The sequence below is a fragment of the Enterovirga aerilata genome (assembly GCF_013044135.1).
Lineage (GTDB): Bacteria > Pseudomonadota > Alphaproteobacteria > Rhizobiales > Beijerinckiaceae > Enterovirga > Enterovirga aerilata.
Window position 1 is genome coordinate 331,519 of sequence record NZ_JABEPP010000006.1, and the last position, 43,671, is coordinate 375,189.

The following is a 43,671-nucleotide window of genomic DNA, read 5'->3' on the forward strand; positions in this document are numbered from 1 at the left end:
TCACCTCGCCGGCGAGCTCGATGAAGCGGGTCGAGATCTCGTGCTCGCGCGCCTTCCAGGTGAGATAGAAGGGGTCGATCGGGATGCAGTGCCCGCCGAGCCCCGGGCCGGGATAGAAGGGCATGAAGCCGAAGGGCTTCGACTTCGCGGCCTCGATCACCTCCCAGATGTCGATCCCCATCGCCGCGTAGACGACCTTGAGCTCGTTCATGAGCGCGATGTTGACCGAGCGGAAGATGTTCTCGGTAAGCTTCACGGCCTCCGCCGTCTCGGGCGAGGAGACCGGGACGACCTGCGGCACGATCTCGCCGTAGAGGGCGGCGGCCATGGCGAGCGCCTCCGGCCCGTCCCCGCCGACCACGCGCGGGATCGCGGCGGTGCCGAACTCGGCGTTCCCGGGATCCTCCCGCTCCGGCGAATAGGCCAGGAAGAAGTCCTTCCCGGAGCGCAGTCCCGAACTCTCCAGGATCGGCCGCATCACGTCGCGGGTCGTTCCCGGATAGGTCGTGGATTCGAGCACCACGAGCTGGCCGGCCCGAAGGCGGGGCGCGATCGCCCCCGCGGTCCCCTCGATGAAGGAGAGGTCGGGCTCGCGATGCCTGCCGAGCGGCGTCGGCACGCAGACCAGGATGGCGTCGACCTCGCCCAAGCGGTCGAAATCGGCCGTCGCCGCGAACAGGCCCCGGCCCACGATCGCCGCGATCGCGGCGGGCTCGATCTGCCGGATATAGGAGCCGCCCGCATTGAGCTGGGCGACCTTGGCCGGATCGATGTCGAAGCCGAGCACCCGGAAGCCCGCCTGACAGGCCGCGCGGGCAAGCGGCAGCCCGACATAGCCGAGCCCGATGATGCCGATGCGGGCTTCCTTCGCGCGGGCACGGGCGATGAAGGCCTCGGCTGCCGGCGAGGCCGCGACGGGCTCCCCGGTCATCAGCCGAAGGACTTGGCGAGGTTCTGCAGGACCTCGGTCGTGCCGGCGAGCCCGGCGATCTCTTCGGCCGTGACCCGCGCCGCCTCCTCGATCTGCTCGGGCGTATGTTCGGACGTGATGAAGAAGCGCAGCCGCGCCAGTCGCTCGGGCACCGCCGGGTGCAGGATCGGCATCACGTTGAAGCCGCGCTCCGAGAGGCGGTTCGACAGCATCGCGGCCTTGAGCGACTCGCCCAGGATGACGGGCGCGATGGCGGTACCGGCCGCCGTGCCGGTATCCAGGCCGTGCCGCTTGGCGGTCTCGACGAAGAGCCTGCCGTTGCGGTGCAGCCGCTCGACGCGCTCGGGCTCGCGCAGCATGATCTCGAGCGCCTTGCGGGAGGCGGCCGCCACCGGCGGGGAGAGGCCGACGGAGAACACGAAGGCTCCGACGCTGGTCTTGATGTATTCGACCAGCGCGGCCGAGCCCGCGATGTAGCCGCCGGCCCCGGACAGGGTCTTCGACAGCGTCCCCATCCAGATGTCGACCTCGTTCGGGTCGATGCCGGTCTCCTCCCAGATGCCGAGGCCGCGCTTGCCCAGAACCCCGAGCGAATGCGCCTCGTCCATCATCAGCCAGGCGCCGAACCGCTTCTTCAGGTCGACGAGGCGGGCGAGATCCGGCCAGTCGCCGTCCATGCTGTAGAGGCCCTCGGCGACGATGAGCACGCGATGGTACTGCCGGCGCTGCGCGATCAGGAGCTTCTCCAGCGCGTCGAGGTCGTTGTGGGGGAAGGAGCGCCGCTGCGCGCCCGAGAGCTGCGCCCCGACCACGATCGAGTTGTGGATGAGCTCGTCATGGACGATGAGGTCCTTCGGGCCGACGAGCTGGCCGATGACGCCGACATTCGTCGCGTGGCCGCTGACTAGGACGACGCAGTCCTCGGCCCGGTAGACCTCAGCCAGCGCCCGCTCGAGCTCGCGGTGGATCGGACGCTCGCCGGCGACGAGCCGGCTCGCGGAGGCCGAGGTGCCGTAGCGCTCGATCGCCGCCTTGGCGGCGTCCTGCACCTCGAGATGGCCGTTCAGCCCGAGATAGTCGTAGGACGAGAAGTTCGACAGGACGCGGTTGCCGATCAGCGTCTCGGCGCCGGCCCGACGCTCGTGCACGCGGAAGAACGGGTTCTCGAGCCCGATCATGGACGCGAAGGCGCTCTGGGTCTGAAGCTCCTTGAAGCCCGGCAGGGTCGTGAAGTCGGTCGCGCCTTCCGGGGCGGCGATCGACACGGGTCCGACCCGCGGCGCCGGCGCGCTCGCCCGGCGCCGGCTCACATGGGCGAAGAGGGCCTCCCGGTCCTCCGCCGAGAGGCCGCCACCCTGGTCCTCCGTCACTGCAGCAAGCCTCTCCTAGACTGCGCGTCCGCTTGGACCACCTCCAGCACGGGGGCGACGACGCTAATGTCCACCTCCGCGCCGGCGTGGCGGTCATAGAGCGCCTGCGTGACGCGCGCCTCGTCGTCCGGCGCGCCGGAATGGACGGAGGCGATGATGGTCTCGGCAAGGCCGGGCACCGTCAGCGCCCCGACCGAACCGCTCGGCGGCGAGCTCAGCTCGAACCGGTCCTGCAGGCCGGTCGCGAGCTCGATTGCCATGAGCGAATCGAGGCCGATCTCGGACAGGCGCTTGCCGAGCGCGACATCCTGCCTGGGGACCCGCAGCACGGCCGCGATCTCCTCGACGATGACGTCGATCACCTGCTTTCGGACCTTGTCCGGGTCCTGCGAACCCACGAGCGCGCGCAGGTCGATCGACTGCCGCTCGCTCGACTCGATCGCCCCGCCCTCGCGCACCAGCGCCGCGAAGGTCGGCGAGGCAAGGGCCGGCAGGCGCCGGGCCGCCGACCAGTCCAGCGAGCCGACGGCCATCACGGCCTCGTTCACGTTCCGCGGGTCGCGGGCGAGCGCCTGCGCCATGAGGTCGAGCGCCTCGCGGGCCGGCATCGCCTTCACGCCGACGCGCTTGGCGAGCGACTCGGCGAGCCCCTTCTGGCGCGCGAGCACGCCGACATCCGCAATGGCGCCCCAAGCGAAGGCGGTGGCCGGCAGGCCTTCGCGGCGGCGCCGCCGCGCCACGCCTTCGAGATAGCCGTTCGCGGCCACGTAGGCCGCCTGGCCCGGGTTCCCGACGAAGGTCGTGATGGAAGAGAACAGGACGAAATAGTCGAGCTGGTCCTCGCGCGTGAGGCGGTCGAGGTGCCCGACGCCGGTCACCTTCGGGTTAAGCACGTTTGCGAACTGCTCCTCGGTCATGTTCGCGATGAGGCTGTCCTCCAGCACCATCGCGGCATGCATGACGCCCGCGAGCGGCGGCATGTCGGCCCGGATCTGCTTCAGCAGCGACCGGACGCTCTTCTCGTCGGAGACGTCGCAGGCGACGGGACGCACGTCGACGCCGCGGGCCTGGAGTTCGGCCACGACGGCCTGCGCCTCCGGCGTCGCCGCGCCGTTCCGGCCGGTGAGCACGAGGTGCTTCACCCCGCGATCCGCCAGCCAGCGCGCGGTCTCCAGGCCGAAGCCGCCGAAGCCGCCCGTGAGGAGATGGGTGCGGGCGGGATCGAACCGGAACTCCGTCTCGAGCGGCATCCGGACCGGCTCCGCCGGCGGCCGCAGCACGATCTTTCCGATATGTCCGGATTGCTGCATGAGCCGGAACGCGTCCACCGTCTCGCCCGCGGGATAGACCCGGTAGGGCAGGGGCTTGAAGCTCCCCGCCTCGAAAAGCTCGATGATCTCGCCGAATATCTCCGAGGCCCGGTCGCGGTCGGAGAGGAGCTGGTCCACGTCCACGCCGAAATAGGAGAGGTTGCGGCGGAACGGGCGCAGCCCGATCCGGGTATTGGCGACGTAGTCGCGCTTGCCGAGCTCGATGAAGCGCCCGAAGGGCTTCAGCACGGCGAGGCCGCGTTCCATCGCCTCGCCCGCCAGGCTGTTCAGCACGATGCCGACGCCGTCCGGGCAGATGTCCCGGATCTCGTCGGCGAAGGCGGAGGAGCGGGAGTTGAGCACGTGCTCGACGCCGAGCGACCGGAGAAGCTCCCGCTTCTCGCGCGAGCCGGCGGTGGCGATGATCTTCGCCCCGCGATGCTGCGCGATCTGGACGGCCGCAAGGCCGACGCCGCCGGCCGCGCCGTGGATCAGCACCCACTCGTCCCGGCGCATGCCGGCCAGGGTCACGAGCGCGTAATAGGCCGTGAGGAAGGCCACCGGGATGGTCGCCGCCGCCTCCGTCTCGACCCCCTCCGGGATCTTGGCCACGACGTTCTGCGGCACGGCCGCGACGGTCGCGAAGGCGGAGGGGGCGAACGCGATCACCCGGTCGCCGGCCTTGAAGCGCGTCACGCCTTCGCCGACCCGGATGACCGTGCCCGCGCATTCGAGGCCGAGCGTCGGGCCGGCGAAGCCGTCCTCCAGGATATCGTCCGGCAGGAGCGACATGGCCCACATCACGTCGCGGAAGTTGAGGCCGGTCGCCTCGACGGCGATCTCGACCTCGCCGGGGCCCGCGGAGGGCCGCTCGATCCCGACCCAGGCGAGCCCGGCGAGGCCGCCGGCCTGGCCGCGCTCCAGCCGCGCCGCCCCGGCCTCCGGGCCGGCGCCGCTCTCCGGCAGCGCCTCGACGCGGAGCACCCGCACGCCGTCGGGCTCGACGACGAAGTCGGTCTCGGTCTGCTCTCCCGCCATCAGGCTGCGGACCGCCTCGGCGACGGCATCGGGCGAGACCTCCGAGGATGCCGAGACCCGGCGGACGGCGACGTTCGGCGTCTCGTTGGCCAGCGTGCGCGCAAAGGACTGGAGCGCGACGGTGACCGGATCGGCGAAGGCCACCCCCGGCACCGCCGAGATGGAGAGGACCCAGAGCTCCGCCTTGTCCTGAGCGGCCGCCTCGGCACAGGCCTTCAGCTCCAGGCACAGCTCCTGGACGAGATCGGCCTCCCGGCCGTTCCGCGCCGGATCGGCGACGAAGAGGACCGTATCGGTGTTCGCGGCCGGGGACGCGACCGCGGCGCCCGGCAGGCGCAGATCGACCTTGTGGCCGTCCATCGCGAGGAGCGCGTCGAGCCGCTCCGCCAGGTCGCGGCCGAAGCTCAGGCGCGTCGGCTCGATCCGGATGTTGCGCTCCGGCACGGCCGGGGCCGCATGGGCGCGCGGCGGCTCGGCAAGGAGCAGGATCGCCGTCTCGCGCCCGAGCTCGACCGCCGTGGCGGTCACCTCCGCGAATCCGCTCGCCTGGAGCGTCGAGGTCCAGCCGTCCTCGCTCTGGAGCGGGCTCACCGGGAACTCGGCCGAGAGCTCGGTGTCGAACCAGCCGGGATTCATGCCGAGCGTGAGGTCGCGGAACTGCGACGGCAGCGGCTCGATCGCGGCGAGCAGCCCGCCCGGCGCGATCGCCTCGCGCAGCTTGGCGAGCGCGGCCCCGCTCACGCGGTGCAGCCGCTCGGCGGCGAGCGCGACGTCGAACGCCTCCTGCCCGAGCTCATCGGCGTTCTCGACGAGAGCGAGCGCGTGGCCGCCGCCCAGCGCCAGCCGGGCGCGCTCCAGCCGGCGCGGATCGGGTTCGAAGATCGTCAGCCGGATGCGGTCCTCGTCCGCGAGCCGCTTCAGGGCATGGGAGAGCGGGCCATAGCCGATCTGGAGCACGTTCCGCGCCCGGCCGTCCTGCTCCAGCAGCCTCGCCGCGTCCGCGAGCCTTTCCAGCACCTCGCTCGCGCGCCGCACGGAGGCGCCGCCGAGCTCGAAGCCGTCGATGGTCGCGCCTGCGGGCGAGAGGGAGGCGTCGGGGCCGAGCTCACCCGTCTCGATCGTCGCGCCGATCGCGGCGGCGAGCAGCATCTCCGCGGAGCGGTTCGGGTTCTCGGCGACCAGCGTCCGGAGAACGAGCGCCGGATCGGGGAGCTTGGCGGCTTCCGCCAGCGTCCAGCCGTCTTCGGTCGGGGTCGCGAGCCCGCTGAGCTCGAGCGAGTGGAGGATCGCGGCGAGCCAGGCCGCCGCCTCGGCGGGGTAGGCGGCGAGATTCTCGCGGGTGATCCGGAGTGAGGGGCCGACGCGGCGCGCGATCTCGTAGGAGGCGGAGGTCGCCCAGCCCTCGAGGAGAAGCTGCTCCTGGCTCTCGCCGGCTGCATCGCCCATCGCCAGCCCGAGCTGCGCGGCCGCATCGAGCACAGCCTGGCGCTCCGCGCCCGCACCTTTCCGGCCCAGCACCTTGCTGTCGGCCGGGACCGCGTTCATCAGCAGCGCGCGTTCGGGGAGCATCGCCCCGCGCTGCACGCGCGCCGCCTGGAAGCGGACCTCGCTCAACGCTCCGATCGGCGCGCCCTGGCCGTCGAACAGGGTGAACTCGGAGAGGATCGAGCGCTCGCCGGCGCGCGTGACCTCGATGAGCGCCTTGGCGGGCAGCGCACCCGGCCGGGCCAGGCGGATATGGCCGAAGCGGACCGGCAGATAGGCGGTGCCGCGCCGCTCGGCTCCGAGGCCGGAGAACAGCGCGAAGAGGCCATGGAAGCAGGCGTCGAGCCGGGCCGGGTCGAGGCGGTAGTCCCCATGGGGGGCGGAGGGCTCGAGATCGACGACGATCGCCTTGTCGCCGACGCGGGTGACCGACTTCAGGAGGCGGAATTCGGGCCCGTAATGCAGCCCGACCGCCTCCGCGGCGGCGTAGATCGCATCCGCTCCGATCCTCTCCCCGGTCTCGGCCGGCAGCGACCTGCGGATCGGCTCCTCCTCGCCGCGCGTGATGCGGGCCACGGCATGGAGCTGCCAGCCGGAGCGCGACAGGCGGGCGCGGCTCAGGATCTCGACCGTGTTGGTGTTCGGCGAGAGGCGCGCCTTGACCTCCTTGGCGCGGTCGCGCTCGAGCTGGAGCGGGACGGATATGTCGAGGTCGAGCACGGCGGCGGTGTCGGTCTCGAACCAGTCGCGCGCGACCGAGAGCGCGATCTCGATGAAGGCCGCCGCCGGCAGGATCGCCTGGCCGCCCACGACATGGTCGCCGAGCTCCGGCAGCTGGGCCGTGTCGAGCAGGCCGGTCCATTCGGTGCCGTCATGCGTGACGCGCCCGCCGATCAGCCGGTGCCAGCGCGTGTCGAGCGTGAAGCCGACGGCCTCGGGCGAGGGCTGGACGTGGAAATCCCGGCGCTGCCAGGGATAGAGCGGCAGCTCGACGGCTCCCGCGGGTTCCGGGCCGAAGAGCTTGGTCAGCTCGACGGCGGCCCCCTTCACGAATGCATTGATCGCGGCCGGGCGGATCGGGTCCGCATGCTCCGGCTCGTCCTTCTTCTCCAGGACGCCGAGGGCCGAGAAGGGCAGGGAGGTCGGCTCGAGCGTCTCGTTGATGTTGGAGAGGAGGACGCTGCGCGGCCCGATCTCCATGAAGATGCGGGCGCCGTTGCGCGCCGCGAGCTCGACCGCCGGCGCGAACCGGACCGGCTCGCGCACGTTGCGCCACCAGTATTCCGCGTCGAGCGCGGCGCCGGCGACGATCTCGCCGCCGACCGTCGAGATGAAGGGGATCTTGGCCTCGCGGCCGCGGATGCCCTCCAGGTCGCGCAGCAGCGGCTCGCGCACGCAATCGATCAGCGCGCAGTGGAACGGGTAGTCGAGGTCGAGCTGGCGATAGGCCATGCGCCGCTTGCGGGCGGCCTGGCCGAGCTTCTTGAGGGATTCGGTCGGGCCGGCGAGCGTGAAGGTGCGCGGCGAGTTGTAGGCCGCGATCTCGACGCCCTCGAACTCGGCGGCGATCGCCTCCACCTGCTCCAGGGACCCGACGATGACGCCCATGCGGCCGGTGTCGCGCGCGAGCTCCTGGTGCGCGCTGCGGGCGTGGATGACGCGCACCGCGTCCTTGAGCGAGAGCGCGCCGGCCACCGCCGCCGCCGCGATCTCGCCGACGGAATGGCCGAGCACCACCGACGGCGTGACGCCCTGCGCGGCGAGCGCCCGGGCCGTCGCGATCTGGACGGAGAAGATGAGCGGCTGCGCCACGTGGGTCAGCGGCAGGCGCTGCTCGAGGTCGCTCGCGAAGAGCGCCTCCGTCACCGACCAGCCGAACTGGGCGTCGAAGAGCGAATCGACCTCGTCCAGCCCCTCGCGGAAGTGCCGGTTCGTCGCATAGGCGGCGCGGCCCATGCCGGGCCATTGCCCGCCATTGCCGGAGAACACGAAGGCGACCGGGCCGTCCGCCTCGGTCACGGTGCCCCAGGTCGCGCCGGCGACCTCGTCCTCCTTGTCCGCGATGCGCTCGAGCTTGCGGGCGAGATCGCGCGGGGAGCGCCACTCGACGACCATGCGCTCGCCAAGAAGCTCGCGGCGGTGGACGGCGGCGGCCGCGATCTCCTGCGCCTCGTCGAGCGAGGCCGAGGCGAGGCGGGCCGAGTAGTCGCGCGCGAGGTCGAGAATTGCCGCGCGGCTCGCCCCCGTGATGGCGAAGCGGTCCGTCCCCCCGGTATAGCGCTTCGCGCGGGCCGGGAAGCGCGGCGGGTCGCTGATGATGGCGTGCGCATTGGTGCCGCCGAACCCGAAGGAGTTGATGCCCGCAAAGCGCGGCTCGTCCGTGCGGGCGAGCCGGGTCGGCTCCGTCGCGACCTTGAGGTTCAGCTCGTCGAAGGGGATCTCGGGATTCGGCTCGCTGAAATGGATGGAGGGCGGCAGGAGGTCGTGCTCGAGCGCGAGCATCGCCTTCAGCATGCCGGCGAGGCCCGAGGCCGGCTCGAGATGCCCGATATTCGTCTTGATGGAGCCGACCGGGAGGGGGGCCGGGCGACCCTTGCCCAGAACCTCGCCGATCGTGAAGGCCTCGATCGGGTCGCCGACGCGCGTGCCGGTCCCGTGCGCCTCCACGAAGGCCATCTGCGCCGGCCCGATGCCGGATTCGCCGTAGAGCTGCCGGAGCAGCTTGCCCTGGGAGTAGCGCGACGGCAGCGCGATTCCGTTCGTCCGCCCGTCAGAGTTCACGCCCGAATTGGCGATCCGGGCATACATCCGCGAATCGTCCGCGCGCGCCCGCTCGGCCGTCTGCAGCACGAGCACCACCGCGCCTTCGGCCCGGACATAGCCGTTCGCCTTGGCGTCGAAGGTCTGGCACAGCCCCGTCGGCGAGAGCATCGAGGCCTGGGAGAACACGATGAACCCGAACGGGCTCATGAGCAGGTTGATGCCCCCGACGATCGCCGTGTCGATCCGGCCGCTCTGCAGCGCCTGCATGGCCTCGTGCAGCGCGACGAGCGACGAGGAGCAGGCTGTGTCGACCGTGAAGCTCGGGCCCTGGAAGTCGAAGGCGTGCGAGATGCGGTTGGAGATGATGGAGATCGCCCCGCCGGTCGCCGTATAGGCGTCCCCGCCCGCCATGTCCGTGTTGCGGATGACGGTGTATTCGGGCGACGAGGCGCCCACGAAGACGCCGACGTCGCGTCCGGCGAGCTTCGAGCGGGGGATGCCGGCATCCTCCAGCGCCTCCCAGGTCAGTTCCAGCAGCAGCCGCTGCTGCGGGTCCATCTGCTCGGCCTCGCGCGGCGAGATGCCGAAGACGGCGGGATCGAAGCTCCAGAAATCGTCGAGCACGCCGGCAGCCCAGGTATAGGCCTTGCCCGGCTCCTTCGGCCGCGGGTGGCCGTGCTTCTGCTTCGACCAGCGGTCGTCCGGGATTTCCGTGACGGAGCAGCGGCCTTCCAGCAGATTCGACCAAAGCTGAGCGACAGACGAAGCGCCGGGAAGCCGGCAAGACCTGCCGACGACCACGACGTCCTGGCGCTGCTCTGTCCTTCGCACGAACCGGACTCCGAATATAATTCTTCTGAGACAGAAGATGTGTCTTAGACGGGCCGGGTAGCTGCTTCAACGTCCCGGCCCGTACGGGGCACTCTGAACACGAGAGGTGGCGCGAAAAGCCCACAGCTCGGGGCCCGCCGCTCCGCATCGTCCCGAATGTCCGCGCCGACCGGCAGCGTCGGACCGCCACATCCGACCATGCCGCGCCAAGCCGTGACGTAGAGGGACGGCGTGAGGACGGCGGAATATGCGGGAGGGGGCGGGGTTTACTGCATGCCGGGAAAAAGGCAAGGCGCGTGCCGGACCGTGGCCGGCCCGAGGAGCCGGCCGAGCTGGTTGTGGACAGAGCGGGGACCTCGGCCCGTTCCATCGAGCAGGCATGCCGGCCTCCATCTCGTATACGCCGCCGGATCGTCGCTTCGACGCGGCCGGGCATCGGCCCGTCCGGCGGCGGCACGTCATCTACGTGCCCGGCTACGACCCGGAGGCGGAGACGCGCTACCGCATGCTCTTCGTCCGCGAGCTGATCCGCTACGCGAAGCGCTTCGGGCTGAAGGAACGCACGATCTCCCCCGTGGAGAAGACGGATGCCCCCCGCGGCTTGCGCTGGACGGTGGCGGCTGCGGGGGAAGAATGGCGGACCGAGACGACCTTCGAGGTCCTGCGCTGGGACGACATCGTGCGCCGGGACTTCGCCCGGCCGCTGCCGCTCGCCATCCTCATGCTGTTCGGCGGACTTCTGTACACGATCGCGACCGGCATGATGGTGCGCTTCTGGCGGCTGAACTGGAAGTTCGGCGGCGTCACCCTCTACCCGCCCGTGATGGTGCTGCTCACCCTCGGGCTGGGCCTCGGGCTCGGATGGGGGATCGTGTCGCTGGCGCGGCTCGCCGTCGACATCCCGAGCTGGGCCGGCTGGCTCGTCGCGCTCGCGGCCGCCTATACGTTCTTCCGCCTGACCTACCGGGTCAACGAGCGCTGGTTCGTATGGCACCTCCTGCACGACTGGCTCTTCAACTGGCAGCACGGTGTCGGCCTCCGGCCCGATTACGAGGCGAAGGTCGATCTCTTCGCCGCGCGCCTCGCCGAGGTCGCCCGGCAAGACGATGCGGACGAGATCCTCGTGGTCGGGCATTCGTCGGGCGCCGTGATGGCGGTCGAGGTGGTCGCGCGGGCGCTCGAGCTCACCCCGGGCCTCGGATCGGGGCGGGCCCGGATCGCCCTCCTGACGATGGGGTCGTGCCTGCCGCTGGTGGCCCTCAACCCGCGGGCCCGCCGATGCCGCGAGGGGATCGCCCGGATCGCGGGCGCGGCCGACATCCTCTGGGTCGAGTACCAGGCGCCGCAGGACTGGCTGAACTTCGCCGGCTTCAACCCGGTGCGGGATCTCCGCCTCGAGCCGCGGCCGCCCCTATGCTTCAACCCGGTGATCCGGTCGTCGAAGTTCCGCGAGATCGTCTCGCCCAAGACTTACCGGTCACTCCTCTTCCGGCCGTTCCGGCTGCACTTCCAGTTCCTGATGGCGAACGACAATCCGGGCGAGTTCGACTACATCATGATGGTGACGGGACCCGTGACGCTGGCCGAGCGGGTCGATCGCGGGACCGGGCCGGGCGGGGCCGTCCCGCTCTCGCCTGCGCGCGTGGAAGAATAGGAAGTCTCGCCGGCCCTTATCGCGTCCGGCCAAGCTCAACGGAACTCCACAAAAGCTTGAGTGTTCTTGTGTCATCGCCGCACGGCGGCACTGACAGAGGCATTACCATGATTGGCTGGGCTTTGACCTTCCTGCTCGTCGCGCTGGTTGCGGCGGTGTTCGGCTTCGGCGGGATCGCGGGCACCGCGGTCGAGATCGCCAAGCTCATCTTCTTCGTCGCGATCGTGCTCTTCGCGATCTCGGCCGTGGTCGGCCTGCTCCGCGGCCGCTCACCCACGGTATAGCGGCAGACATGCCGGGCGCGGCCTCGCGCGGCGCTCGGCACCTCGCTCGTCGGCCGCCCTAGCGGCCGCTTCCCTTTCCTGCGCTGAGACGGTCCAGGATGGCGGTCAGCCGGTCGGGCACAGGCTGCTCGACGAGCTCTCCGTACATGGCGCGCAGCTTGTCCCCGATCTGAGCCTGGATGACCCGGTCGAGACCCGGACCCGGATCGTGGCCGTCGGTCGCCCCCTGCTTCGCTGCGGCTCCGGGATTTTTCGCATCCCGCTTGGGCGAGCCCGCCATGCACAAACCTCTTCTACATCAACACGAAAAATCGCAATTCAACGCATCCGGGAGCAACGGGTTCCGGACGGCGCTGGAACTTTTCGCAACCTTGCGGGTTGGCGGGCGATTGTCTACGAGCCGCCCGAACGGCTCGCAAGTTTCTGTTCAGAGGCCACTGGATGTCCGCAGCACAGCTCGTCGTGCAGTTTCTGCCCTATCTGCGCCGCTATGCCCGCGCCCTGACGGGCAGCCAGGCCGCCGGCGACGCCTATGTGGCCGCGACGCTTGAGACCCTCGTCAGCGACCCCGGGATGATCGGAGGCGGCGCGAACGTGAAGGTCGCGCTGTTCACGATCTTCACGCGGATCTGGAACTCGCTCGCGGTGAACGGGGAGAACGAGCAGGTCGCTCGCGACCTGCCGGCCGAGATCCGGCTCGGCCAGATCACCCCGCTCCCCCGTCAAGCCTTCCTGCTGTCGAGCCTGGAAGGGTTCACGGAGGAGGAGGCGGCGACGATCCTCGATACCGACGTCGATCGGGTGCGCCAGCTCGTCGACGAGGCGGGCCGGGAACTCGCCGCGGACATCGCGACCGACATCATGATCATCGAGGACGAGCCTCTGATCGCGATGGATCTCGAGTCTCTCGTCGAGGGGCTCGGCCACAAGGTGACCGGCGTCGCCCGCACGCGGAGCGAGGCCCTGACCCTCGCCGAGAAGAAGCGGCCGGGCCTCATCCTCGCCGACATCCAGCTCGCGGACGGCAGCTCCGGCCTCGATGCCGTGAACGACCTGCTCGAGACCTTCGAGGTGCCGGTGATCTTCATCACCGCCTATCCGGAGAGGTTCCTCACGGGCGAGCGCCCGGAGCCTGCCTTCCTGATCGCCAAGCCTTTCCAGCCTGCGCATGTCTCGGCCGTGATCAGCCAGGCCCTGTTCTTCCAGCAGAGCGCGCGTCGATCGGACCGCGTCACCGCCTGACGCTCTCGTCCCGTCCCGCATCCCGAGGGCGCCGGCATTGCCGGCGCCCTTTTCCGTTCGGGCACTCCAGTATGCCGAGCGAGGATACAGACAGAAGAAAGGCGTGATCACCGGGGTGATCACGCCTGAAAGGTGCCGGCCGATGGGGGCAAAGCGGGGCCGGTTGCTCTCTCAACGTCCTTCGCCGAGGCCGGTTCCGGCCCGAGGCGAAAAAGTCGTCGTACCCTCTCAGACGTGGCGCGAGGACCCGGAAGCCTGCCCGCCCTTCCGTCCGGCCTGCGACGCGAGTCCGCGGTTCTGGGAGAAGGACCGCTTCTCGGCCGGGACGCTGCGGCCGCCTTTGCTTGCGATCTCGCGCTGGCGGTCTTCCGACATCGAGGCGAATCCTCGCCCGGACGCCAAATTCTCCTTTGGCATCTTTGTGCTCCGTGGTTTCGACTTGTCGGGCGATCAACCCGGGCGCGATTTCTTTAGTTCCCGCTCGATCGCGCACTCCCACAGAGCGTCTTGACTTTACCCGGCGGGGGCCCCAGATGCTGTTCAGGCGTCAGCGCCCGCGTTCTTGCGGGCTGCGTGAGAGAGGCTGCGTGACGGCCCGCGAGCAAGCGGCCCGGCCTCCATCTTCATTCGCTTCCACCGCCCAGAGAGCCCCGATCACGCGGGTTCTCCCCGGACCGCCCGCCGCAGGATGCGAGCGGCTGTCCTGACTTGTACTCGAGAGAACCTCCTTGTCGTCATTTTCCGGATTCGGCCTGAAGGCGCCGATCCTCAAGGCCCTCGCCGAAGAGGGCTATAGCCAACCCACCCCCATCCAGGCCCAGTCCATCCCGGACGTGATGGCCGGTCGCGATCTCCTCGGGATTGCGCAGACCGGCACGGGCAAGACGGCGGCCTTCGCGCTGCCGATCCTGCACCGCCTGGCCGAGAACCCGCATACCCTCCAGCGGCGCGGCTGCCGCGCGCTGGTGCTCAGCCCGACCCGGGAGCTCGCGAGCCAGATCGCGGAAAGCTTCCAGGCCTATGGCCGGCACCTGCGGCTCTCGACCACAGTCGTGTTCGGCGGCGTGCCGCTCGGCCGCCAGGAGCGCGCGCTCGCTCAGGGCGTCGACATCCTGGTCGCGACGCCCGGGCGGCTGCTCGACCTGATCGACCGGAGGGCGCTGACCATCTCGGGCGTCGAGATCTTCGTGCTGGACGAAGCCGACCAGATGCTCGACCTGGGCTTCATCCACGCGCTGCGCCGCATCGTGACGATGATCCCGAAGCAGCGGCAGACCCTGTTCTTCTCGGCCACCATGCCGGGCACGATCTCCGGGCTCGCCGACCAGCTCCTCGGCAACCCCGTGAAGGTGTCGGTCACGCCGGTCGCGACCACCGCCGAACGGGTCGAGCAGAGCGTCATCTTCGTCTCCACCGGGGACAAGCAGGTGCTGCTTCGCGCCATGCTCGAGGCGAACGGAGTGGAGCGCGCGCTCGTCTTCACCCGGACCAAGCACGGGGCGGACCGTGTCGTCCGCAATCTCGACCGCGACGGCATCCAGGCGGCCGCGATACACGGCAACAAGAGCCAGGGCCAGCGCGAGCGCGCCCTTGCCGATTTCAAGAGCGGGCGCTCGCGCGTGCTGGTCGCGACCGACATCGCGGCGCGCGGCATCGACATCGACGGCGTCAGCCACGTCATCAATTTCGACCTGCCGAACGTGCCGGAATCCTATGTCCACCGGATCGGCCGGACGGCCCGGGCGGGCGCAGCGGGCGTTGCGGTCTCGTTCTGCAACGGCGAGGAGCGCGCCTATCTCCGCGACATCGAGAGGCTGACGCGGCTCAAGGTGCCGGTCGCGCAACCGCCGGCCGGATTCGAACAGCTCGCCGCGGCGGCTCCGGCGGATGTGCCGCGACCTGCCCCGGCCCAGCCGCACCGGCAGCCGAAGCGCCGCCCCGAGGGCGGCCGTCCGGCCGAGGCGAAGGGCAGTGGCGGCGCCCGGTCGCATCAGGGCGGCCGCGGCCGCAACGGCAACGGCCAGAGCCGGCCTGCCGCCCAGAACGGGCAGGGCCGTCCCGCCCAGGCCCGGACAGGGCACGAACAGGCCCGCGCGCCGCGGCCCGCGCAGGCGCGCCCGGAAGCCCGGGGCGGAAGCCGGGAGGGCGGCCAGCTCGCCTGGCTCGAGCGGGCCCGCCGCTCGCCGGTCTGAGGCAGCTTCGCGGCCGACCCCGGCGCCAAGCCGGGGTCCACGAGGCGGGTCCCGGCTTTCGCCGGGACGAACCGCCGCATTCAGTGATAGGGGTCGGCGGCGTCCCGCAAGCCGTCGCCCATGAAGCTGAAGGCCAGCACGACGACGATCACCGGCGCGATCGGCAGCAGCAGCCAGGGGTGGAGCTGCACGGCGGCGAGGTTCTGCGCCTCGTTCAGCAGCACGCCCCAGCTCGTCACCGGCGGTCGCAACCCGAGCCCCAGGAACGAAAGCGCCGTCTCCCCGAGGATCATCGACGGGATCGACAGGGTCGCCGAGGCGATCAGGTGGCTCATGAAGTTCGGGATGAGGTGGCGCGCGATGATGCGGGTGCGCGAGGCGCCCATGAGCTCGGCGGCGCGGACGAAATCCTCCTCGCGGAGCGCGAGGAGCTTCGAGCGCACCGCGCGCGCGAGGCCCGGCCAGTCGAGCATGCCGAGGATGATGGTGATCCCGAAGAAGACGAGGATCGGGCTCCAGTTCGGCGGCAGCGCGGCCGAGAGCGCCATCCAGAGCGGAAGTTCCGGGAGCGAGCGCAGGATCTCGATCATGCGCTGGACCACGTGGTCCACCCAGCCGCCGAGATAGCCCGCAAGGCCGCCGAAGAAGAGCCCGAGCGCGAACGACACCGCGATTCCGACGAGCCCGATCGTGAGCGAGATGCGGGCCCCGTAGAGGATGCGGGAGAAGAGGTCGCGCCCGAGCCGGTCGGTCCCGAGGAGGAACATCGTCCCGTCCCGGGGCGGGCAGACGATGTGGAACCGCATCGTCCTGAGACCCCAGAACTCGTACTCGTCCCCCTTGCAGAAGAAGCGGATGCGCTGCGGCTGTCCCGCATCCACGACGTAGTCGCGCCGGAAGGTCTCCAGGTTGAAGGTGAAGCGGTAGGGATACACGAAGGGGCCGACGAACCGGCCCTCGTGGAAGAGATGGACGCCCTGCGGCGGCGCGTAGAGGAAGTCGCCGTGCCGCTTCGACTGCGCATAGGGCGCGATCACCTCGACGAAGGGCACCATCAGGTAGAAGGCGAGGAGGACGAAGGCCGCCGCCACCGCCACTCGGTGCCGCCGGAACTTCCACCAGGTGAGCCGCCAGGAGGAGGCGCGGTAGAACGCCTCGCTCTCCGTCCCGCCGGGCTCGCTCGCCCCCGGGTCGAACGGGCGCGTGTCGACATAGTGCCGCGGGCGCAGCATCGCCTCGCCGGTCATCGCGGCAGGCTCCGGCCGGGCGCGGGAGGGGAGGGCGGCGTCATCGCCCGCCGAGCCGGATGCGCGGATCGAGCCACGCCAGGAGAAGGTCGGAGATCAGCATCCCGACCACCGTGAGGGCCGCCACGAACATGAGGATGAAGCCGGCCAGGAACTGGTCCTGGCTCTTCAGCGCCGCGAGCAGGATCGGCCCGACCGTCGGCAGGCTGAGGACGAGCGAGACCAGGACCGAGCCCGAGACGAGATGCGGCAGGAGGTTGCCGATATCGGCGATGAAGGGGTTCAGCGACATCCTGAACGGGTATTTCAGGAGCGCGCGGGTCGGCGGCAGCCCCTTCGCCTTGGCGGTGACGTAGTACTGCTTGCCGAGCTCGTCGAGCAGGTTCGCCCGCATGCGCCGGATCATGGCGGCGGTGCCGCCGAGGCCGATGACGAGCGTCGGCACGACGAGGTGCGACAGGAGCGAGCCGAACTTCTCCCAGGTCCAGGGCTGTCCGGAAAACCGGGCGTCGTATAATCCGCCGATGGACACCCCGAACCAGCGGTTGGTGTAGTAGAGAAGGATGAGCGCGAGCAGGAAGCTCGGCGTCGCAAGCCCGATATAGCCGATGAAGGTCGCGACGTAGTCGCCGAGCGAGTATTGCCGCGTCGCCGAGTAGATCGCGATCGGGATCGACACGACGTGGACGAAGATCACCAAGACGAGGTTGATGAGGAGGGTGAGCCAGAGCGCGTCGCCCACGACCTCGGTGACCGGCCTGTCGAACTCGAAGGACCAGCCCCAATCGCCCTGGAGCAGGCCCGAGAAGCCGTTCGGGCCGGGCCAGAGGCCGATCCAGACCAGATATTGCTGCCAGACCGGCAGGTCGAGCCCGTATTGCTTGATCAGGAATTCGGCCTTGGCGGCCGACGCCGCCTCGCCCTGGGCGCGCAGCTCCGCGATCTGGTTCGTCAGGAAGTCGCCCGGCGGCAGCTTGATGATGAAGAAGACGAGCGCCGAGATGATGGCGAGGGTGACCGCCATCGTGGCGAAACGGCGGATCAGGAAGAGGATCATCGCGCGCCCGCTCTCTCAAAGGCCTGCGCCGTCGAGCCGGTCGCGACGGCTCCGCCGCGCCGCGCCTCCCGCCCTGGGACCCGGTCCCAGTAGAATTCGTCCATGCGGTACACGCCGAGCATGGAGGTCGGCTCCCACGAATAGACGGCGCGCGCCGGGACGTTTCTGAGACCGTTGCGGGCGACGACCGGCTGGAGCGCGCCCGCGACCGTGCCGATGGACCACTGGTTCTCGGCGTGGTTGGTCAGCATCTCGCGCCAGATCCGGGTCTGGGTTTCGGCATCGGACGCCGAGGCCCATTCGGCATAGAGGTCGAGCAGGCGCTTCGCCTCGGGCATGTCGCAGGGCTCGCCTGAGGTGCCCCTGGTCTCCCTGTACTGGCCCCACTTCGCCCAGGAATAATAGTCCTGGCGCAGCGGCGCGAGCTCGGCAGGCGGCATCGCGGCCGTCGCCAGCGCGAGGTCCAGGCCCTGCGCGGCGACCATCGTGGTCAGACCCGCATAGGTCCGGTTGCGGAGCACGGTGCGGTCCTGCGGCTTGACGAACAGCCGGACCCCGATCTCGCGCCAGAACTCGCCGATGAGCGTCAGCCCGTCGACAATGAGCCCGCTCTCGCCATCCGTTTCGACGATGATCTCGAGCTCCCGCCCGTCCGGCAGCAGCCGGATGCCGGCGGCATTGCGCTTCGTGAGTCCGATCTCGTCGAGGAGGCGCGAGGCCTCGGCCGGATCGTAGCCGGCGTTCAGCGTCCGCAGCCGCTCCTCGAAGAGGGGAGATTCGGAGGCGACCGTGTTGTTCCCCTCCCGCCCGAGGCCGAACAGGAGCGAGTTGTTGAGGGTCCGCCGGTCGATCCCGAGCGAGAGCGCGCGGCGGAAGCGGAGGTCTCGGTTCAGCGCCCGCCAGACCGGGTCGGTCACGGTGAGGTTCGGATAGAGCGCGATCTCGCTGCCGCGCGCATAGGGCCACATCAGCGTGCGGAAGCCCTTGGCGCGTTCGCCCTCCTTCAGGATCGGGATGTCGCCCATCGTGAGGCCGCGGAAGAGGAGATCCGCATCGCCGGAATTGGCCTTCGCGGCCATGAGGCCACCTGCCGCGACGTCGAGCACCACGCGGTCGAGATAGGGGAGCTGCTGCCCGGCCTCGTCGACCCGGTGGTAGAAGGGGTTGCGCTCGAAGATGAAGCGGGTGGCCGGGGCGGCGGTCGCGACCTTCCAGGCCTGGAGCGTCGGCAGCTCCGGATTGGAGCTCTCGAACATGTCGTCCATTCTGTTGAACAGACCGGCCCAGGACTTGAGCTTGCCCTTCCGGGCGGCTTCCTCGAGCTTCGCCTGGTCGGCATAGTCGGCGTGGAACCGCTTCAGGTAGTGCGCCGGCCGGTAGATGAAGGGGTCGCGCGGCTGCGCCAATGTCGGCAGGAAGCGAGGGTTCGGCGCGTCCCAGCTGTAGCGCACGGTGCGGGCGTCGATCACCTCGAAGCGAGGGCCGCTGCCGTCCACGACGAGGAAGTCCGGCAGACCGGCCGGGCTCAGCTCGCGGTTGTTCGCGACATCCTCCCAATAGAAGCGGAAGTCCTCGGCCGTGAAGGGCGCGCCGTCCGACCAGCGGTGCCCGTCGCGAAGCCGGAAGGTGAAGATGCGGTTTCCCTCGACCTGCACGTCCTCGAGGAGGTCGGGCGCGAGCTTCAGGTCCTGCGTGTAGCCGATCAGGCGGCCATAGGTGTTGGCCGAGAGATAGCGGATGTCGCGCGCACGGGCGACGAGCGAGACGATCTCGCCTCCGGGCTTCCCGAGCTCACGGCCGCGGGCGGCGATGTCGGCCACGAGCGGCGATTTCGGCAGGCGCTCTGCGACCGGAGGCAGCTCGCCCTGCGCGACCCGCGGCGCGAGGAGCGGCGTCTCGGCGTAGTCGAGCGCGGCTGCCGGCGCGGCGAAGATCGCCGCAGCAGCGAAAGCGGCCGCCGCCAGTCTCATCGTCATGCTGCTGCCTCGAGGGCGGGCGCCATCATCCGCACGTAATGGTCGGGCGACACCGCGACCATGACGCCGGCATCCTCGCCCGCGAGGCGGAATGGCTCGGGCCAGGAAGCAGGCTCCGAGAAGCGGCCCGAGCGTAGCTTGGCGAAGTCGAGCGGATGGTCGAGGTCCGGGTCCGGCACGGCCGCGAGCAGCGCCTTCGTGTAAGGGTGCCGCGGATCGCGGAAGAGCGCGGCGGCCGGCGCCTGCTCCACGATATAGCCCCGGCACATCACCGCGATGGTGTCGGCGACGTAGTCGACCACGGCGAGATTGTGCGAGACAAAGAGGTAGGAGAGGCCGAGCGCGGCCTGGAGATCCTTGAGCAGGTTGAGCACCTGCGCCTGCACCGAGACGTCGAGAGCCGAGACCGGTTCGTCGCAGAGCAGGACCTGTGGCTCGAGGGCGAGCGCACGCGCGATTCCGAGCCGCTGCCGCTGCCCGCCCGAGAAGGAATGGGGGTAGCGGCGCAGGCTCCGGCGATCGAGGCCGACCATGTCGAGCAGCGCCTTCGCGCGCTCGAAGCGCTCGTCCGGGGTGCCGACCTTGTGGATGCGCAGCGGCTCCGTCAGCAACTCGTAGACCGTCATGCGCGGGTTGAGCGACGAGAACGGGTCCTGGAACACGAACTGGACGGACCGCCGGTACGCGGTCAGCGCCTCGCCCCGAAGGCGATGCACCTCCCGCGGACCCGAGCCGCCGTCGAACAGGACGGAGCCCGTGTCGGGATCGAGCGCGCGCGAGATGATCTTGGACAGGGTTGTCTTGCCGCAGCCGGATTCGCCGACCAGGCCCAGCGTCCTGCCGCAGGGCACGGCGAGCGAGACGTCCTTCACCGCATGGACCATGCGGGTGTTGCCGCTGAACCAGCCGGACCGGAGCCTGAAGCTCTTGCTGACGCCGCGCACCTCCAGGACGTTCCGGTTCGGGGGCGGCCCGGCCGGAACCCGCGCCGCGACGGCGGCGCTCTTCACCTCCCGCAGCGGCGTGAGCCGCTCGCCGGGCTTCATGGCGAAACGCGGCACCGCCCGCATCAGCGCCTTGAGATAGGGGTGCTGCGGCCGGCGGAAGATGTCGTCGCGCGCGCCCGTCTCCATCATGCGGCCGCGGTACATGACGACGACCTCGTCGGCCATGTTGGCCACCACGCCGAGATCGTGCGTGATCAGGAGGACGGACATCCCCGTGTCGGCCTGGAGTTCGCGGATGAGATCGAGGATCTGCGCCTGGGTCGTCACATCGAGCGCCGTCGTCGGCTCGTCCGCGATGAGCAGCGCCGGTCGGGTGATCAGCGCCATGGCGATCATGGCGCGCTGGCGCAGGCCCCCCGAGAGCTCGAACGGATAGGTCACGAGCGCCCGCTTCGGATCGGGGAAGCCGACGCGGCCGAACACCTCGATCGCGCGCTCCTTCGCCTCCGCATCCGACACGTCGGCGTGGACCTTGAGCGCTTCGGTCACCTGGTCGCCCACCGTGTGGAGAGGCGACAGCGACGTCATCGGCTCCTGAAAGATCATGGCGATCCGCCCGCCCCGGAGCTGCCGCATGCGCTCGCTCTCGGCCGGGAGGGCGGCGATGTCGAGCGGGGGGTGCCTGTCGGCCGGATCGTCGAACAGGATCGAGCCGCCCGCGATCTTCGCCACCTTCGGCAGGATGCGCATGACCGCCTGCGCGGTGACGGACTTGCCGGAGCCGGATTCGCCGACGACGGCCACCGTCTTCCCGAGCGGAATGTCGAAGGAGACGCCGTCCACGGCCCGAAGGGTGCCGAGATCCGACCGGATCTCCACCGTGAGGTCACGGACTGAAAGGAGCGGCGCCTGCACCCGCGATCGCCTCGGCTCTGCTTCGTCGCCCGAAGGTTAAGTCATCAAAACGGCTGCAGTTCAATGACGCTCTTCGGCGCCCCAGAGCGCGGCGAGATCGGGGAACGTCACCGCCGGGTGGTCGGCGAGGAGTTCCGCGACGGCCTCGGTGAGCCGCCACAGCGCCTCGTCGAACATCAGGTGATGCGTGAGGAGGCCGATCGGGCCGGCATCCTCCCGGGCGAGCGCCCGTTCGAGCGCCCCGGCCAGCCGCTCCGGCGCGAGGGCGCTCCGCGTCCCCCGCCAATCCACCGGATCCAGGTGCGTGTTCACGACTGCGATGCCCGGAAGGCGGTGCCGCGGTCCGAAAGCGGAAAGGCCGGCATAGCCCTGCGCCCCGAGCGCCTCGGCCAGCGCCGGCGCGATGCGGTTCCAGGGCGGCACGAAAACCGGCAGGAGAAGGTCTCCGGCCGCCTTCCTCATCATGCCCAGGGCCAGAGCGGCGTCGGCCGAGAGCGCCTCAACGGGACGGTCGTCGCCGAACTCCGCCGATTTCCGCCCGGGCGCGGCATGGTTCGCGTGGCTGAAGCCGTGGACGAGGAGGCGGCATCCGGGCTCCTGCCTCAGACGCTCGGGCAAGGAAGGCCCGATCCGGGCCGGGATTGCCGCCACTGCGACCGGTGCGCCGAAACGTCGGGCGAGAGCGAGCAGCCGGTCCAGCTCGCCCGTGCCCGCGACCGCGTCGTCGTCGCGCCACCAGAACTCGAGCCGCGCGCCGTCGTCGGCGGCGCGGTCGAGCACGGCCCGGACCGGGGCGAGGTTCACCGCCGCGACCCTGCGAGTTCCGCGAGGATTTCGGCCGTGCGGCGCGCGCCGTCGCGGGAGATCGCCACGGGCTCCGGACGCGGCCGCCGGAGGGCGGCGGCGACCGAGGTGGCGAGGCGCTCGGCCGAAAGCTCCGCCTCGGGCACCACCGCCGCGAGCCCCCGTTCCGCCAGCTTCTCGGCGCGGAGCCGCTGCTCCGTCTCGTGTCCGGCCTCGAAAGGCACGAGCACGGCCCGCGGCCTCGCGGCGAGGAGGTCCACGGCCGTGTTGTAGCCGGCCTGGCCGACGAAGAGCCCGCACCGCGCCATGAGGTCGCGAAAGTCGGGCCGCGCCCGCTCCAGCGTGACGTTGCCCGGGGCTGCGGCGAGAAGGCGGGCGAAGGCCGCCTCGCTCACGCCGCGCCCGACCAGGAGACGCCAAGACCGGCCGGGAACGCGGGAGGCGGCCCCGAGCGCCGCCTCGTAGAGCGGCATCGCGGCATCGCTCGACCCGCCCGAGACGAGGATCTCGCCGAGTTCCGGCCCGGGCTCCGGCTCCGCCTCCGCGTCGATGTAGCCCGTATACCGGATAAGGGCGCCGATGCCGTCCGCCGCGGGCCAGGAGGCTTCCAGGGAAACCAGGGCCGGGTCGCCATGCACGAGCACGGCATCGTAGAGGTCCGCCAGGATGCGGTGCGCGCGCCGGACCTTCTCGGGCTTCTCCGGCGCGACCAGGATGTCGCGGACCGAGGACGCGACCAGGGGCCTCGGCCGGAGCCGGTGCGCCGCTTCGACGAGAGCCGTGAATTCCTCCCCGAGAGAGCGGCGGCCGAACGGAAAGAGTTCCGTCACGAGGACGTCCGGCCGCCGCTCGGCCAGGGTGCCGAGGAGCAGGGCGCGCCGCCGGCCGAGGTAGCCGGGGCCGACCTCCCTGCCGTCCGGGTCCCGCAGCGTCGAGAGGTCGTCCACCCGGCCCTGGACCGGCGGAAGCTGCACGAGCCGGTAGCCGCCGTCCCGGAGGATTGCCGTGGGACGCCCCCCGGAGACGAGCGTCGCCTCGTGGCCGTGCTCCGTGAGCGCGCGGGCGATCGCGGCGGCACGGGTCAGGTGGCCCGCACCGAGAAGGTGCGTCACCGCGATCAGGACCCGCATCCTCAAGCGGCTCCGGGCAGGGCGACGAGCGGCCCGAGCGCCTCGCGCAGGATCGCCGCGGCGCCGGCGAGGCTCCGCTCGCGCCGGACGAAGCGGAGCGCCGCCTCGCCCATTTCGGCGCGGCGGACCGGGTCGCCGACCAGGGCCGCGACCGCCTCCGCGAAAGCGCCCGTCTCGCCGGGAGGCGCGAGACGGCCCGTGACCCCGTCCAGGACCACGTCGGGGACGCCGCCGCAGCGGCCTGCCACGACCGGGCAGCCCTGCGCCTGCGCCTCCAGGAGCGCCATGCCGTAGGCCTCGTTGACGGCCGGCCAGACCAGGAGGTCGGCATGGGCATAGAGGCTCGCGAGCGACGCCTCGTCCCTTGCCCCGAGCAGGGTCACGCGGCTGCCGAATCCGGCGAAGAGCCGCTCCACCTCGGGGCGGGCCATCCCGTCGCCCGCGACGTCCAGAAACCAGGGCAGGTCGGGGATGCGCGCAAGGGCCTCGGCGAGGATGCGGTAGGAGGAGAGCTTGTCGCCCGGCCGCATCATGCCGACGGCGAGGAGCCGGACCGAACCGGAGGATCGGCGCGAGGAGACGGCGAGCGGCGCGGCATCGACGAAGGGCGGCAGGGCGATCAGGCGCTGTCCGGGGCGGAGCGCCCGCTCCAGGCATTCCCGATCCTGCCCGGTCATGACGAACAGCGTGTCCGCAGCCGCGATCGCATCCTCGGCGGCGGCGTTTGCGAAAGCATAGGGCCCGCCGGCGCGCTTCGGCGCCCGCGAGGCCTCGGCGATGACGTAGGGGATGCCGAGCCGCCTCGCGATCTCGGGTCCGAGATGGTCCGGCGCCTTGTAGTAGCAATGGTAGGTGAACCAGAGGCGCGGGCGCGCCTGGGCCGGGCTCCGGGCATAGCCCGCGGCGAGGCGCTCGGCCTCCTCCAGGCTCGCCGCGCGGATCGCCCGCTGCCGGACCTCGTCGCCTCCGGCTTCCCAGGTCCTGATCCGGCTCGCGATCTCGGGCGCGTAGCCAGCGCTCCCCAGCGCGCGCAGCAGCAGGCGCGCCATCGTCCTGTCCCCCGAAGGCTGGGCGTGGTCCGGCGGCTTCATGGGCGCGTAGAAGGCGACCGGCACGGGATTCATGCCGCCGCGTCCGCCGCCCTGGCCGGAGAGCTTCCGGCCTGGCCGAGCCGCGCTGCGAGCCGGTCGAACCCTGCCTCGGCCCTGAACTCGCTCGTGAGCCGCGCATGGGCCGAGCGGCCGAGCGCCAGGCGCCGCTCAGGCTCGCGCGCGAGCCCGTTGAGCGCGTTGGACAGCTCCTCCCACGAGCCCGGCGCGACGAGCACGCCGTCCTCTCCCTCGCGCACGAATTCCGGGATGCCCGCGAAGCGGGTGGAGAGGATCGCGAGCGCCTGGGACGCCGCTTCCAGGAGGACGTTCGGCAGCCCGTCGCGGTCGCCGCTCCGCGTGTCCTTCGCGGCGAGCGCGAAGAGATCCGCCTCGCGCAGGAGCGCGACGATGTCCGGCTGCGCCCGGGGGCCCAGGAAGGCGACCCGGCTCGCGATCCCGAGCTCCCCGGCGAGCCTCTTCAGCGCGGCCAAACCCTCGCCGCCGCCGACATGGGCGAAGCGCCAATGCAGGTCCGGCGGGAGGGCGGCCAGCGCCCGGAGGAGGTCGTCGAAGCCCTTCTTCGCCACCGCCCGGCCGACGGAGACGATGCGGACCGGGTCCGCCGGGTCGGAGCCGTCGCGGCCGGGCCGTGTCTCCGGCGGGGCCGGAAAGCGGGTGAGGTCGAGGCCGTGATAGACGAGCTCGACCCGCGCCGGATCCGGCGCAAGGCCGCGGAGGCGGGCCGCCCCGTCCCGCGTGCAGGTCACGCCCCAGCGCGCCTCCGCGAGCTTGTCGCGCAGCTCCCAGTCCGGGCTCGTCCAGATGTCCTTGGCATGCGCCGAAAAGGTCCAGGGAAGGCCGGTCAGGAGGGCCGAATAGCGGGCGACGGAGGCGGGCGTGTGCAGATAATGCACGTGCAGATGCCGGACCTCGCCGGGCAGCTCGCGCGCGAGCACCAGGGCCTGCCCGAGCCGGCGCATGCGGTTCGGGGTCGGATCGCGCCGGAGGTCGCGCCATCCGGCCCGCAGGAAGGCTCCGAATCCCGGCCGGCGGATCCCGGCGAGCAGCCCGCGCAGGACCCGCACCGGCTCCTGGTAGAGGTATTCCGGAAGGTACCGGACGGGCGCCTCGATCTCCCGATGCACCGGATGGGTGAAGCGCTCCGTCGGATGGCGCAGGGACCAGATCTCGATCGCGAGCCCGCGCTGCTCCAGACCGCGGATCTCCTGCGCGATGAAGGTCTCGGAGAGCCGCGGATAGCCTTTGACGAGGATCGCGACCCGGCTCGGCGCGTCCCCGCCCTCGGGTCCCGTCACTCCGCAGCCTGCAGCCCCGGCGCGGCCTCGAGCACGGCCGAGAACCGTTCCCGGATGACGTCCAGCCCGTCCAGCAGGCGCGGGACGACGATGTCGGACGGCTTGTTCTGGCCGGGCAGGCTCCGCAGCGCCTCCGCCATCAGCCCGGGATCGCGGCCTTCCCCGTTCTCCACGAGCGCGCGCACGAGCCCGAGCCGCTCGGCCTCGATCGCCCGGATGAGCTGCTCGCGCCGCGGCCGGGTGCGCGGCACGATGAGCGACGGCTTGTCGACGGACAGGATCTCGCAAAAGGTGTTGTAGCCGCCCATCGCGACCACGCCCGCCGCCTTGCGCATGAGGAGCTCGAGCTTGGTGTCGAACGAGATGGCGTCGAGCTTCGGATGGCGGCCGATGCGCTCCATGAGGCGGCGGCGGTGATCGCGGCTGATGAAGGGCCCGAACACGATGAGCGCCGGAAGCTCGATGCGCTCCTCCGCCTCGTAGGCGGAGACCACCCAGTCGATCACGTCCTCGCCGTCGCCTCCGCCCCCGGTCGTGACCAGGATGAAGGGCTGCCGGGTGATCTTGGGATGGTAGGTCAGGGACGAGGTGGTCGGCATCTCGCGGCGGAGATAGCCGGTATAGGTGGTGCGGCGCTCGAGCCGGGCCGGCAGATCGAGGCAGTCGAGCGGGCGGTAGACCTCCGGCAGGCCGTAGACCCAGATCTCGTCATAGAACCGGGCCAGGATCTCGGTCGCGCCCTTGCGCTCCCATTCCGGAACCAGGAGCGCCGGCTCGTCGAGCACGTCCCGGACCCCGAGCACGATGCGGCAGCCGCGCGCCCGCAGGTGCTCGAGCGCCGGCACGATCTCGCCCCGGAAGCCGGTCGGCTCCTTGTCGACGATGAAGATGTCCGGCCGGAAGCTCACGGCGGCTTCGAGGATCAGGGCCTCGCGCAGCCGCACCGCCTCCTCGATCGGGACGTTCAGGTTGAGGCTGCGGTAGTCGCCGTCCGGCTGCTTCGTCACGCCGGGGATGCGGACGTAGTCCACGCCCTTCCCGAACTCGAAGCTGCCGATCACCGGGGAGCCCGACAGGATCAGGACCGAGGCGCCCGGCCGCTCGGGGACGAGCGCATTCGCGATCGCCCGGGACCTGCGCAGATGCCCCAGGCCGAACGTGTCGTGGCTGTAGATGAGGACGCGGACCGAACCCGCTGAAGCCTGTGGGTCGGGCATCCCGTGCGGAGACAAGCGATCCTCTTCCCCTCCAAACGCCATGCCTTCTCGTCCGCGCAGAGGGTGGGCCGAATGCGGCGATCGCCGCCAGCCTTCTAGCACAGGACGGCGGCGCCGATCACCCCCATGCCCGATCGGGGCGCGGTCGCTGCGGTTGCGCGCCGGCGCTGCGCCTGCGATGCAGGGCATGCTACCCTCGCCCCGAGATGGACAAGAGCCTCTTCCGCTACATCTGGCGGCACTCCAAGCGCGATCAGCTGATCATCTTCATGGTCGTGATCGCGTCGCTGCCGTTCTACTACATGTCGCTGGACCTGCCGCGGAAGATCGTCAACGAGGCCATCCAGGGCCGCGCCTTCGAGCAGGGCCGCCAGACCGCCAAGTTCCTGGACATCAGCATCTCCCTGCCGGCCTGGCTCGGCGGGCACAGGTTCGACTTCTTCGAAGGATTCGAGGTCGGGCGCCTGCACCTCCTCTTCGGCCTGTCGTTCCTGTTCCTGTTCTTCGTCCTCGTGAACGGCGCCTTCAAGTACTGGATCAACGTCGCGAAGGGGGCGCTGGGCGAGCGCATGATGCGCCGCATGCGCTTCGAGCTGTTCAGCCTGGCCCTGCGCTTCACGCCGGAGACGCTGCGGACGGTGAAGTCCTCGGAGGCCGCCACCATCATCAAGGACGAGGTCGAGCCGATCGGCGGCTTCATCGGCGACGCCTTCGTCCAGCCGGTCTTTCTCGGCACCCAGGCCGCAACCGCGCTTCTCTTCATCCTCATGCAGAGCGTCTGGCTCGGCCTCATCGCGGCGGCGGTGGTCGGGGTTCAGCTCGTCGTGATCCCGCGGATGCGGCGCGAGCTTCTCCGGCTCGGGCGCATGCGCCAGATCGCCTCGCGCCGGCTCGCCGGGCGCATCAGCGAGGTGATCGACGGCATGGAGGCGGTCCATGTCCACCAGACCGCGCGCTGGGAACGCGCCGAGATCGGCCACCGGCTCTACGAGCTCTTCGACATCCGCTTCCGCATCTACAAGCGGAAGTTCATCGTCAAATTCCTGAACAACCTGCTCGCCCAGCTCACGCCTTTCTTCTTCTACGCGTTCGGCGGCTATTTCGCCCTGCAGGGCCGGCTCGACATCGGACAGCTCGTCGCCGTGATCGCGGCCTATCGGGAGCTGCCGCCGCCCTTGAAGGAGCTGATCGACTGGGATCAGCAGCGGCTCGACGTGCAGGTGAAATACGACCAGGTCGTCGCCTATTTCGCCGCCGAGAAGCTGCTCGCCGAGCATGCGGAGGAGGAAGCCGAGGCGCAGGACATGGAGCTCGTCGGTCCGCTCGAGGTGAGGCACCTCACGATTCTCGACGCTCACGGCTCGGCCCTGATCGCCGGGGCGGACCTGGACCTTCGGCTTCCTGCCCGGATCGGCGTTGCGGCCGAGACGGGAAATGCCGCGAGCGTGTTCGCCCGGCTCATCGCGCGCCGGCCCGTCGAATTCTCCGGCGAGGTGCGGATCGCCGGCCACGACCTGACCGAGATACCGGCCTCCGTCGTCGGGCGGCGCATCGCCTATGCGGGGGTCGAGCCGATCCTCTTCCCCGGCAGCATCCGCGACAATATCCTCTACGGCCTGCGGCAGCGTCCCATGACCAGCGCCGAGCAGAGCGAGCTGGATCGGAGATTGCAGGAGGCGAAGCGCACGGGGAACCCGCTCGATACGCCGGAGGCGGACTGGATCGACCTGTCCCGCTCGGGTGCCGCAAGCCGCGAGGAACTCGACGACCGCATCGTCGAGCTCCTCGGCCGTATCGGCCTGCGGGACGATCTCTACCGCTTCGGCCTCGGCGGAACGATCAACCCGGAGCGCCATCCGGAGCTCGCCGAGCGCCTCGTCGAGGCTCGCGAACGGCTCCATCGACGGCTCGAGGAGGAGGGGCTGTCGGAACTCGTCGAGTTCTTCGATCCCGACCGGTACAATCAGCACGCCACCGTGGCCGAAAACCTCCTGTTCGGCGTGCCGACGAGCCAGAGCCTCACGGGACGGGCCCTCGCCGGCGACATCCATTTCCGCGAAGCGCTCGACCGGGCCGAGCTCACGCAGGACCTGGTCGCGATGGGCGCCCGCATCGCCGAGACCATGGTCGACATCTTCAAGGGCCTGCCGCTCGGCCATCCGCTCTTCGACCAGTTCTCCTTCGTTCACGCGGACGAGCTCGGCGAATTCGAGAAGATCCTGAAGCGGCTCGGGATGTCCGGCCGCGGCGGCGCAACCCGCGAGGACAGGGAGCGTCTCCTGGCGCTCACGCTGCCCTATGTCGAACCCCGCCACCGGCTCGGGCTCCTCGACGAGGCCATGATGGAGCGCCTGCTCGCGGGCCGCGCCCAGGTTCGCGAGATCCTGTTCCGGCACGGCCGCAACGACGTCCGGTTCTACGAGCCCGACAGCCTGAACCCGGCTGCCACCGTGCGCGACAACCTCCTGTTCGGCCGCGTGAACGACCGGATCGCCGACGCACGGGAGCGGGTGCGGCTGATCGGGGCGGAGATCATCGAGGAAATGTCCCTCCGCGCGGGGATCGAGCGGGTCGGCCTCGATCACCAGGTCGGGCCGGCGGGACGGCTCCTCACCTCGCCGCAGCGTGCGGCCGTCAACCTGCTGCGCTGCGTGGTGAAGCGGCCCGACATCCTGGTCGTCGACGGCGCGCTCGCCGCGTTCGGGGAGAGCCGGGCGGACGCCGTTCTCGACATGCTGACGGACGAGACCGCCGGGCGCACGCTCCTCGTGGTCCTGTCGAACGAGCGTCGCGCCGACATGTTCGATGTTCTCGTGCGATTCTCCGCCGGCGGCGGCGCGGAGGTGAGGCGGCGGGAGGCGGCGGGATCCGTCCCGCGGGATGAAGCCGCGTCGGCGGCTGCGGAGTAGGTGATGAGGTCGGTTCGATGACGCTGGATTCCGAGGTTCTCTCGCTGCGGCAGGTTCCGATGTTCCGGGACATCGACCCTTCGCGGCTCAAGCTTCTCGCCTTCACGTCGGAGCGGATCCATTTCGCGAAGGGGCAGCGCTTCTTCTCGCAGGGCGACGCGGCGGACGCGGCCTATGTGATCCTGGACGGCTGCGCGGAGGTGGTGCTGGACAATCCGGGCGGGCCCGTGAAGGTCGCCGAACTCGGGCGCAACGACCTCGTGGGCGAGATGGGCATCCTGTCGGATTCGCCGCGCTCCGCCACGGTGATCGCCACCGAGCCGTCCTCGGCACTGCGGATCGACAAGCGGGTCTTCCTTGAGCTTCTGAGCCAGTTCCCGCAGATGTCGATCGCCGTGATGCGGGAGCTCGCGAACCGGCTGGAGCGGACCAATGCCCAGCTGCTCTCGCGCTCGCCGCGGCCGGTCTGAGCGAGTTCGAACGAGGCGGATTCATGGATCTCGGTGCGAGTCTGGCGGGGCGTCACGTCCTGGTCACGGGGGCGTCCAGCGGGCTGGGCGAGCATTTCGCCAAGCTCGTCGCCCGCTGCGGCGCGAGGGTCACGGTCGCGGCGCGGCGGCGGGAGCGCCTCGACGAGCTCTCGGCGACCCTGGCCGAGCTCGGCTCGCCGGAGGTGCGTGCGCTCGAGCTCGACGTCACCGATGCCGGCTCGGTCGAGGCGGCGCTGGCAGCTGCAGGCCGGATCGACGTCCTGGTGAACAATGCGGGGATATCGGACGGCCGCCCGGCGCTCGACATCCCGCTCGATCTCTACGACGCCGTCGTCGATACGAACCTGCGCGGCGTCTGGCTGCTCTCCACCGGGGCCGCCCGCGCCTGGCGCGATTCGGGGCAGGGCGGCGTGATCGTCAACATCGCGTCGATCCTGTCCTTCCGGGTGACCGGGGCCGTTCCCGTCTACGCTGCTTCCAAGGCCGCCGTCCTGCAGCTCACCTCCGCGCTCGCGCTGGAATGGGCCAGGTACGGCATCCGCGTGAACGCGCTCGCGCCGGGCTACATCGCGACCGAGATGAACTCGGAGTTCTTCGAGACGGATGCCGGCAAGGCCATGATCAAGCGCATTCCGATGCGCCGGCTCGGCAACCCGACCGACCTCGACGGCGCCTTCCTCCTGCTTGCGGGCGACGCGTCGGCATGGATGACGGGCACCTGCATCACGGTGGATGGCGGGCACCTGGTTTCCTCGCTCTGACGGGTCCGCCTCCCGGCGGGGCGCGGCAGCGCGCCTCAGAACGCCTTGAAGGTGATGATGGTGCGGGTGTCGGCGATGTCCGGGATCGGATGGACGTTCTCGGCCACGAAATGGCCGATATCGACGTCGTCGTCGACGTGGAACTTGGCCAGGATGTCGTAATTGCCGGCTGTCGAATAGATCTCGGAGGCGATCTCCCGGTCCGCCAGCGCGCTCGCGACCGGATAGGTCTTGCCCAGTTTGCACTTGATCTCGACGAAGAAGGTCTGCATCCGCGCCCTCGCATCCGGCCTGGCCGGCCCCCGGCTTAGCGGAGCCGCGCGGGAGCTTCAACGCGTGCCGCGCCGGCCCTCCCGCAGCATCTCCATCGCGATCTCGGCCAGCGCGACGGCGAGCCGCTCCGGCCAGCGCGCCGTTTGCCGAGGCCCGCTCGTCCGGCGGGGCCGGTCGGGGTCGGGCGTCCTGGGGATGTGGATGAAGAGGACCGGAAGACCGGTCCCGAGAGCCCGGTAATAGGCTGCGTTGCAGAGATAGCGCCCGGCGTCCCGCGACAGGCGGGACGGAAGGTGATGCCGGCGCAGCACGCGCAGCATCTTGTCCGGAGGCAGCGGGCTCTTCCGGATTGTCCGCCTCCCCGAGGCGGTCGGAGTCTCGGCCCGCTCGCCTGCCACATCCGGGAACAGCATGCTGCGCCGGCCGGTCGCCCGCCACTCCACCCTCACGCGCTTCGACCGGCCCGCGACCCCGATCATCAGGACCGCGTCCGGCCTCTCGGAAAGGGCGGGATCGAGCTCGCGCGGAAGCGCGGCATAGGCGGTCGTCAGGATCACGGGCCGAGCCGCGACGCCCCGGAGCCGCCAGCGCGGCGAGCCCGCGACGGCGCGGGCCGCGGCTGCGCTCGGGTTGCGCGGCATGGAGGGGAACGGCCCGAAGCCGGTGACGAGAAGGCGACGCATCGCACTCAGATCCCCAGCAGGGAAGCGATCTCGTCGGCCGCGGCCGCGGGGGAGAGCGTGCCCTCGCCGAGACGGGCCTCGATGGACGGAACGCGCTCGCGCAGCCCGGGGTCGCTGCGCAGCCTGGTGCGGATGCGGTCCTCGACCAGCGCCCACATCCATTTCATGTCCTGGCGCCGCCGCTTGGCCGCGAGCTCGCCCGCGCCTTCCAGGGTCCGGCGGTGCTCCACGACCTTGCCCCACAGCGCGTCCAGGCCCGTGCCCTCCAGCCCGGAGATCAGGAGCACGGGCGGGCGCCAGAGCGCGTCGCCCGGAACCAGGATGTGGAGCGCCGCCCGGTAATCGGCCGCGGCCGCGGCCGCGCGCTCGCCGCCTGGCCCGTCGGCCTTGTTCACCGCGATGATGTCGGCCAGCTCGATCACGCCCTTCTTGATGCCCTGGAGCTCGTCCCCGGCACCGGGAAGCGCCAGGACCAGGAAGGTGTCGGTCAGGTCCGCGACGGCCGTCTCGGACTGTCCGACCCCGACCGTCTCGACGAGCACGACATCGTAGCCGGCTGCCTCGCAGAGGAGCATGGCCTCGCGCGTGCGGCCCGCGACGCCGCCGAGGGTGCCCGACGAAGGGGACGGCCGGACGAAGGCGGCCGGGTCGGTGGCGAGCCGCGCCATCCGGGTCTTGTCGCCCAGGATCGCGCCGCCGGTCCGGGTCGAGCTGGGGTCCACCGCGAGCACCGCGACCCGGTGCCCCGCCTCGATGAGAAAGGCGCCGAGCGCGTCGATTAGGGTGGATTTCCCGACGCCCGGAACCCCCGTGATGCCGACCCGCACGGCCTTGCCGGCATGCGGCATCACGGTCTCGATCAGCCCGTGCGCGGCGGCCCGGTGGTCGGGGCGGGAGGATTCGACGAGGGTTATGGTGCGCGCGAGCTCCGCCCGGTCGCCGGCGAGGAGCTTGTCGATGTCGGGAGAGGAGCGGGGACGCATGCCGGCCTTCTGCCGTTCCGGACGGGCGCCGTCGAGCCTCAAGCCTCCGCGGCCGGCCGGTCGGCGCCGACGAAGGAGACGAGGAGCGCCGCACCCGAGAGAACGAGCCCAGCCAGGAAGACGGATTGGTGCGAGCCCGTGCGCGCGAAGATCGCCGCAAGGGCGAAGCCCGCCCCGGCCTGCGCGACCGCGAAGGCGGCCGTCGCCTTCACCCAGACCGCGCCGGCCCCGGGCCCGGCGAGCTCCCGTGCCCGGGCGAGCGCGATCGTGGTCAGGCCGAGCGTGCTGAAGCCGCCCGCGAAGGCCGAGAGGCTGAGGAGGGTGGCCGAACTCGAGAGCGCCGCGGCGAGCGCTGCGACCTGCAGGGCGAGCCAGAGCCGGAACGCAGGGAGCGCGCCGAGCCGGCCGAGGAGGCTGCCGGCGAGGAGCGTTCCGGCGAGCCCTCCCGCCCCGAAGACGAGCCAGAGCGCGGCCCCGAAAGCCGGGGAGAGGCCGTGCCCGCGTATGGCGAGGTCGGCGAAATAGACCATGTGCGGCACGAGCCCGGCCGCCGAGAGCCCGTAGGCGGTCTGGAGGATGCCGGACCTGGCGCGCGTCCCTGCCGACGGCGGCGGCGGGATGGGGGTGTCGGGCCAGGAGCGATGCACGGCGGCCCAAAGCGCCGCGACGATGCCGGCGAGCAGGAGCCAGGTGGCAGGGATGCCGAGAGCGAGTGCGGCCGGCACGGCTCCGGACGCGGCCATGATCCCGATCGCGACGCCGCCGATCACGATGCCGCCCGCCATCCCGCGCCGGACGGGCTCGACGGCGCCCTGCACGGCCGGGCCGGCCAGTGCCATCAGGATGCCGCCGGCCGCACCGGAGACGAAGCGCCAGGAGGCCAGCCACGTCGCCCCGAGATTCGCCGCGCAGGCCGCGAAGCCGAGGACCGCGAGCGCCATGCCGAGATCGAGAGTCCGCGCCGTCCCGAGGCGCCGCGCGATCATGCGGCCGCCGAGCACGCCGAGAAGATAGCCCGCAAGGTTGAGGGCGCCGAGGACCCCCCCTTCCGCGCCGCTGACCCATCCGGCCGCCACCATGGCCGGAAAGAGCGGCACGTAGGCGAAGCGGCTGAGGCCGATCCCCGAGCAGGTTGCGGCCGCGCCGGCGAAGGCGGGCCGAAGACCGGTCGAGAGACGGGGAGGGGACATCGGGCTGGCGGGCACGGCGCCATTGGCCCGAGCCCGCCCGCCGCGTCCAGCCTCCGTCCGTCGAGGCAGCCTTCGCCGCTTCAGGATTCGGCCGTGAGCGGCAGGCCGATCCGGCCCCAGCCCGGCAGCTTGAAGGCCGGGCGCCGGAGATCGAGCCCGGCGACGAGCCCGAGGAAGTTGACTTCGAGACCCTCGACCCAGCCCACCGCCAGGCCGAGATAGCCGCCGAGCTGCAGCTGGATTCCGGTGCGGCTCGGCGTCAGGCCGGCGAAATCGCCGAACGGGTGGAAGTCCTTTCCGAGCGCAGTCGGTGGCAGCGCGGTCCGCAGGCCCGGCACCCGGGCGACCACATAGGCCACGAAGGTGTTCGAGTTCGGCCCGGGCCAGACGCGGTAGTCGCCGAACCCCGCATAGGGGTATTCAGCCACCGCCCTGCGGATCTCCGGGATGAGGCGCTCGGCCTCCGCACCGTCGATGGCGAGCACGAGCTGCGGGTCGTTGCCGAACCAGCGCGCATCCGCGGCCCAGCCATTCGTCCGCACGGGAGAGCCCCAGCCCACCTTGTCGAAACGGGTGTAGCGGGAGGCGCCCTCCTCCTTCACGACGATCCAGCTGTGATGCGCGACCATTCCCTTCCAGCGGCCGGTCCGGGCCGCGTAGATGCGGATGAGGGCAGGACGGTGCTCGGCCGCAGCGGACAGGATCTTGGCGCTCGTCCAGTCCGCCCGCGACCAGTCGGGTGCGAGATCGTCGCGCGCCGCCCACCAGAGGGCATGCGTCGCCAGCGGGAGGATGAAGAGGACGAGAAGCGCGAGGAGGATGCGGAGAGCGATCGTCGACATCGAGGAGAGACGGGGCGGGGGCGAGGCGGCGCGGGAGGAATATGATCGCCTCGAGGGCCGATCGCCATCCCAGCCCCCCGGAGCGGCGGCGCGGCCGAGGGTCACGCGGCCTGAGCGCGCCCCCTCCGCCCGAGCCGCCGATGCAGCCATACGCCCGCGGGCCAGAGGAGGGCCGCGAAGGTCATGACGGCCAGGATCGCCGAGACCGGCCGCTCGAAGAACGGCAGCAGGCTGCCGTCCGACTTGATGAGCGAGGTCACGAGGCTCTGCTCGACCATGGTCCCCATCACGATCCCGAGCACCAGCGCGGCGACGGGATAGCCGTTCGCCTCCATGACGAACCCGATCACCCCGAAAGCGGCGACGACCGTCACGGCGAAGAGGTTGTTCCCCGTCGCGAAGGCGCCGACGGCGGCGCAGACGAGCACGATCGGCATGATCGCCGCCCGCGGGGCCCGGAGCACGTGGCTCGTCGCCCGGATCATCATGATGCCGAGCGGAATCATGATGATGTTGGCCAGCATGAAGATGATGTAGAGCGCGTACATGCTGGAGGCGCGCTCGGTGAAGAGCGTCGGGCCCGGATTGAGCCCCTTCATGTAGAGCACCCCGATCGCGATCGCCGTGATGGTATCGCCGGGGATCCCGAAGAGGAGCGACGGGACCCAGCCGCTCGCCAGGCTCGCGTTGTTGCTCGCGCCGGCCTCGACCAGGCCCTCGGGATGTCCGGTGCCGAACTTCTCCGGCGTGCGGGAGAACCGCTTGGACATCGCGTAGCTGACCCAGGCCGCCATATCGGCGCCTGCGCCCGGCAGCACGCCGATGATGATCCCGACGATGTTTCCCCGGGTCATCTGGTTCCAGTACTGCTTCGTCAGCCGGATCTGGCCCGCCATGATGCTGCCGAAGCGGCGGTGCGGCATCTTCGGCGGCTCCGGAAGGAGCAGGGCGCGCATCACCTCCGAGACCGCGAAGGCGCCGACGAGCGCCGGCACCACCTCGATGCCGCCGAGGAGGTCCGTCGATCCGAAGGTGAAGCGCGGAATGCCGCCCGGATTCTCCATGCCGATGCAGGAGACGAGAAGCCCGATCAGCATCGCGGCGATCGCCTTGATGGGCGACGAGCGGGCCACGAGGGTCGCGCACATGAGCCCGAGGATGGCGAGCCAGAAATACTCGAAGGTGGAGAAGCTGAAGGCGAGCTCGGCGAGCGTGGGCGCCAGGACGACGAGCGAGATCGTGCCCGCGATCCCGCCGAGCGCGCTGAACCAGAGGCCGATCCCGAGCGCGAGCTCCGGCTGGCCCTTGCGCGTCATCGCATAGGCTTCGTCGACATAGGCCGCCGAGGCCGGCGTTCCCGGAATCCGCAGAAGCGCGCCCGGGATGTCGCCCGAGAAGATCGCCATGGCCGAGGCGGTGATGATCGTCGCTACCGCCGCGATGGGCGAGAGATAGAAGGTGACCGGGACGAGGAGGGCCGTCGCCATCGTGGCCGACAGGCCCGGCATCGACCCGACCACCAGGCCGTAGATCGCGGAGACGAGGATCGCGAGGAGGACGTCGGGAGCGGCGACCATCCCGAGGGCTTCGAGGAAGGTCGTCATGTCACCAGGGCATCGGCACGAGCCCCGGGGGAAGCGGCACCCGTAGGAGCTTGTAGAAGAGGAGGTGGACGAGGATCGGGCCGAGAACGGCCATCGGCAGGGCGACGCGCAGGGAGCCGCGGAAGGCGAGCGCCAGGGCCAGGATCATCACCGCGGCGGTGGGCACGAAGCCGAGCGCATCGACGGCATAGACGTAGAAGAGAAGAAGACCAGGCGGAATCGCAGCGCGCAGCCAGCTCAGGCGGGCGGGCGGAACGTGCTCCAGCCCTTTCGCCTCCTCGCTCGCGGCCACATCGGCCTCGGCCTCGTCCTCGAAGCTGCGCCCGATGCCGAGCGCCACGAGGACGCCGCAGACGACCAACCCCAGGCCGATCACCGTCGGAAACGCGCTCGGCCCGACCTGCTGGCCGGGCACCGGAGGCAGGCGTGATCCGGCATAGGCCGCAGCGGCTCCGAGCGCCGCGATGACGGCGCCCGTGATCCGGTCGGATATGACCATGGGTGAGAGGGATCAGGCGGCCTTGGCGAGCCCGGCAGCCTTCATGTCCTCGCCCATCTTGGCGTTGCCTTCGTCCATGAACTTGGCAAAGCCCGCCGCATCGGCCCATTTCATGCCGAAGCCGCGACTGTTCATGAAGTCCCTGTAGGCCTGCCCGTCATAGACCTTCTTGAGCGCGTCGCCGAGCTTGGCCACGATCTCCGGCGGCAGGTTCCGCGGTCCCGCGATGCCGCGCCACGCGCCGGTCGCGTAGACCGTGCCGAGCTCCTCGCCGATGGTCGGGACGTTCGGGAATTGCGGGTTGCGCTTCTCGGCCATGATGGCGAGGCTCCGGGCCTTGCCGGCCTCGATCATGGCGCGCGCCTCCGGCACCGAGCAGGGGACGATGTCGACGCCTCCCGCCGCGAGGTCCTGCATGCCGGGCGCGGCGCCGTTCGAGGGGACCCAGGTGACGTGGTTGGGCTGGAGACCGAGGCTGCGCAGCCAGCCGACCAGGGCCAGGTGCCAGATGCCGCCCTGGCCGGTGCCGGATGCCTTCATCTTGCCGGGCGGGCTCGCCTTGATGGCGTCCGCGAGCTCCTTCACGTTCTTGTACGGCGCGTCGGCCTTCACCTGGATGCCGGGCGGGTCCTCGTTCACGAGCGCGAGCGGCGTGTAGCTACGGGGGGTGAGGTCGGTCAGGCCCTGCCAGTGCATCATGCTGATCTCGACCGTGAGGATTCCGAGCGTGTAGCCGTCCGGGGGCGCCGCCGCGATCGCCGCATGGCCGACGACACCGCTGCCGCCCGTCCGGTTCACGACGTTCACCGGCTGACCGAGCTCCTTCTCAAGCCCCTGCGCGACGATGCGCGCGCAGGCATCGGTCCCGCCGCCGGCGCCCCAGGGGCAGATCAGGGTGATGGGGCGGCTCGGATAGGCGCCCTGCGCCCAGGCGCTTCCGGTCTGGGCGGCGCCGCCGGCAAGTGCCGCCGCGGACGCGACGAAGCCGCGCCTCGTGAGATGAACCATGGCTGTCCTCCCGCGCTCCGGACTGCGCCGGATCTGCTCCGCACGGACGCTAGCACCGCGCGGCCACGGATCAAGCACGGAGGGCATCCGCCATTCGGGTCAGACGGGGCGAGGATCCTTGCCAGCCCGGCCTTCGGCCGAGTTGCCTTGCGGTAACGTTCCGCTGCCATGATGCGGCCCTCCCCGCGTTCCACCAGATGGGGGAAGGAGGTCGGCGTCTTGCCAGCACGAGGTCTGTCTGCATGCCTGTGCGTCGCTGGGCTGGCCCTCGCAACGAGCTGGCAGCCGGGCCGGGCGGAGGTGTCCGTCCTCCCTCCGGCGCGCCCTGCCGCCTCGCCCGAGCCGGCGAAGGCTGACGCGCAATCGACCGCCGCCCTCGCGAAACCCGCCGCGGCCCTGCCGGATGCCCGCAAGCTCTACCTTCCCATGATCGCCGCCGAAGCCAGGGCGCGCGGGCTGCCGCCGGAGGTCGCCGATGCGGTGGCGCGCGTCGAGAGCGGATACAACCCGGCCGCTATCGGCGGCGACGGGGAGCGCGGGATGATGCAGGTCATGCCGCCCACCGCCGCGATGCTCGGCTTCACCGGCTCGCTCGACCAGCTCGCCGAACCCGCCACCAACATCAAGCTCGGCGTGAGCTATCTGGCCGACGCCTGGAAGCTCGCGAACGGCGATCTCTGCCGCGCGCTCATGAAATACCGGGCGGGGCACAACCAGGAGCGCATGTCCGCGCTGTCCGTCGAGTATTGCCGGCGCGCGAAGAACCACCTCGCGGCCATCGGGTCGCCGCTCGCCGCCTCGCCGCTGCCGAAGCCCGAATTCGGCACCCTTCCGGGCGGGCTCGGGCCCAGCTTCGCGGGCGGGACCAACCCTCAGGTGCGACGGGTCGCCGGACGGCTCGTCAGGGTGGGCCGGGTTCGGACGGCCCGCACCGGCCGCGCCTTCTGGGCGGCCCACACCGCACGCATCCGGGCGATCGAGGCCCGGCTCCCGTGGAAGCGCGGCGGGATCATGGTGGGCAGCTGACCCGCTGGGCCGTCGCCGCTTCCGGTGATAGCGTCCGGCCGAGTGATCCCATCGGGACGGAGCCGGCGTCATGACCGTCCACGTCACACGAGCTCTCGACGGCTTCTCCCGGCGCGCCTTCAGCGTCGCCGAGTTCGAGCGCATGTTCGAGAGGGGCATCCTGGACGACAGCGAAAACCTTGAGCTCATCGAAGGCGAGATCGTCCCGATGGCGGCGAAGAGCCATGTTCACGAGCGGGTCAAGTCGGCCATCCTTCTCGTGCTGGCGAGAGAGCTGCCGCGAAACCTGTGGCTCGGCGTCGAGAGTTCGCTCGAGATGTCGGAGATGACCCTGGTCGAGCCCGATCTCGTCATCTACCCCAAGAGCTTCAGGCTGCGCGAGGTGCGCGGGCCGGACATCCTCCTGGCGGTCGAGGTCGCGGATACGAGCTTCAGGTTCGACCGCGACCACAAGGCGCGGCTCTATGCACGCTACGGCGTGCAGGAGCTCTGGGTCGTCGAGGCGAATAGCCGGACGACCTACATCCATCGGGAGCCTCGCGGTGGCGCCTGGACGAGCATAGCCGAGGTCCCTGCATCCGGGCTGTTGCAGCCTGGCGCGACCGATCTGCAGCACATCGCCTTCAGGCTCGGCGAGCTGGACTGAGGGGTCAGGCGGAGGCTGGGTTCTCCCAGGGCGGCGTGTTCAGCCGCATGCCGTGCGCGCCGCCGTAATCGGCGACCTTCGGCGGGGACCAGCCTTCGAGCACCCCCGGATCCAGGCGATATACCTCCACCCCGATCGGACGGCACACCTCGATCGGATCGCGCGCGCCGGGTCCCCAGAGCGGGACGGAGAGGTCGCCGCCCGGGCAGGTCGACAGCGCGCAGAGCAGGGCGATCTCGGCGAAGAATTCCAAATGATCGCCCGGACGCGCCGGGCAGTCGCGCATGAAGTACTTGTCCTCGGCGTTCAGGCCCGTGACCTGGAAGACGTTCAGCAGGTCGTGGACGTCGAACTCGGTCAGGCCGTAGGGCGCGACCGCCCGGACCAGGTTCGAGTGGCAATGGTGGTCGAAATCCCGGCCCGTGAGGAGCTTGTTCACGTAAGGGTCGCAGCGCGTCCCGAGCAGGTCGTGGACGCGCCCGCCATATTCGTCGGTGCCGTAGCCCGCGAGCGTGTCGCTCGTGATCGTGGCGAGCGGGCGCAGATAGGGCAGGGTGGACCAGAGCCGGTCGAAGGTCGTGACGTGAGCGGCCTGGAGCTGGCGGGTGCGCGAGGCCCAGAAGCGCTCGCGCGGGTTGTGCCGGTTCCAAATGTTCAGGTCCCCGACCTGGGGACCCTCGACCGTGAGCAGCCGGAAGACATGCCCGGCGGGCACCTCCCAGGCGCGACCTGTGCGGATCGGGATGACGAAGCTGTCCACGAGTTCGCGGCCGGACGCCAAGGCGACCCGCTCGTAGAAGGCCCGGTCGACGGATAGGGGCGAGCCGGCCGTGGCCTGATATGCGGCGGGGAAGCTCTTTGACGCCACCGTCGGCCCTCGTCATCCGTTTCGAGGAGATGCTAAGCTCCCGCCGCGCGGGACGGAAGCCGATGAACGCCCACACGCGACACCTCCTCGACGATGCGCCACGCCGGCTGCTGTCGGTCGCCGACCTCGATCGGATGATCCAGGCGGGCATCATCTCCGACGACGAGAACGTCGAGCTGATCGACGGAGAACTGATCGTGATGGCCGCGAAGAAGTTCTCCCACGAATTCGTCAAGTCGGCGCTGGTCCGGCTGTTCAACCGAGCAGGCTCCGACGACATCTTCGTCGGCATCGAGGCGAGCCTCCGGCTCGGCACGCACAATCTCGTCGAGCCGGACATCCTGGTCTGCCGCCGCGACCGGATCGTGATCTCGCCGGAGGGCTACATCGCCGTCCCGCCCCGGGACATCCTCTTGCTCGTGGAGGTGGCGGATTCGACGCTGCGCAAGGACCGGAACCTGAAGGCGCGGCTCTATGCGCGCCACAGCGTGCCGGATTACTGGATCGTCGACACGAATGCCCGCCGCATCTGGCGGCACCGCGCGCCCGAGGCGGGCCGCTACGGGCAGGTGGAGAAGATCGAGGCCGGGGAGGCGATCACGCCCGATTCGGGCGATCTCGCCGGCATCTCCGTCCGCCTCGCCGATCTCTCCTGACCGCCTATTCCGCCGCCTCCCGGGCCGCATAGCCGAGGCGCCGGTTGAGCTCGTGGATGAGGCGCTCGGCCGCTTCCGCGATCACCGTGCCGGGCGGGAAGATGGCGGAGGCGCCGGCGGCGTAGAGCGCGTCGAAGTCGCCGGGCGGGATGACGCCGCCGACCACGATCATGATGTCGTCGCGGCCGTATTCGGCGAGCGCCTTCTTCAGCTCCGGCACGAGCGTGAGGTGGCCGGCGGCGAGCGAGGAGACGCCGATGATGTGCACGTCGTTCTCGATCGCCTGGCGGGCGGCCTCGGCCGGAGTGGCGAAGAGCGGGCCGATATCGACGTCGAAGCCGAGATCCGCGAAGGCAGAGGCGATCACCTTCTGGCCGCGGTCGTGCCCGTCCTGGCCCATCTTCGCCACGAGGATGCGCGGGCGGCGGCCGTCATCGGCCTCGAACATCTCCACCAGCCTGCGGACGCGCTCGACCACTGCCGACATCCTGCCCGCCTCCCGCTTGTAGACGCCCGAGATCGCCTTGATCTCGGCGCGGTGCCGGCCCCAGACGCGCTCCAGCGCCTCCGAGATCTCGCCGACGGTCGCCTTCTGCCGCGCCGCGTCCACGGCGAGCGCCAGCAGGTTGCCGGAGCCGCGCGCCGCCTCCGACAGCCGGGCGAGCGCCGCCTCGACCGCGCCCTGGTCGCGCTCGGCGCGGAGCCGCTTCAGCTTGTCGATCTGGAGCGTGCGGACGGCCGAGTTGTCCACCTTCAGCACGTCGATCTGCCGGTCCTCGTCCGGCTTGAACTTGTTCACCCCGACGACCGTCTGGGCGCCGGAATCGATCCGCGCCTGGGTGCGGGCGGCCGCCTCCTCGATGCGCAGCTTCGGGATGCCGGCCTCGATGGCCTTGGCCATGCCGCCGAGCTTCTCGACCTCACCGATATGCTCCCAGGCCCTGGCGGCGAGGTCGCCCGTGAGGCGCTCGATGAAGAAGGAGCCGCCCCAGGGGTCGATGATCCGCGTCGTGCCGCTTTCCTGCTGCAGGAAGAGCTGCGTGTTGCGGGCGATGCGGGCCGAGAAGTCGGTCGGCAGCGCGAGCGCCTCGTCGAGCGCGTTCGTGTGCAGCGACTGGGTGTGGCCCTGCGTCGCCGCCATGGCCTCGATGCAGGTGCGCGTGACGTTGTTGAACACGTCCTGCGCGGTGAGCGACCAGCCGCTCGTCTGGCAATGGGTGCGCAGCGGCAGCGACTTGTCCGATTTCGGCCCGAAGCCCTTCACCAGCTTCGCCCACAGGAGGCGGGCGGCGCGCATCTTCGCCACCTCCATGTAGAAGTTCATGCCGATCGCCCAGAAGAAGGACAGGCGCGGCGCGAACTGGTCGATCGTGAGCCCGGCGCCGAGCCCGGCGCGGATGTATTCGACGCCGTCGGCGAGCGTATAGGCGAGTTCGAGGTCCTGCGTCGCCCCGGCTTCCTGCATGTGATAGCCGGAGATCGAGATCGAGTTGAACTTGGGCATCTTCTCGGCCGTGAAGGCGAAGATGTCCCCGATGATCCGCATCGACCCGGCCGGCGGGTAGATGTAGGTGTTGCGGACCATGAACTCCTTGAGGATGTCGTTCTGGATCGTGCCCGCGAGCTTCTCCGGCGGCACGCCCTGCTCCTCCGCCGCGACGATGTAGAGCGCGAGGACCGGCAGCACCGCGCCGTTCATCGTCATGGACACGCTCATCTGGTCGAGGGGAATCCCCGCGAACAGCGTGCGCATGTCGTAGATCGAATCGATCGCGACGCCCGCCATGCCGACATCGCCCGCCACGCGCGGATGGTCGGAATCGTAGCCGCGATGGGTCGCGAGATCGAAGGCGACGGAGAGGCCCTTCTGCCCGGCCGCGAGGTTGCGGCGATAGAAGGCATTGGAATCCTCGGCCGTGGAGAAGCCGGCATATTGCCGGACCGTCCAGGGCTGGTTGACGTACATCGTCGGGTACGGGCCGCGCAGATAGGGCGGCAGGCCCGGATAGGTGTCGAGGAAGTCGAGCCCGGCGCGGTCCTGCGGGCCATATTCCGGGCGCACCGGAATTCCCTCGGGCGTGATCCAGGGCTCGCCGGCGATCTGGGCGGCCGGAACGCTCTGGCCGCGGAAGGGCAGGGTGGAGAAATCCGGGATCGCGGTCATGGCAACCTGTCTCTCTCCGAGGTCTTCGTCAGCGTCAACGTAGTCCTGCCGGCTCCGATCCGCCACGCGGTTTTATCCGTCGCCGCGCTGGACGCGATCCGCCTTCGAGCCGCTGCCACGCAGGACGCGTCGCGGCCTTCATCAAGGCACGCGCCGTCCGTCCCCGGCGCGGGGTCGGTCAGGACGGGCGACTTCAAAGAGCGGGTGAATTGGTCGAGGGGCGTGGGACGCCGAAACGCTCGATCAATTTTATAGAGGAGCCTTTCGG

General features: G+C 70.5%; 34 protein-coding genes (1 of these 34 only partly in view). 10 read left to right on the top strand and 24 right to left on the bottom strand.

Going from position 1 to position 43,671, the window contains the following annotated elements:
- The 3 genes in view from HJG44_RS21140 to HJG44_RS21150 are tightly spaced (each overlapping or abutting the next) and all read right to left on the bottom strand, a layout consistent with a single transcriptional unit that may run on beyond the window.
- On the bottom strand, window positions 1-931 hold the 5' portion of the coding sequence (locus HJG44_RS21140; RefSeq protein WP_171220313.1) for a nucleotide sugar dehydrogenase. Its footprint begins 425 nt before the window's first position; the window shows 931 of its 1,356 coding nt (coding positions 1-931); it begins with the start codon at window positions 929-931; its stop codon lies off the left edge, out of view.
- On the bottom strand, window positions 931-2,301 hold the full coding sequence (locus HJG44_RS21145; RefSeq protein WP_171220314.1) for an aminotransferase class I/II-fold pyridoxal phosphate-dependent enzyme: 1,371 nt from the start codon (window positions 2,299-2,301) through the stop codon (window positions 931-933). Before HJG44_RS21145 ends, HJG44_RS21140 begins: the two co-directional genes overlap by 1 nt.
- The gene (locus HJG44_RS21150; protein ID WP_171220316.1) at window positions 2,298-9,728 is read right to left on the bottom strand and encodes a type I polyketide synthase; all 7,431 of its coding nucleotides are present in this window, start codon (window positions 9,726-9,728) and stop codon (window positions 2,298-2,300) included. The genes HJG44_RS21145 and HJG44_RS21150 overlap by 4 nt, the downstream gene beginning before the upstream one ends.
- A 379-nt stretch (window positions 9,729-10,107) precedes the next feature.
- Between HJG44_RS21150 and HJG44_RS21155 the strand changes: the two genes are divergently transcribed.
- Together HJG44_RS21155 and HJG44_RS21160 are read left to right on the top strand one after the other, a co-directional pair.
- Window positions 10,108-11,382 (top strand): alpha/beta hydrolase, encoded by a 1,275-nt coding sequence (locus HJG44_RS21155; RefSeq protein WP_210261255.1) that lies wholly within the window; start codon window positions 10,108-10,110, stop codon window positions 11,380-11,382.
- Window positions 11,383-11,489: 107 nt separating this feature from the next.
- Window positions 11,490-11,666: a DUF1328 domain-containing protein gene (locus HJG44_RS21160; protein ID WP_171220317.1), complete on the top strand. Its 177-nt coding sequence runs from the start codon at window positions 11,490-11,492 to the stop codon at window positions 11,664-11,666.
- A gap of 58 nt (window positions 11,667-11,724) precedes the next feature.
- Here the strand turns inward: HJG44_RS21160 and HJG44_RS21165 are convergent, their stop codons facing one another.
- Complete coding sequence (locus HJG44_RS21165) at window positions 11,725-11,946, bottom strand: NepR family anti-sigma factor (protein WP_171220319.1); 222 nt, start codon at window positions 11,944-11,946, stop codon at window positions 11,725-11,727.
- 161 nt (window positions 11,947-12,107) lie between these two features.
- Here HJG44_RS21165 and HJG44_RS21170 point away from each other — a divergent pair, with 161 nt between their 5' ends.
- The gene (locus HJG44_RS21170; protein ID WP_171220321.1) at window positions 12,108-12,908 is read left to right on the top strand and encodes a response regulator; all 801 of its coding nucleotides are present in this window, start codon (window positions 12,108-12,110) and stop codon (window positions 12,906-12,908) included.
- Between the two features lie 228 nt (window positions 12,909-13,136).
- On the opposite strand, the gene HJG44_RS21175 is transcribed toward HJG44_RS21170, so the two are convergent.
- Complete coding sequence (locus HJG44_RS21175) at window positions 13,137-13,325, bottom strand: KGG domain-containing protein (protein ID WP_171220322.1); 189 nt, start codon at window positions 13,323-13,325, stop codon at window positions 13,137-13,139.
- 311 nt (window positions 13,326-13,636) lie between these two features.
- Between HJG44_RS21175 and HJG44_RS21180 the strand changes: the two genes are divergently transcribed.
- Entirely contained in the window at window positions 13,637-15,100 is a 1,464-nt protein-coding gene (locus HJG44_RS21180) for a DEAD/DEAH box helicase (RefSeq protein ID WP_171220323.1), read from the top strand.
- 80 nt (window positions 15,101-15,180) lie between these two features.
- Here HJG44_RS21180 and HJG44_RS21185 read toward each other — a convergent pair whose 3' ends face one another.
- The 9 genes from HJG44_RS21185 to HJG44_RS21225 are packed head-to-tail and all read right to left on the bottom strand — an operon-like array spanning window position 15,181 to window position 26,800.
- Entirely contained in the window at window positions 15,181-16,347 is a 1,167-nt protein-coding gene (locus HJG44_RS21185) for an ABC transporter permease (protein WP_171220324.1), read from the bottom strand.
- 40 nt (window positions 16,348-16,387) lie between these two features.
- Window positions 16,388-17,404 carry an ABC transporter permease gene (locus HJG44_RS21190; RefSeq protein ID WP_171220325.1) on the bottom strand — a complete coding sequence of 339 codons (1,017 nt, stop codon included), beginning with the start codon at window positions 17,402-17,404 and terminating at the stop codon, window positions 16,388-16,390.
- Window positions 17,401-19,380: an ABC transporter substrate-binding protein gene (locus HJG44_RS21195; protein ID WP_171220326.1), complete on the bottom strand. Its 1,980-nt coding sequence runs from the start codon at window positions 19,378-19,380 to the stop codon at window positions 17,401-17,403. Before HJG44_RS21195 ends, HJG44_RS21190 begins: the two co-directional genes overlap by 4 nt.
- Window positions 19,377-21,242 carry a dipeptide ABC transporter ATP-binding protein gene (locus tag HJG44_RS21200; RefSeq protein WP_171220327.1) on the bottom strand — a complete coding sequence of 622 codons (1,866 nt, stop codon included), beginning with the start codon at window positions 21,240-21,242 and terminating at the stop codon, window positions 19,377-19,379. Before HJG44_RS21200 ends, HJG44_RS21195 begins: the two co-directional genes overlap by 4 nt.
- 60 nt (window positions 21,243-21,302) lie before the next feature.
- Window positions 21,303-22,046 (bottom strand): polysaccharide deacetylase family protein, encoded by a 744-nt coding sequence (locus HJG44_RS21205; RefSeq protein ID WP_171220329.1) that lies wholly within the window; start codon window positions 22,044-22,046, stop codon window positions 21,303-21,305.
- Window positions 22,043-23,176: a glycosyltransferase family protein gene (locus HJG44_RS21210; protein ID WP_171220330.1), complete on the bottom strand. Its 1,134-nt coding sequence runs from the start codon at window positions 23,174-23,176 to the stop codon at window positions 22,043-22,045. Before HJG44_RS21210 ends, HJG44_RS21205 begins: the two co-directional genes overlap by 4 nt.
- Window positions 23,177-23,178: 2 nt before the next feature.
- Window positions 23,179-24,300 (bottom strand): glycosyltransferase family 4 protein, encoded by a 1,122-nt coding sequence (locus HJG44_RS21215; RefSeq protein ID WP_171220332.1) that lies wholly within the window; start codon window positions 24,298-24,300, stop codon window positions 23,179-23,181.
- Entirely contained in the window at window positions 24,297-25,583 is a 1,287-nt protein-coding gene (locus tag HJG44_RS21220) for a glycosyltransferase family 4 protein (RefSeq protein WP_346767232.1), read from the bottom strand. Before HJG44_RS21220 ends, HJG44_RS21215 begins: the two co-directional genes overlap by 4 nt.
- Window positions 25,580-26,800, bottom strand: a complete 1,221-nt coding sequence (locus HJG44_RS21225) for a glycosyltransferase family protein (RefSeq protein ID WP_171220420.1) — start codon at window positions 26,798-26,800, stop codon at window positions 25,580-25,582. Before HJG44_RS21225 ends, HJG44_RS21220 begins: the two co-directional genes overlap by 4 nt.
- Before the next feature lie 206 nt (window positions 26,801-27,006).
- Here HJG44_RS21225 and HJG44_RS21230 point away from each other — a divergent pair, with 206 nt between their 5' ends.
- Genes HJG44_RS21230 through HJG44_RS21240 form a run of 3 tightly spaced genes read left to right on the top strand, consistent with a single transcriptional unit; the run spans window position 27,007 to window position 30,961 of the window.
- Window positions 27,007-29,709 carry an ABC transporter transmembrane domain-containing protein gene (locus tag HJG44_RS21230; RefSeq protein WP_171220334.1) on the top strand — a complete coding sequence of 901 codons (2,703 nt, stop codon included), beginning with the start codon at window positions 27,007-27,009 and terminating at the stop codon, window positions 29,707-29,709.
- A 17-nt stretch (window positions 29,710-29,726) separates the two neighbouring features.
- On the top strand, window positions 29,727-30,179 hold the full coding sequence (locus tag HJG44_RS21235) for a Crp/Fnr family transcriptional regulator (protein WP_171220336.1): 453 nt from the start codon (window positions 29,727-29,729) through the stop codon (window positions 30,177-30,179).
- Between the two features lie 23 nt (window positions 30,180-30,202).
- Window positions 30,203-30,961 carry an SDR family NAD(P)-dependent oxidoreductase gene (locus HJG44_RS21240; protein WP_171220338.1) on the top strand — a complete coding sequence of 253 codons (759 nt, stop codon included), beginning with the start codon at window positions 30,203-30,205 and terminating at the stop codon, window positions 30,959-30,961.
- Between the two features lie 35 nt (window positions 30,962-30,996).
- Here the strand turns inward: HJG44_RS21240 and HJG44_RS21245 are convergent, their stop codons facing one another.
- From HJG44_RS21245 to HJG44_RS21280, 8 genes are all read right to left on the bottom strand, one after another.
- On the bottom strand, window positions 30,997-31,233 hold the full coding sequence (locus HJG44_RS21245; RefSeq protein ID WP_171220339.1) for an Lrp/AsnC ligand binding domain-containing protein: 237 nt from the start codon (window positions 31,231-31,233) through the stop codon (window positions 30,997-30,999).
- 57 nt (window positions 31,234-31,290) lie between these two features.
- Window positions 31,291-31,917 carry a pyroglutamyl-peptidase I gene (locus HJG44_RS21250; protein WP_171220340.1) on the bottom strand — a complete coding sequence of 209 codons (627 nt, stop codon included), beginning with the start codon at window positions 31,915-31,917 and terminating at the stop codon, window positions 31,291-31,293.
- Between the two features lie 5 nt (window positions 31,918-31,922).
- A complete protein-coding gene (meaB, locus tag HJG44_RS21255) occupies window positions 31,923-32,900 on the bottom strand; it encodes a methylmalonyl Co-A mutase-associated GTPase MeaB (protein WP_171220342.1) in 978 nt (325 codons plus the stop codon).
- A gap of 38 nt (window positions 32,901-32,938) precedes the next feature.
- Window positions 32,939-34,090, bottom strand: a complete 1,152-nt coding sequence (locus HJG44_RS21260; protein ID WP_171220343.1) for a YbfB/YjiJ family MFS transporter — start codon at window positions 34,088-34,090, stop codon at window positions 32,939-32,941.
- Window positions 34,091-34,170: 80 nt separating this feature from the next.
- Window positions 34,171-34,932 (bottom strand): DUF3750 domain-containing protein, encoded by a 762-nt coding sequence (locus tag HJG44_RS21265; protein WP_171220345.1) that lies wholly within the window; start codon window positions 34,930-34,932, stop codon window positions 34,171-34,173.
- 101 nt (window positions 34,933-35,033) lie between these two features.
- Window positions 35,034-36,509, bottom strand: a complete 1,476-nt coding sequence (locus HJG44_RS21270; protein ID WP_430395085.1) for a tripartite tricarboxylate transporter permease — start codon at window positions 36,507-36,509, stop codon at window positions 35,034-35,036.
- Between the two features lie 28 nt (window positions 36,510-36,537).
- Window positions 36,538-37,035, bottom strand: coding sequence for a tripartite tricarboxylate transporter TctB family protein (locus HJG44_RS21275; protein ID WP_171220348.1), 498 nt, complete (start codon window positions 37,033-37,035; stop codon window positions 36,538-36,540).
- A gap of 12 nt (window positions 37,036-37,047) precedes the next feature.
- Window positions 37,048-38,043 carry a tripartite tricarboxylate transporter substrate binding protein gene (locus HJG44_RS21280; protein ID WP_171220350.1) on the bottom strand — a complete coding sequence of 332 codons (996 nt, stop codon included), beginning with the start codon at window positions 38,041-38,043 and terminating at the stop codon, window positions 37,048-37,050.
- 300 nt (window positions 38,044-38,343) lie between these two features.
- On the opposite strand from HJG44_RS21280, the gene HJG44_RS21285 reads away from it, so the two are divergent.
- Both HJG44_RS21285 and HJG44_RS21290 read left to right on the top strand, forming a co-directional pair.
- Window positions 38,344-39,069: a lytic transglycosylase domain-containing protein gene (locus HJG44_RS21285; protein ID WP_346767233.1), complete on the top strand. Its 726-nt coding sequence runs from the start codon at window positions 38,344-38,346 to the stop codon at window positions 39,067-39,069.
- Between the two features lie 70 nt (window positions 39,070-39,139).
- Window positions 39,140-39,715 carry a Uma2 family endonuclease gene (locus HJG44_RS21290; RefSeq protein ID WP_171220352.1) on the top strand — a complete coding sequence of 192 codons (576 nt, stop codon included), beginning with the start codon at window positions 39,140-39,142 and terminating at the stop codon, window positions 39,713-39,715.
- Window positions 39,716-39,719: 4 nt separating this feature from the next.
- On the opposite strand, the gene HJG44_RS21295 is transcribed toward HJG44_RS21290, so the two are convergent.
- Window positions 39,720-40,583 carry a DUF1989 domain-containing protein gene (locus HJG44_RS21295; protein ID WP_171220353.1) on the bottom strand — a complete coding sequence of 288 codons (864 nt, stop codon included), beginning with the start codon at window positions 40,581-40,583 and terminating at the stop codon, window positions 39,720-39,722.
- Between the two features lie 62 nt (window positions 40,584-40,645).
- On the opposite strand from HJG44_RS21295, the gene HJG44_RS21300 reads away from it, so the two are divergent.
- On the top strand, window positions 40,646-41,239 hold the full coding sequence (locus HJG44_RS21300; protein ID WP_171220355.1) for a Uma2 family endonuclease: 594 nt from the start codon (window positions 40,646-40,648) through the stop codon (window positions 41,237-41,239).
- A gap of 4 nt (window positions 41,240-41,243) precedes the next feature.
- Here HJG44_RS21300 and scpA read toward each other — a convergent pair whose 3' ends face one another.
- Entirely contained in the window at window positions 41,244-43,403 is a 2,160-nt protein-coding gene (gene scpA, locus HJG44_RS21305) for a methylmalonyl-CoA mutase (RefSeq protein ID WP_171220356.1), read from the bottom strand.
- Between the last annotated feature and the right edge of the window lie 268 nt (window positions 43,404-43,671).

Excerpts from the sequence above, each read along its gene's own strand:
- HJG44_RS21155 (WP_210261255.1), top strand. The coding sequence starts at position 10,108 with ATGCCGGCCTCCATCTCGTATACGCCGCCGGATCGTCGCTTCGACGCG.
- HJG44_RS21160 (WP_171220317.1), top strand. The coding sequence starts at position 11,490 with ATGATTGGCTGGGCTTTGACCTTCCTGCTCGTCGCGCTGGTTGCGGCG.
- HJG44_RS21165 (WP_171220319.1), bottom strand. The coding sequence starts at position 11,946 with ATGGCGGGCTCGCCCAAGCGGGATGCGAAAAATCCCGGAGCCGCAGCG.
- HJG44_RS21170 (WP_171220321.1), top strand. The coding sequence starts at position 12,108 with ATGTCCGCAGCACAGCTCGTCGTGCAGTTTCTGCCCTATCTGCGCCGC.
- HJG44_RS21175 (WP_171220322.1), bottom strand. The coding sequence starts at position 13,325 with ATGCCAAAGGAGAATTTGGCGTCCGGGCGAGGATTCGCCTCGATGTCG.
- HJG44_RS21185 (WP_171220324.1), bottom strand. The coding sequence starts at position 16,347 with ATGACCGGCGAGGCGATGCTGCGCCCGCGGCACTATGTCGACACGCGC.
- HJG44_RS21190 (WP_171220325.1), bottom strand. The coding sequence starts at position 17,404 with ATGATCCTCTTCCTGATCCGCCGTTTCGCCACGATGGCGGTCACCCTC.
- HJG44_RS21195 (WP_171220326.1), bottom strand. The coding sequence starts at position 19,380 with ATGACGATGAGACTGGCGGCGGCCGCTTTCGCTGCTGCGGCGATCTTC.
- HJG44_RS21210 (WP_171220330.1), bottom strand. The coding sequence starts at position 23,176 with ATGCGGGTCCTGATCGCGGTGACGCACCTTCTCGGTGCGGGCCACCTG.
- HJG44_RS21215 (WP_171220332.1), bottom strand. The coding sequence starts at position 24,300 with ATGAATCCCGTGCCGGTCGCCTTCTACGCGCCCATGAAGCCGCCGGAC.
- HJG44_RS21225 (WP_171220420.1), bottom strand. The coding sequence starts at position 26,800 with ATGCCCGACCCACAGGCTTCAGCGGGTTCGGTCCGCGTCCTCATCTAC.
- HJG44_RS21230 (WP_171220334.1), top strand. The coding sequence starts at position 27,007 with ATGGACAAGAGCCTCTTCCGCTACATCTGGCGGCACTCCAAGCGCGAT.
- HJG44_RS21235 (WP_171220336.1), top strand. The coding sequence starts at position 29,727 with ATGACGCTGGATTCCGAGGTTCTCTCGCTGCGGCAGGTTCCGATGTTC.
- HJG44_RS21240 (WP_171220338.1), top strand. The coding sequence starts at position 30,203 with ATGGATCTCGGTGCGAGTCTGGCGGGGCGTCACGTCCTGGTCACGGGG.
- HJG44_RS21245 (WP_171220339.1), bottom strand. The coding sequence starts at position 31,233 with ATGCAGACCTTCTTCGTCGAGATCAAGTGCAAACTGGGCAAGACCTAT.
- HJG44_RS21250 (WP_171220340.1), bottom strand. The coding sequence starts at position 31,917 with ATGCGTCGCCTTCTCGTCACCGGCTTCGGGCCGTTCCCCTCCATGCCG.
- meaB (WP_171220342.1), bottom strand. The coding sequence starts at position 32,900 with ATGCGTCCCCGCTCCTCTCCCGACATCGACAAGCTCCTCGCCGGCGAC.
- HJG44_RS21260 (WP_171220343.1), bottom strand. The coding sequence starts at position 34,090 with ATGTCCCCTCCCCGTCTCTCGACCGGTCTTCGGCCCGCCTTCGCCGGC.
- HJG44_RS21265 (WP_171220345.1), bottom strand. The coding sequence starts at position 34,932 with ATGTCGACGATCGCTCTCCGCATCCTCCTCGCGCTTCTCGTCCTCTTC.
- HJG44_RS21270 (WP_430395085.1), bottom strand. The coding sequence starts at position 36,509 with ATGGTCGCCGCTCCCGACGTCCTCCTCGCGATCCTCGTCTCCGCGATC.
- HJG44_RS21275 (WP_171220348.1), bottom strand. The coding sequence starts at position 37,035 with ATGGTCATATCCGACCGGATCACGGGCGCCGTCATCGCGGCGCTCGGA.
- HJG44_RS21280 (WP_171220350.1), bottom strand. The coding sequence starts at position 38,043 with ATGGTTCATCTCACGAGGCGCGGCTTCGTCGCGTCCGCGGCGGCACTT.
- HJG44_RS21290 (WP_171220352.1), top strand. The coding sequence starts at position 39,140 with ATGACCGTCCACGTCACACGAGCTCTCGACGGCTTCTCCCGGCGCGCC.
- HJG44_RS21300 (WP_171220355.1), top strand. The coding sequence starts at position 40,646 with ATGAACGCCCACACGCGACACCTCCTCGACGATGCGCCACGCCGGCTG.
- scpA (WP_171220356.1), bottom strand. The coding sequence starts at position 43,403 with ATGACCGCGATCCCGGATTTCTCCACCCTGCCCTTCCGCGGCCAGAGC.